Consider the following 57072-nt stretch of genomic DNA (forward strand, 5'->3'; position numbering starts at 1 on the left):
GATCGCGGGCAATACCCAGCCCTCGGGCGGTGTGGTCACCTTCGAGGGCCGCAACCTGCACGCCGAATACGAGGCGCTGCGTTCGCGTATCGGCATGGTCCCGCAGGACGATGTGCTGCACCGTCAGCTCACCGTCCGCCAGGCCCTCGGTTTCGCCGCCGAGCTGCGGCTGCCGCCCGATACCACCAAGGCCGACCGTCAGCAGGTGATCGACGGTGTGTTGCAAGAGCTTTCGCTCACCCAGCACGCCGATACCCGGGTCGACCGGCTCTCCGGCGGTCAGCGCAAGCGCGCGTCGGTGGCGATGGAGCTGCTCACCGGTCCGTCGCTGCTGATCCTCGACGAGCCGACCTCGGGCCTCGATCCGGCGCTGGACCGGCAGGTCATGCAGATGCTGCGCGAACTGGCCGACGCCGGTCGCGTGGTCATCGTGGTCACCCACTCCGTGGCCTGCCTGGACATGTGTGACCAGGTGGTGCTGCTCGCGCCCGGCGGCAAGACCGCCTTCGCCGGCCACCCCGGTGGCGTCGGTGCGGCGATGGGCACCAGCGACTGGGCCGAGATCTTCGCCAATGTCGCGGCCAACCCGGACCAGGCCTTCGCGGCGTATCGGTCCAGGCAGGCCTATGTACCGCCACCACCGCCGCCGCAGCCGTTGCAGCGCGGCAACACCGGTGCGCCGCCGCAGTCGAGTGGCATGCGGCAGTTCAGCACGTTGGCGCGCAGGCAGTTGCGGTTGATCTTCGCCGACCGCGGTTATCTGGTGTTCCTGGTGGTGCTGCCGTTCATTCTCGGCGCGCTGTCGCTGGTGGTGCCCGGTGAGAACGGCTTCGCCGCGGGGCCGCTGGTCGCCCAGCCCGACGGGTCGTTCGCGAAGTCCGGTGGTAGCGAGACCCAGCAGCTGCTGGTGGTGCTCATCCTCGGCGCGTGCTTCATGGGTGCGACGCTGAGCGTGCGTGACCTGGTCGGTGAGCGGACGATCTTCCACCGCGAACGGGCGGTCGGGCTGCTGCCGTCGGCGTACCTGCTGGCCAAGATCGCGGTGTTCAGCGTGGTCGCGTTCCTGCAGTCGGCGGTGCTGATCGGCATCACCTTGCTCGGCAAGAACCCGCCCGGTGCCGGGTCGCTGATTCCGAACGGCAGTATCGAGCTCTACATCGACATCGCCATGACGGCGGTCTGCTGTGTGGTGTTCGGTCTGTTGATGTCGAGTCTGGCCAAGTCCAACGAGCAGGTCATGCCGATGCTGGTGGTGATGATCATGGTGCAGCTCGTGATGGCCGGTGGTCTGATCCCGGTGACCGACCGCGTCGGCCTCGAGCAGGTGTCGTACCTGTTCCCGGCACGCTGGGGTTACGCGTCGGGTGCGTCGACCGTCGACCTGAAGAATCTGTTCTGGGGTGCGCAGGACGATTCGCTGTGGACGCACTCGATCGGCATCTGGATCCTCGACATCGTCATGGTGCTCGTGATCACCTCCGCCCTGGCGTTCCTCACCTGGACCCGCCTGCGGTTGAAGCGGTCGCAGGCATGAGCGGTCAGCGCCCGGAGGCGGCAGCTCGCGTCACCACGCAGGCCGCCCGAGCATGCCCGGTCGGATACAGCATGATCGGGCAGGTAGAAGCCGTTTCGGCGGACACACTGCGCGTGTCGAGCGCCGACCGGGCACACTTGAGCCTGTGACCGTTCGAGTTGGCGCCCTGCATCTGGGGTGGGATGTGGTGTCTGTCGCCGCGGGTGGTGGTGAGACCCCCATCCGCCCGGTTCAGGTGGAGGGCACCTACACCCCGCCCGCCTACCTGCTCGCCGACGCCGCGGGCAGGTTGCACACCGCCGGTGTCGACCGGCAGCGACCCGATCTGGGGATGGCTATCGCCGACGTGCGCGACATCCTCGGGCACCCACAGATCGTGATCGCCGGCGCCACCTGGCCCGCCGAACTGGTGTTCCGGGCCAGGCTCTACAACCCGCTGGCCGCCGTCGGCAAGTATCTGCGCGGTAAGCCGCAGCTGGTGGCGTTGCCTTATCCCGACAGCTGGCCGGAGGAGAAGGTCGAGGTCTACGCCGGGCTGGTCGAACAGCTCGACGTGGTCGTCGAACCGCTACCGGAGAGCGTCGCGCTGTCGGGATACCTGCGCGCGCTCGGGCTGGTCTCGCCGCCGAGCGAGCGGCACCACACCGGCATCGGCGCCACCGGCATCTACTCCGACGGCCGCACGCTGCTGGTCGTCGCGGTACACGGTGACGACGAGCAGCCGACCGAATCGGTGGAGGTCTCGGTGAACCCGGAGGCGCTGCGCGACGCGCGCACCGCCGACAACGTGGTGATCGAGGCGATGGCCGCGGCCCGTTCCATCGGCGCCGACACCTCGACGGTGCTGCTCGCGGGCAACGTGTGCTTCAACGACGCGCTGCGCCTGGCCTTCCAGAACCACCTCGGACAGCGGCTGCAGGTGGCCGATCACCCGATGCACGCGCTGGTGCTCGGCGCCGCGCATCTGCTGGTCACCGAGCCGTTCGACGAGGACGACTACCCCGAGCCGCAGCATCCGGGGCAGGCCTATGCCGCCCAGGTCGGCTGGGGTGCGCCGCCGGCCGCGCCGTCCGCCGCCCAGCCGCCGGGGCCCGCCGGTTTCGTGGCCGGACCGCCCGCCCAGTCCGGTGGGCGGCACGCGCTCGACGACGAAGCCGACCAGCGCGGAAAGCTCCTCGGCAAGGTCAAGAAGGGCTTCTTCGGCGCACCCGCCGTGCTCGGCGCGCTGGCGCTCGCCGCCACCGGCTGGCAGACCGACACCACCCTCGCGGCCGACGCCTCGGACTGCGCGTTCACCCCGTACGTCAACACCACGCCACCCGAGGGCATCGCGACCGCGGACGGCAGCATGGTCGACGGGTGCGCCACCCCCGGCATCGACAACCTGCGCTACCTGATCCCCGGTCCGGCGCGCACCACCGACCCGGGCCCGCCGGTGGTCATCTAGTCCGATTGTGGGGGCGTCATACCCGGCTGGTATCGTTGGCCGCTGGCGTGTGGAACGTCGACCCGTTCGCGGTTCGGTGTCTCCGCGATGTCCCGGGTCTCCACCGGCCGCCGGGACAAATCTCGATTACGGGATCCATAACAGTTGGCCGGCAACACCGACGACAGACAGGGAACGACTGTGCCTACGTACAGCCCCAAGGCAGGTGACGTCACCCGCAAGTGGTACGTCATCGACGCCACTGACGTAGTCCTCGGCCGTCTCGCCGTGCAGGCCGCTGGCCTGCTGCGCGGCAAGGGCAAGCCGACCTACGCACCCCACGTCGATGGTGGCGACTTCGTCATCATCATCAACGCGGACAAGGTTGCCATCTCCGGCAACAAGAAGCAGGACAAGCTGATCCACCACCACAGCGGACACCCGGGCGGCCTCAAGTCGCGCACTGTCGGCGAGGTGTTGGCGACCCGTCCCGATCGTCTCGTGGAGAAGGCCGTCAAGGGCATGATCCCGAAGAACAAGCTGGGTAACGCGATCGCGGGCAAGCTGAAGGTCTACGCAGGCCCGAACCACCCCCACGCCGCGCAGCAGCCGGTTCCGTTCGAGATCAAGCAGGTGGCCCAGTGACCGCTCCTGAAGAGTTCACCCCCGAAGAGTTCGACGCGGTCGACGAGACCGTGGTCGAGGTCGTCGAAGACGGCGAAGGCTACGACGAGGGCGAGGCCGTCTACGAGGCGTCCTACGAGCCGATCGTCATCGATCGTCCCGTGCAGACCGTCGGCCGCCGTAAGGAAGCCGTCGTCCGCGTGCGACTGGTTCCGGGCTCCGGCAACTTCACCCTCAACGGCCGCACCATCGAGGATTACTTCCCGAACAAGGTGCACCAGCAGCTGGTGAAGTCCCCGCTGGTGACCGTCGAGCGGACCGAGTCCTTCGACATCGTCGCCCTGCTCCACGGCGGCGGCCCCTCGGGTCAGGCAGGCGCCCTGCGTCTGGCCATCGCCCGCGCGCTGATCGAGGTCACTCCCGAGGATCGTCCGGCGCTCAAGCGTGCCGGCTTCCTGACTCGTGACCCGCGTGCCACCGAGCGCAAGAAGTACGGCCTCAAGAAGGCCCGTAAGGCGCCTCAGTACTCGAAGCGCTGATTTCGGCACTGCCGACCACCGTCTTCGCCTACCTTGGCTGAGGCGGTACGGTCTGCGGAGCACGTGTGCGAGAGCAGGCTTCCAGCACGGCTGGTCGCCTGCTCTCGTGCTGTATATGGACCACCTACAAGGGGCAGGTATGGGACAGCTTTTCGGTACGGACGGCGTTCGTGGGCTCGCCAACGAGTCTTTGAGCCCGGAGCTGGCGATGCGGGTCGCCGGTGCGGCGGCGCAGGTGCTCAGCCGGGGCAAGAAGCGTCCGGTCGCGGTCCTCGGCCGTGACCCGCGGGCCAGCGGCGAGATGCTCGAGGCCGCGGTGACCGCGGGCCTTACCGCCACCGGTGTCGACGTGCTGTCCGTGGGTGTGCTGCCAACCCCGGCCGTCGCCTACCTCACCGGCCTGTACGACGCGTGCTTCGGCGTGATGATCTCCGCCTCGCACAACCCCATGCCCGACAACGGCATCAAGATCTTCGCGGCGGGCGGGCACAAGCTCGACGACGCCGTGGAACAGCGGATCGAGGCCCTGATCGCCGACGGCACCACCGTGCGCCCGACCGGCGCGGGTATCGGTCGCGTGCGCGGCGACTACACCGTCGAGGGCACCCACGAACGCTATGTCGAGCACCTGCTCGAATCGACCGGGGAGAACCTGTCCGGGCTCACCGTCGTGGTCGACTGCGCGCACGGCGCGGCCGCCGAGGTGGCGCCGCAGGTGTACCGGGAGGCGGGCGCGACGGTGATCGCGATCAACGCCGAACCCAACGGTCTCAACATCAACGACGGCTGCGGTTCCACCCACCTGGACGCGGTCCGGGCCGCGGTGCTCGCCCACGGCGCCGACCTGGGTGTCGCGCTCGACGGCGACGCCGACCGGTGCCTCGCGGTCGACGCCGCCGGCGAGGTGGTCGACGGCGACAAGATCATGGCGGTACTCGCGCTGGCCATGCGTGAGTCGGGCGAACTTGTCGAAGACACCCTGGTCGCCACGGTGATGAGCAACCTCGGTTTGCATATCGCTATGCGCGCGGCCGGTATTCGCGTGCTCACCGCCGCTGTCGGCGACCGCTACGTGCTCGAGGAGCTACGTCGTGGTGGGTTCAGTCTCGGTGGCGAACAGTCGGGTCACGTGGTTTTCCCGCGCTACGGCACCACCGGCGACGGTGTGCTCACCGGGCTGCGGTTGATGGCACGGATGGCCCAGACCGGTCGCGGGCTCGGGGAGCTGGCGTCGGTGATGAGCACCGTGCCGCAGGTGCTGGTGAACGTGAAGGTGTCGGACAAGGCCGCGGTCGCCGCCGCCCCCGAGGTGCGCGACGCGGTGGCCGAGGCGGAGCGCATGCTCGGCGAGTCGGGCCGGGTGCTGTTGCGCCCCAGCGGCACCGAGCAGCTGGTTCGGGTGATGGTCGAGGCCACCGATCCGGCGCAGGCGCGTCAGCTGGCCGACGATCTGGCCAAGCAGGTCGCCGCCGTCTGATCGGCTGGCGTGCCGTCGCCGCTGCATCTACTATCGGCCTACGCCGTAAGGACCTGTGTGCCCGTGGCGCGTGTGCTTGCTCGGCGCACCGGAGAGTTTGGCGCGCAGCACGATTCGAAGGGGGCCGATCATGGCGCCGCTGCCTGCCCGCAACTACCAGGATCAGTACTACGAGTACGGCGAGCCCCACCGCTGCGGTGGGGCGTGCGGACGGCCGGGGTGTCGTGAAGTGCCCCAGGGGTATTCGCCGACGGTGCCGATCCGCGACGAAGGATACGGTCAGCGCATCGAGGCCGAGACGTCGCGCAGCGGTGCGGTGGCGGTGCCACGGCCCTCACCGCGCTCACGGTCGCTGATCGTGGTTGTCGCGATCCTGCTCGCCACGCTCGTCGCCGGGTTGGTCGGGATCAAGTTCGGGTCCGATATCGACCTGTTCGGTGCGGCGGAAACGGCTGTGGTCCAACCGATCTGATCAGAACTGGCCGGCGATGAAACCGGTGAACAGCACGAGGAAACCCCCGACCTCACCCACGATCAGCCCGTACATCGACAGCTTCAGCGCGCCGGAGATCTCCCCGGCGAACTGGTCGGTGGTGTCGCGACGCAGGCCGTGCATCACGTAACTGGCGATCGCCCCGGCGAAGAACGCGAGAACCACCAGGTCGGCGGCCAGATTCACGAGCGTCGGCCAGGCGCTGAGCTCGGTGAACACGGCAAGCACCAGGCCTGCGAAGGAATACATCAGGGCCGCGCGGTGCGCGATGTCGACGTAGACGTGGGCGGCACCGTCGACCCGGATGCCGCGATATTTCCAGATCCCGAGCAGCAGGGCGCTCAGGAAGATGAGCCCGGTGACGAGCAGCGTGACGCGGGTGTCGATGCCTAATGCCATGGGGTGTCCTATTTCTCGGTGAGCAGCCCGGCGGCCATGTGCCAACGGCGGGTCGCTCGCACAGAATCCAGCATGCGGCGGTCGTGCGTCACCAGAATCAGGGTGCCCGTGAAGGATTCGACCGCCTGCTCGAGCTGTTCGATGGCGGGCAGGTCGAGGTGATTGGTCGGTTCGTCCAGAACCAGCAAGTTCACCCCGCGCGCCTGGAGCAAGGCCAGGGCCGCGCGGGTGCGTTCGCCCGGTGAGAGCGTGTCGCACGCCCGGATCACGTGCGGGCCGCGCAGCCCGAACTTGGCCAGCAGCGTGCGGATATCGGCGTCGGGCCATTCGGGCATGGCCGCGCCGAAGGTGTCGACCAGCCGCTCGGTGCCGCGGAACAGGCCACGCGCCTGGTCCACCTCACCGATGGCGACACCGGAACCCAAAGCGGCAGAACCGGAATCGGGAGCGATCTTGCCGAGCAGCAGCCCGAGCAGGGTGGACTTGCCCGAACCGTTGGCGCCGGTGAGCACGATCCGGTCCGCCCAATCGATCTGGGTGGTGATCGGTCCGAGTGTGAACTCGCCACGGGTGACGGTCGCGTTGTTCGCGGTGGCAACCACCGCACCACTGCGCGGGGCGGTGGCGATCTCCATCCGCAGCTCCCACTCCTTGCGCGGTTCCTCGACCACCTCGAGCCGTTCGATGCGGCGCTGCGTCTGCCGAGCCTTCGCCGCCTGCTTCTCGGTGGATTCGGCGCGCGTTTTACGGCCCATCTTGTCCGAGTCGTTCTTGCCTTTGCGCCGGGCATTGCGCACACCGTGCTCGAGCCAGTTGCGCTGCATCTGGGCGCGTGCCTCCAAACCCGCTTTGGTGTCGGCGAATTCGTCGAACTGCTCGCGAGCGTGTTTGCGGGCGATCTCGCGCTCGGTCAGATACGCCTCGTACCCACCGTCGTACATGCCGTACTGCTGCTGCGCCAGGTCCAGTTCCAGCACCCGATTCACGGTGCGAGCCAAGAACTCCCGATCGTGGCTGATCACCATCAGCGGCACCCGCACACCGGTGACGAAACGTTCCAGCCGTTCCAGGCCGTCGAGGTCGAGATCATTGGTCGGTTCGTCGAGCAACAGGATGTCGAAGCGCGACAACAACACCGACGCCAGTCCGGCGCGCGCCGCCTGGCCGCCCGACAGGCCCGTCATCGGGGTGTCCAGGCCACCGGCCAGGCCATCGATGAGGCCGAGTTCGGCCGCGACCTCCTCGGCCCGCTGCTCCAGGTCCGCGCCGCCGAGGGCGAGCCAGTGTTCCAGCGCGGGGGAGTAGTCGTCGTCTCCGCCTTCACCGAGGCGTTCGGCGGCCGCGTCCATCACCCGCTGCGCGTGCGCCACTCCCGTTCGGCGGGAGAGGAATTCGAGCACGGTCTCGCCCTCGATGCGCTCCGGTTCCTGCGCCAGGTAGCCGACGGTGGCGTCCGGCGGGCTCAGCGTGATCGTCCCGTCGCCGGCGTCGCGCTCGGCGAGCATCCGCAGCAGCGTCGACTTGCCCGCGCCGTTCACGCCGACCAGCCCGATCACATCGCCCGGGGCGAGGGTGAAATCGAGGTCGGCGAACAGGGTCCGTTCGGCGTGTCCCGCGGACAGGCCGCTGGCGTGCAATGTCGTGCTCACCGCTCGAGTCTGCCCGATCTCAGGGTGTGACCCTGAGATGGGGTGGTGCGAAATCAGGGTGCGGATGGGTCCGTCGACCGATGCCGGGAGCGGCACGCGAGGGCACAGTTGAATCATCACCGCTCGACAGGAAGGCACACCATCATGACTGCCCCCGCCCGCCGCTTCACCCGCTCGACCAGCGACAAAATGATCGCAGGCGTCTGCGGCGGCATCGCCGACTACTTCGGGTGGAGCCCGAACGTCGTTCGCCTCGCCTTCGTCGCCTCCTGCCTGCTGCCCGGCCCCCAGTTCCTGCTCTACCTGATCCTGTGGCTGATCATGCCCAAGAAATAACACCCGACGTGGCCGTGAGCCGCTCGCGGATGACAGGATGGTGGGGTTCCGCCGCGCCGTCATCCGCGAGTTTCCCGTTTGAGGAGGAGCCATGGTCACCTCGGGCGACATCCCCGGCTTCGGCCTACCCGACATCGACGCGCACACACCCCTCGACAGCCTCGGCCCCGTCGAACTCAACTCCCCCTCCCAAGACCTCGACGCCGACGGCGTAGCCGACTCCCTCACCCACACCGACCCCAACTCCACCACCATCTGGTCCGACTACGACGAGGACGGCCTCGCCGACCACGTGACGGTGATCGAGGAGGACGGGGACTATGCGGCGTGGGAGTACCACCGGCATCCGGATGGGACTTCGGAGTGGAGGAAGACGGATCAGGGGAATCTGGGAAAGTAGGGCCCTCGTGGGAACCCGTTGGTGGGTTCGTGCGTCGAAGTAGGTAGGGCGCCGCTGTGGCGTGTCCGGAGTGTGGAGGTGGGGATGGGTACGACCGTTTCGAACGGGGTGGTGGTCAACCAGGCTGCGGTCACCCAGCAGGTCAATGAGCTCAAAAGCACCGTTGGCGAGCTACGAAAGGCCGCGGCGAACGTCAGCCCGTGGGGAACGGGCGTCGACGCCGGTCGTGCCTATGCCGACCGTGGTCACCGGATCGCCGCAGGATTCGACCGGATCAGTGGCTGGCTGAACCGGTGGACCACTGCAACCGACTACACCGCAGGCGCAATCGGCACCGCGACCATCGAACTGGTCGGTGTCGACAACGCCAACGCTCAGGACCAGAAGAAGCTGGCAACCCAGCTGTCCGGCTGATGGGCGTCGAACCAGGGGAGGGGATCGAACATGGTTGAAACTGTCGACGGGGTGCTCGACGCCGGCGCCGCACGAGGCCTGGGGTTCTTCACGGAGCTGACTCCCAGATACCTGCGTGCCTTCCCGACCGCGCAGACGATGTCTCTGCAAGCGATCTATGCCACATATGACGCGGAACGGCAATTGAACCTGCAAACCCTTGCCGCGACTGTGGCAAGCCTTCAACTCTCGCTGAACGCGGCGAAGATGCAGTCGGACAAACAAAAGCAGGTGGGTCTCGTTCTTCCGGCGTCGTGGCAGGGTGAGGCGGGTACCCGAGGAGCCGAGATTGTCACGGGGTTGGCCACCCAATCGGCTACCGATTGCACGGCTGTCCAGCGAGTTCTCGACGCCCTGAACACGGCGAGCACGACGATCTTGCAAACCGTCAAAGACAAGGTGAGCGTCATTGACGGAGCTTTGGTGGACGGCAAGGTCGAAGTCGGGGGACTGACGCCGACGGACATCGACGAGGTAATCGATGGCAAGGCGACCGGCGAAATGGACAAAGCCGTGTGGCAGAAGATGCTGCCTGGCGCCATTTTTCCGAAGAAGTATCCCGATCAGATCAAAATCGCATGCGAGCGATGGTTACAAGACACCTTCGCCTTCAAGTACGACCAGATGCTGAGTTCCTTCACCTCCGCATGCACGATCGCTCGCACAGCGATCGAAGGCAAGTACGACCTGATCACTGCAGCACTCGACGCGGTCGAAGAGAAGTCGTACAACAGTGCGAAGTCCGTGGGCGGCGCAAACGACGACGACGAGAAGGCCGGCCCGGGCGACAAGTCGACAGCGACAGAGGATCAGTCCAAGAAAACAACCGATCAGTCCAAAGGCACGGGCGGTGACACTTCCACCGCAGGAACTCAGAACGGTGATACCTCGGGGTCGACGACGAAAACGACAACGACGCAGACTCCGCAAACCACCACTGATGACAACGACGACTCCGATACCAACAGTGCGTTGAGCACACTCGCGTCGACGCTGAGTGAACTGGGCACCACCGTGTCGAGCGCGTTGACCGGTGACCTAGGGGACACACTGACCTCTGCCGTGGAATCGGCGGGAACCTCGCTGAGCGACGGTATCGAGCAGATGACCGAACAGGCGAGCAGCCTGCTTTCCGGCGAGCATGAGGCGTCCTTCCAGCTCGGGGACACAAAGGTAACGATCGAAGCCGGTGCGAACGGACTTGCACTGACGACAACTGACGCGAATGGCACTACCAATGAGTACCGGTTGTCGTTGGACGAGAACGGAATTCCTGTCCTGACGACGGACACGAGTACGAAGGACGAGTCGGCCGAGACCGGAGCCGTGCAGGCCGAAGAGGGCGCAGTGGGCTCGGGTACGCCAGAATCCGGCGTCGGCCATGGCGCGGCGGGTCTCGAGGACGCAGGGAGTGGGGTGGGCGGTGCTGCCGACCCGACTACTGCTGAGACTCCTGACCTGACGGATGCTCCGGTGACCAGTGAAATCGGCTCGGGCGAGCCGTCTTCAGGCTCTGTCGCAGGCGGTGTTCCGGTTGGTCCCAGATCGGACCGGCAGGAAACCGATGGCGAGCACATACCTACCGTCGAGAACCACCCGGCGGGCGATGCCGGCGACAGTGGAGCGGTTCTCGCTGAGGCAGGCCCTTTGTGATGCTCCCAGCAGACGGCAGTCCATCCGCGGGTCACGGAGAATAGGCGCTCATGGACTACGCAGCAGAGATCGAGCGAATCGCGGTCGAGGCCAGGCGACGCTCGGCGAACGTGGCGGAGGAGATCGACGAGATCCACCGTCAAACAGCTCTCCGTGCCGAGCGGTTTGCTGCTGAAACAACTGAGAGACTTCAGGAACTGGCCGACCAGGACCAAGTCGTGCAGGATCCGCCCGAGGTCCCTGCGGAATCATCTGCGCCGCCGCCGAGTCGCACACCGGAACCTGTACGTCCGTCGGCCCCGCGGCCTCCGGAGGCGTTCGAACCTGACCCCAACTGGACCCCGGAACAATTGCGGCAAGCCGAAATCCGCGCAGCGGTCGCCCGGGCCCGCGCGGCACGGCAGGCCAGGTCGACGGTCGCGCCATCGGACGGCGATTACGACCCCGAGTCGGAGTACTACCGCCGGTCGACCTGGCTGGACTGAGATCTCCCGGTAGGGCATCGTGAGCAGATCGATGATCATATGAGTGCCGTGAATGCGGTGGGGGCAGTGCCTGAGAACGGATTGATTGCCGGGTACGCGATCGAGCGGCAACTCGGTCGCGGTGGGATGGGCACGGTGTATCTGGCCCGTCATCCGAGGCTGCCGCGCTCGGTCGCGTTGAAGTTGTTGGACGAGCAGATGTTCGGCGATGAGGAAGCCAGGGCGCGTTTCGCGCGTGAGGCAGACCTCGCCGCACGGCTCGACCATCCGAATATCGTCGGCGTGTTCGATCGTGGGGTCGAGGGTAGGCGGCCCTGGATCGCCATGCAGTACGTGCACGGCACCGATGCGGCGGCAGTCGGTGTCTTCGAGCCGTTTCGCGCGATGCGCGTCGTATCGGAAGTCGCTGCGGCGCTGGACTTCGCGCACAGTCACGGTGTGCTGCATCGGGATATCAAGCCGGCGAACATCCTGCTCGGTGCGCCGTTACCGGGACAGCCCGAGCGCGTGGTGCTCGCGGATTTCGGGATCGCACGATTGCATATCGATAAGAACCCGCTGACCCAGACCGGCTCGTTCACGGCGACCCTGGCCTACGCCGCACCGGAACAGCTCGCAGCCTTGCCGCTGGACCCGCGGTGTGACCAATACTCGCTCGCCTGCACCTTTTTCGCGCTGCTCACCGGAAGATCCCCGTTCGAAGCGACGAATCCGGTGGCGGTGATCCAGGCGCACATGTCCGCAGCGACGCCTTCGATCGTGGGTGTGCGACCGGAGCTACCGTCCCAATTGGATGCTGTGCTCGCCCGAGCGACCGCCAAAAGGCCAGCGGATCGGTTCGATTCCTGTGGCGAGTTCGCGTCTGCCGTGAGCCAGGCCTTTCTCGCCGAGCCCGGTCCCGTCGCGGCGCCTCGGCAAGCGGTCCCGAGTGTCGTCACCACGGTTGCCGACCGCCGAACCGTCGACCGAGGCCCGGTGCGGCCGCCCGTCGTGAAAGGCGCGCCTGGTTGGGCCGCATTGACCGCTCGACGGCAGGTCGATGAAGTAGAGCCGGTGCCCACAGTTCCAGCCCGACGGCCCGTCCGGCTGCAACCACGTCAGCTCCTCATCCTGTTCTACGTGTCGCTACTGGTGATCTTGTGCATCCTCGTCTTCACCGATGTCACCAACTGGTAATCGAAACGACGAGGGGACGAATCGATGGCATGGTCCACATCAAAGGGGGAGCACCCTTCGCGCGGACCGTATTCGACGGGACCCGGGTGATCAGCAATACTACGGCGAGTAATACGAATGGCAGCATCGCGATGTGAAGTAGGTGGAATTGTGACCATAGATTCCACCACCTCTGCTCGCTCGACCTGTAGATCAGCTCGATCGCTCCGGTCAGGACCAAGGGGACGCCAACGAGTGCCATCGCCACCCGCCAGTCCGGACGGTCGATGTCCTCGCAGTGAATATGGCGGCCAGGGCCTGACCATGACAATCGCAGCGGCGATGATAACCGCGCTGCTTGTCGCCGACTTCAACAATGTCTGGTCGCCCATCGCCATGGTGAGCGGACTACCTATCAGACAAATTGCCACGCCGACCGCGCAGACGATGCGACGATCGGCGAGGTGGCCCAGTCGGGATGCGAGCCCCAGCGGGAATCAACACCATCGCGAGGAATGCTCCGGCGAGGACAATCGTCGGGTACTGAGCACTCCATGCTTCCAACCCTGGGGTATTGACAACGAGCGCGAAGAACGCGCACCACAACCCGAACAAGAGCGGGCCTTGGCCGGTCCTCGGCGTAGGTGGCATTCTCTGCGTAGCGACAGTCTCGGCGTTCGCCAGCATTGCAGGCGTCCACGTGGGAGCTGCGGACGGACCACCAGCCGGTGCAAAGAGATCGGTGCTCATGGCGTGGACAACCGCCTGCGCGAATTCGGTGCAGGAATTGAACCGATGACTCGGGTTCTTCGCCATGGCACGCGCGACGACCATGTCCAGTCCGGGTGGCAAGCCCGGGCGTCGTTCCGAAACAGCGGGTTCGTTGTCGGGTTCGTCGGTGGCGGTCCATGCGGGGGCGCCGCTGTAGCTGCCGGGGTTGTTCTCGGCTTCCTGGCCGCGGGCATTCAGTGAGCCGGCGGGATTCGGTGTTGCGCCGGATAGTGTTCCGGCGTCTTCGGGTGCGGCGGGAGCCTGGCTGCTAGACGAGGAAGGCTCGCCGGTGCCAACCGCGCCGGATGAGGTGTTGTCGGTGACGACCGGGATACCGTTCTCGTTGAGAGTAAGGCCGTATTCGTATGCAGTGCCGGTGGAGTCGGTCGTAGTGAGCTCGAGCTGCCCGTCTTCGCCGGTCGCCAAGCTGAGCGTCGTTCCGGCGATACTGAATTCGGTAGTGCTGTTCCCACTGAACAACGAGCTCAGCTGCCCGATTCCGGTGGTGATCGAAGTGCCGAGCGAACTGAGGCCCATGCCGATCGATTGGGCGATCGATTCGGCCGAACCCGTCGATCCCGAGGTCAGGCTCGATCATGCGAGTTCGAGACCCAGTGCCGACAGCTCGCGGCACCGATCCGACGCCAAGGTGCCCTGACGGTGTTCGCGCTATCCCGAGCATCGAGTATTGCGCCGATGACGAGCTGTCATATCCAGTCCCTCGCAGCGATCTCGATGGCGGCCCCAGCCGGGCGGCTTCACTGAGGCTGTGCCGCAACGGCTTTCGGGATCCGCAGCCGGTGGGTCAGGGTGGCGAGGGCGGCAGCAACGGGGGACGCGGCCATAATGATGGTGCCGGGGAGGTAGGTGTTGCCCGGGCCGAGGCTGCCGCGACGATGGAGCATGAACTCATCGAGGGTGACGACGATGGTTGCGGCCGTGCCCAATTGGTTCCACCAACGACCACGCCAGCAAAGGCTCTGCACACGCGAAGCCGTCGTGGGGACGAACGACGCGTTCTGGCTCATGGCAGTCGGCTAGAGCCGCAACCCCCAGATTCGACGCTGCCCTTGCGCGGCGCTGATCCGTGTGAGGTCGAGTGCGATGCCGTCGGTGCTCGACGCGTAGGGCACAAGTAGTTCGATGGCGATCCCGCTGCGGTGCTCGATGTGCACCTCGATCGCGTCCTCGCCGCTGGCCGGGATGTCGACATCCATCGCGACCGCGAACGCGCGCAATTCCCCGGCATCGCGACCGAAGGTCAGCGCATCGTGGATCGCGTTCTTCGACGTGCTGACACTGTCTGTCGTCCGAGCGGCCCGCTGACCGGCATCGTTGATGACGAATGCGAACGGCGAGAACGATCGGTGTTGCCGCAGCTCTGATTGGGCGAAATCAACGCAATCGGCGAAAAGGTCGTCCACGTCGTCTTGCACCTGCTGTGAGGCATTGTCGCGCCACCGCATCCAAGTCCGCTTCCCCGAGTCGCTTTGCTCTACTACTGTGAACCACGACGATACGCTCGGTCTCGCTCGGGCGTGATGCTGGGATAGGAAGTGCCCGCGTGGGGGACGAGTTATCGGTCGCGCCCGAGAAGGTTCGGGCCGCGGCCACACGCTTGATGGGTTTGCACGCGACGCTGTCAGCGGCCGCTAGCGACATCGACAGCAAGAACACGAGTTTGTACGACAGCTGGACCGGCAGCGCCGCGAACTCGATGAAACAGATCTGGCAACGCGACTTCGGCGAGCTCAGAGCCTTTATCAACGAACTCACCGACATGTCAACGAAGCTGACTACGGTAGCCGATCAGATTGCGGCTTCCGATATCGCCAACAGCGACGCGATTACCCAGGCCCCACTACCAGGTGTCCAGCAACCGGGTGATGGGCAGGACACGTGATGGCGGCGTTCAGCTACAACCTCGATGATCTGGCGAACTTCTCGACCTCGCTCGATGCCTTCCTCCGCGCCGTGACCGACGAACTATCCGGTGCGAAGTCGGCCGTCGACGAGCTCCGCGCGGGTGGGTTCAGCGGAGCAGCGGCCGAAGCGTTCGACCAAGTCCACACCACCTGGCAGACCAACGGTGCCCGGCTCGTCGCGCAGCTAGGCGACTACCGGCTCAAGATCGACAACGCTCACCACAACTACACCCAGGCACGGCAGGTCAACGCCGAGATCCTCGGACGACCTGCGATCTGACCATGGGCAATGTGGATCCTGCCGCGTATTACGTCGCGGCCGCTCGGCTTGCCCAATCCAGTCGCGAGCTCGAAGCCTTCTTGCGAATCCTTGATGTCAGCCTTGATGTCGCGCGCTCGGCTGGCGTGCATGAGGCGGGAGTGCGCTGGTCAACCAGTTACGACCAGTCGGCCTCGGATGTATTCGAGCTGGGCTCGCTCACCGCCCTCGCTGCCGGGGAACTCGCCAAGCAGGTCCATCAGTCCGGTGCGAATTACGACACCAACGAATCTGCGACCGACCCCAATCAGTCAGGAGCCGACCAAACATCGGCCCCAAGCGTCACCACGATCGTTGATGCCCTACACCCCAAGCAGATTTCGGCCGGCGGGACCGGAGACAGGCCAGCGCATTGGGACAAGATCGCCGACCAAGTCACCAAGAAGTGGCCAGACTGCGACTTCGCTCGGATCAAAACCGCAGGCGAGAAGTTCCAGATCTTCGGCGAACACGCCGAAACCGACGCGATCAGCATGTTCAACGACGTCAAAGGGCACCTCTACGACCAAACCGAAGTCGAAGTCGAAGGCATCCTCGAGGAAGTCGCGCTCATCGCGACGGCGTACCGAGACACTGGCACCATCGCCAAAGCATTACGCGCGGCGTGCACCGAAGTCGGTGACAAGTCCGACACCGAACGCCAACAGGTCCAAGCGATTCTGAACAGCCTGGTCACCTCACTAGCGGCGCTGGACGTTGCACAAGCCGCTCCCGGAGGAGAAGGCGGCGACGTCGGATACACCACTGCCAAGAACGCGCTCATCCGCCAAGCCGCGACCGATTTCGACACGCTCATGGTCGAACTCGACACCTTCGTCGCAACGGCGATCAACTCCAACACCGGCATCTACACCACAGCGACAGCCTCCTCGCGACTGTTGACGGGGATTATCGAGCGGACACCGCGTAACACCGACCCGATCCACAACGGCGATACCAGAGATAGCGGTGCCACCGGGCAACAAGGCGAAGACCGGGCAGGGATACCACGAGGAAAGAAAGAAGAAGTTGTTGTCAACGGACGAGTCCGTGCCCCCGACCACATAGACACCCAGCTCGGTCAGGTCACCGAGGTCAAGAACAAGAACAAGCTCGACAGTCGCGACACCGCGCAGATCACCGATATGGTCGACTACGCCAACAGCAAGGGCTACTCGCCGATCCTGGTCACCGATCACCGCACTCAGCTCACGCCCGATGTTCAGAAGCTCGTCGATGAAGGCAAGATCACGTTGATCCGGAAGGAGCTCGATGACAACGCCGACCTCTGACGCACCGAGCGAAAACGATCTCGCCCACCTCATCGCCGAGCTCGACCGGTTCATCGACACCCTGGCTACAGGCATTGCCGAAGCCGGTCTGGAACCAGGTTCGGCGTTGTCAACCGTCGAGGGCTCGGCAGCGGACCTGGCGGACTGGCAGCGTCGCGGACAACAGCAACTGGCCAACCTTCGTCAGTATCGAAAGCGGCTCGCCGCCTTCCATATCCACCAACTCGCTATCGCCAAGACCACCCCGACGGCGGCTGACCGCGGTGAGCGGCGCGCGACACCATCCACCGCTGCGTCCCCACCGGTCATCACCTACCCTGGCATGCCCCATGGTGAGGACTGGCTCACCAACCTACCGGCGTGGTTCCATGACGGACGCAACGGCTACGACCTGCGACTTGTCCGCGACCTCGCCGCCGTCGGAGTACGCGCCTACGGGCTCAGCGACCTCGCGAAGCTCCCTACCATCCCGCCCGCTATCCCAGTCTTCCTCGACTGGCTCGCCCACCTGGACGACAAGATCCCCGGGCCTGAGGAATGGGGACGGTTCAACACAGCCGAACATCACAAGGCGTGCATTCGCGCGGACCTCATCCGCAACCTCAACGACCCGGCCGCACACGGCAACCGCGCCGCCATAGACCTACTTGTCGACCAACTACGTCGACGCCCTCCGCTTGCCGAGGATGTCCGATACTGGGCCGGGTCGGGGCTGGCCACGACCGCGGAATCGAGCGATTTCGACCTGGTCGCCACCGTGATCTCCGAACAACCGCCTGGTGATGTCGTTATCGCGGCGCTCATGCGTTTCATCGGCCGCCATCCGACACCGGCTGCGAAGGAGATCGCGTTGGCTCACCTTGAACATCCCCACACCCGAAATTTCGCGATCGAAGCGCTTGGCCAGATGAAGGCGCCCGGTGTGCGGGCACTCATTCAGCCCTACCTAGTAGATTCCGACGCGTATACCCGCGACGAAGCCAAGAAAGCAATAGCGAGACTGCCCGAATAGGTCCGCACCAACGTCACGCCGCGTGCACCGATTCATTCCTGTCGCACCGGCGTTCGGACGTTGTGGGACAGGAGAACAGATGCGATCGACAACAGTGCTCGCGCTGCTCGTGATATCCCCCGTCGCGCTCGGTGCCTGCGGGTTCAGTGGTGACCACCCCGGAAAACCGGCGATGTCCACCGCCGTGCTGTGGGACCCGTGCACGGCGGTATCGGCCGAGTTGCTGCGGCGGATGCATGTCGATCCGGAGACCAAGACCTCGACCGCGACATCGCGAGACGACTGGAAGTACTGCACCTGGCACGACTGAAGGCAGTGTGGGTGTCGCACCTCGGCATCCGATCCACGGTCTATCCACTCGACGCCGTCAAACGAACCAAACCCACGGCTACCGAGACGACGGTGGGCCAGCGTGTCGGAATCCAGGATCGAACAGCCGAACGTGAGTGTGAGGTCGTGCTCGGGCTCGGGACCGGCTCGGTGTTCATTCGCATCGAGGACGCCCCTGCAGCACATAATCCGGCAGACCAATGCGCACGCGCACTGGAAGCTGCGACTATCCTCGCACCCAGCCTTCCCTGACGGGCCGGAGATCGGGTTCAGAACTACTGGTGTCTGAGACTTCGTCGAAGGTATCCGCGACATGAGCAGATAGCATCGGAAATATCCACAGACTTCCTGCCCGAAGGATCATTAGGGTATGCATGCCGATATCGAAGGATTCCGTATTGACTGAGCTCGAGGATCGCTGGATACTACCGCTTCGCGGCCAAGTGGTTATATCAACCACGTGGTGCGCCAATGTCATGGAATTGACCACCGCTCGTATTATTTCCTCGGTTGGATTCAATTCCGGGACGCTCCGTGTGAAATTTGAGAATGGCTGGACGTTGCTAGCTCGCAAGGATGATGCGACCGCCTCTGTCCGGTTCGGCGATGACAGTTTGTGGCGTCAAACGCCTTCCGGGAGTGTGCTGGATTAATTATCGACAGCGCATTGTGTGCCCACTCCGTCGCGGTCGCAACTGTTCGCAACGAAAGAGGCGATGCGGAAAGGTAGGGCCACACCGGAGAAGGCGTCGTGCGTTGAAGCGGTATCCGTGGGCATCGGGGCCGATGAGTATCCGGAGACGGGCGGCATGGTAGGTCGATGACAGAGCGCTGCGACTGCTCACTTCGGCAGGGAGGCCTGATCCCGGGTTCGGCGAACGATCTGGAGGCGGTGCGCGAGGCGGATCCATCGGGGGAAGGAGATCGGCGTCCACGACGTGCTGACAGCCGCGACCGCGATGAGTTTCGGGGACAGATACCTACCGCGAACGTGCGCCATTACGAGCGCACTCCCGGACTCGATGTGTGTGAAGTGCGGTTCCGCTGAACGGCTTTCAGCCCTTGATGAGCTTGGCGATCGTGCCGACGGACAGTTTCGGGGTTTCCACCTCGACCTCGGCGTGAGGGTCGATGACCGTGGTGTGGGGGATGGTGGCTTCGGGGTCGGCGAAGGGTTTGTATTTCTTCTCGCCCAGGAGGGTGGTGAGGAGGTAGCCGGTGAGGAGGGCTCGGGTGGCCTTGTCGGTTTTGTATTCGTAGCGGCCTGCGCCGAGGGCGGCGAAGAGGCGGCGGCCTTCGATGATGCCGTTGGGGGTGGCGCCGTCGAGGCGGCGCAGGAGACAGGGGCCCGACCAGGCGGTGGCCAGGGGACGGGCGTTGGAGTTGAGGGAGTCGACGTCGTCGCCGGTGAGGATGAGGGCGGGGACGTCGAGGTCGGGGGCGATGTGCTCCGCGGTGGGGGAGGTGGGCGCGGGGAAGAGGGCGGCGACGGTGGCGACGGGGCGTTGGGCGGCGGCGATCACGGCGGCGCCCGCGCCCATGCCGTGACCGGCCAGGGCGAGGCGGTCGGGATGGACGCTGATGGTGCCGTCGCCGAGGCGGACCTTGCTCACGATGTCGAGGGTGGTGAGCAGGTCGGTGGCGAGGTCGAGGTGTGACGGGATCGGTCCGCGTTCGGTGTCGGGGGCGGCGACCACGAAACCCCACGACGCGATGTGCTCGAGCAGGCCCTTGTAGTTCTCGGCGCTGGTCAGCCAGCTGTGCGCGAACGCGACGGCGGGCAGGTTCAGCCCCGACTCCGGGGTATAGACGACGCCGGGTTGGCCGGCGATGCCGAGATTGCCACGCAGCACCCGGTGAGGACCGCGCATGGACAGGGTGCTCAGGAGCGATTTCACGGAGTCCGACACGGCGTGAAGACTAGCCGATCAGTAGGGTGGGGGACCATGTGCGGAATCGTTGGCTACGTCGGATACCGGGATGCGCTCGGCGTTGTCGTCGACGCGCTGCGTCGCATGGAGTACCGGGGCTACGACTCCGCCGGGGTGGCGATTCTCGACGGCAACGGGGGTCTCGCGGTCGAACGCAAGGCGGGGCGGCTGGCGAATCTGGAAGCCGAACTCGACGAGGCGGGCGCGGAGAAATTCGCCGGGACCAGCGGAATGGGGCACACCCGCTGGGCCACGCACGGCGCGCCGACCGACCGCAACGCCCACCCGCACCGCGATCCCTCCGGCAAGCTCGCCGTGGTCCACAACGGCATCATCGAGAACTTCGTACCGCTGCGTCGCGAGCTGGAGGACGCCGGGATCGAGCTGCTCAGCGACACCGACACCGAGGTCGCGGTGCATCTGGTGGCGCGCGCGTACGCCGAGGGGCCGACCGCCGGTGACTTCACCGCGAGCGTGCTCGCCGTGCTTCGCCGCCTCGACGGCGCGTTCACGCTGGTGTTCACCCATGCGGATCATCCGGGCACGATCGTCGCGGCCCGGCAGTCGACGCCGCTGGTCGTCGGGGTCGGGCAGGGCGAGATGTTCATCGCCTCCGACGTCACCGCGTTCATCGAGCACACCCGCGAAGCCGTGGAGCTCGGTCAGAACCAGGCCGTCGTGATCACCGCCGACAGCTACACCGTCACCGACTTCGACGGCAATTCCGACGTGACGAGCAGGCCGTTCACCATCGACTGGGACCTGGCCGCCGCCGAGAAGGGCGGCCACGACTACTTCATGCTCAAGGAGATCGAGGAGCAGCCGACCGCTGTCGCCGACACCCTGATCGGGCATTTCGTCGTCGACGAGAACGGCGGGCGGATCGTGCTCGACGAACAGCGCCTCGCCGACCAGGAACTGCGCGAATTCGACAAGGTGTTCGTGGTGGCGTGCGGCAGTTCCTACCACGCGGGTCTGCTGGCCAAATACGCCATCGAGCACTGGACGCGGGTGCCGGTGGAAGTGGAGCTGGCCAGCGAATTCCGTTACCGCGACCCGGTGCTGGACCGGTCGACGCTTGTGGTCGCGATCTCGCAGTCGGGGGAGACCGCCGACACGCTGGAAGCGGTGCGCCACGCCAAGGAGCAGAAGGCGCGCGTGCTCGCGATATGCAACACCAACGGCGCGCAGATCCCGCGCGAGTCCGACGCGGTGATCTACACCCGCACCGGGCCCGAGATCGGCGTGGCCTCGACCAAGGCGTTCCTGGCGCAGGTGGCCGCCAACTATCTGGTCGGCCTGGCGCTGGCGCAGGCGCGCGGCACCAAGTATCCCGACGAGGTGGCCCGCGAGTTCGCCGAGCTCGAGTCGATGCCGAAGCTGATCGCGCGGGTGCTCGACACCGCGCCGCAGGTGCGTGCCATCGCCCGCGAGCTGGCGCATGTGCCGACGGTGCTGTTCCTGGGCCGCCACGTGGGTTACCCGGTGGCGCTCGAGGGTGCGCTCAAGCTCAAGGAACTGGCCTACATGCATGCCGAGGGTTTCGCGGCGGGTGAGCTCAAGCACGGCCCGATCGCGCTGATCGAAGACGGTCTGCCGGTGATCGTGGTGATGCCGTCGCCGAAGGGGCGCGCGGTGCTGCATTCCAAGCTGCTCAGCAACATTCGCGAGATCCAGGCCCGCGGGGCGCGCACGATCGTGATCGCGGAGGAAGGCGACGACACGGTCCGCCCGTTCGCCGACGACCTCATCGAGATCCCGGTCGCCCCGACCCTGTTCCAGCCGTTGCTGTCGACGGTTCCGTTGCAGATCTTCGCCGCCGAGGTGGCCCAAGCACGCGGCTACGACGTCGACAAGCCGCGCAACCTGGCGAAGTCCGTCACCGTCGAATAGGGTCTATTCGACGGTGATCTGGCCGCGCATGTCGGGGTGCAGGGAGCACAGGTAGCGGTAGGTGCCGGGCTGGGTGAAGGTGTAGGACCATTCGCCCTTGTCGATGATGGGGCTGTTGATGCCCATCGCCTTGTCGCCGATGCCCTGCACGTTGTGGGGTGCCTTGTCGGAGAACTTCCAGGTGACGGTTTGACCGACCTTGATCGTCGCCTGGGCCGGGCTGTACTTCATGTCGCTGACCTCGACCGTGAGGGCGGCGTCCACCTGGACGCTCGGCGTGGTCGTGGTGCTGACCGGGCGGGGTTTGCGGGTTGTGGTGGTGGCGGCGTTGTCCGCGTCGCCGGAACAACCGGCGGCGAGCAGGGCGGCGACCACGGTGAATCCGGCGGCAACCCGTGCGGCGCGGTGACGAACCATCGACATGGTTGTGCAGCGTAGTCTGCGAACGATCGCGGGACGGTCGTGGCCCGCGCGGGCGCAGGCGGGAGGCGAACGATGGTTGCTCGGCGTGACTATTTCACCGTCGATCAGGTGCGGGCGGCCGAGGCGGAACTGTTCACCCGGGTACCCGACGGTGTGCCGATGCGGCGCGCGGCGTTCGGGTTGGCGCGGGTGGTCGTCGATGAATTGCGTTCGGGCACAGGGGGAGTGGTCGGGCGTTCGGTGGGCGTGCTGGTCGGGTCGGGTGACAACGGGGGTGACGGGTTGTGGGCCGGTGCGATGCTGCGGCGGCGAGGGGTGGCGGTGCAGGCGGTGCTGCTGAATCCCGAGCGCGCGCATGCGCAGGGGCTCAGTGCTTTTCGGCGCGCCGGTGGGCGGGTGGTCGATCGACTGGGCGAAGTCGACATGGTGGTCGATGCGATCGTCGGAATTTCCGGCAAGGGGCCTTTGCGGCCCGCTGCAGCGGAAATGGTTGCCGCCGTTGACGGTCCGATCATCGCTGCCGATCTGCCGAGCGGTGTCGACCCGAACACCGGGGCTGTCGACGGACCTGCCGTGCGGGCTGATGTGACAGTGACGTTCGGGGCGTACAAACCGGTACACGCGCTGGAACCCGCACGCTGCGGACGAATCATCCTGGTGCCCATCGGCTTACGGCCGGCCAATGCCACGCTGGCGCAACTCGATCCGGCCGAAGTCGGCGCCGGATGGCCGGTGCCGGGACCGTTCGACGACAAGTACACCCAGGGCGTGACCGGCGTCTGCGCGGGCAGCGCGGAGTATCCGGGCGCCGGGGTGCTGTGCACGGGTGCCGCTGTGGCGGCCACCTCGGGAATGGTGCGGTACGCCGGGAGAGACACCGAGGTGGTGCGCCAACTCCCGGAAGTCGTTGCCGCGCCGAGTATTCAGGAGACGGGCCGGGTACAGGCGTGGGTTTTCGGGCCCGGTGCCGGAACGGACAAGCGGGACGATCTCGCCCGGGTGCTCGCCACGGATCTCCCGGTGATCATCGACGCCGACGGCCTCACCATCCTCTCCCGCGAACCCGACCTGGTGCGCGGCAGGCAGGCCCCGACCGTCCTCACCCCGCACGCCGGGGAATTCGCCCGCCTCGCAGGCACCAGCCCCGATCCTGACCGGGTGGCAGCGGTCCGCGCCCTCGCCGAGCAATGGGGCGTGACGGTACTGCTGAAGGGCCGCGCCACCATCATCGCCACCCCCGGCGAGACCACCCTGGTCAGCGACGCGGGCGCATCGTGGGCCGCCACCGCCGGCTCCGGCGACATACTCGCGGGCATCATCGGCGCCCTGCTCGCCGCGGGCAAACCTCCGACCTGGGCCGCGGCCGCCGCAGCCCGGGTCCACGCCCTCGCCGCCAACCTGGCCGCCCACGACTCACAAACCGCAGGCGCACCCATCTCGGCGACCCCTTTGCTCAACCATGTCCGGCCGGCGGTGCGACTACTCCGGGAACTCGCCCCGACCCGCGACACTCAGGCAACTTGAGTGTCGCCCTCGGCGAGGCGATCGAAGACCCGCCGGTGGTAGCGACCGTCGGCTTCGTGCAAGCCGCGCTGACGCCACTGTGGGGCGGAACCGCCCTGCGTCGCGGGAAGGCAGAACTGCTGGCCTAGAGTCGACGGCAGGCGGAAGCGCGGACATGGGTAACTCACCGGGTACGGGCTGCCCCGGCCACGCTTCACAAGCTTGCCGCGTCCCATGATGCTCCGAGCCCGAGTCTGGCCAAAAGTCCCGGAGAGGCGGAAAGGCAGGCGGAACAGTGCAAGTGGAGACGGTTATCGACCTCGACGCCATTGCTCACAACGTGCGTGTGCTGCGTGGATTCGCCGGCGACGCCGGGGTGATGGTCGTGGTCAAGGCCGACGGATACAACCACGGTGCCGTCGAGGTCGCGCGTGCCGCGCTGGGGGCGGGCGCGCGGGAACTCGGCGTCACCACGGTCGCCGAGGCGCTGGAATTGCGGGCCGCGGGGATCGACGCGCCGATCCTGTGCTGGCTCAACACCATCGACGCCGACTACGGCGCCGCGATCGTGGCCGATGTCGAGATCGGGGTGTCCTCGCTCGAGCAGTTGCGGGTGGTCGAGCAGGCCGCGCGCCGGGTCGGCCGCGCCGGGACGGTCTCGCTCAAGGTCGATACCGGACTGAACCGCAACGGTGTCGCGGTGACCGAATATCCCCAGGTCCTCGCGGCCTTGCGCAGCCTGGTCGACAACGGTGTGCTGCGGTTTCGCGCCATCTTCTCCCACCTCGCGCACGCCGACGAACCGGGCAACCCCGGCATCGACCGGCAGCGGGAACGGTTCCTCGAGGCCATCGCGCTGGCCAAGGAGCACGGCCTCGAGCCCGAGCTGGTTCACCTGTCGAACTCGGCCGCCACCCTCACCCGCCCCGATCTGCGCTTCGACCTGGTCCGGCCGGGTATCGCGGTCTACGGGCTCTCCCCGATCCCGGAGCTGGGCGACTTCGGATTGCGGCCCGCGATGACCCTGCAGGCCGAGGTCACCCTGGTCAAAAGGGTGGCTGCCGGGGAGGGCGTGTCCTACGGGCACCGGTGGATCGCGCCGCGCGACACCACCGTCGCCCTGGTACCCGCCGGATACGCCGACGGTGTGTTCCGTTCGCTCAGTGGGCGTTTCGAAGTGTGGCTCGGCGGCGCGCTGCACCGTAATGTCGGAAGGGTGTGCATGGACCAGTTCATGGTCGACCTGGGCGACAACGTCGGCAATGTGCGCGCGGGCGACCGGGCAGTGCTGTTCGGTGGCGGCGCGGGACACCCGCACGCCCTGGACTGGGCGCGGCTGCTCGACACCATCGACTACGAGATCGTGTGCTCGCCGCGCGGTCGCGCGGTCCGCCGCTACGTGGGGACCGGTCGATGAGGCGCCGTCAGGTGGTGCGCGGCGGGTTCGCCACCGCCGGCGTGCTCGGTGCCCTCGCGCTCGCCCACACGCTGCGCCGCATCGGCGCGCGGGTGCGCTGGCCCGCCGAACGTGACGAGTATCGCGATGAGAACTTCGCCCTGATCGATGAGGACGAGCCAGGTGAGGTCCGCGCCGACGACGGTGTGTCGCTGGCCACCCGCACCTACGGCGACGACATCGCCGAGGTGACGCTCGTCTTCGTCCACGGCTTCTGCAACAGCATGGACTCGTTCCATTTCCAGCGCCGCGACCTGGCCCAGCAGTGGGGTCCGCGGATCCGGATGGTGTTCTTCGACCAGCGCGGCCACGGCCGCTCCGGCACGCCGAGCACCGACAGCTGCACCATCGCCCAGCTCGGCCGCGACGTGGCGACCGTGATCCGCACCTGCGCGCCGAAGGGGCCGGTGGTGCTCGTCGGTCATTCGCTCGGCGGGATGGCGGTGCTCGCGGCGGCCGCGCAGTTCCCCGAACTGTTCGCCGCCAGGGTGGTCGGGGTCGCCCTGCTCAACACCGCCGCTGCCGAGGTCACTTCGACCGGCGTGCTGCAGCTGCTGCGGCATCCGGCGCTCGGCGTTTTCGGGCTGGCCGTACGGTCGGCGCCCGCGCTGGTGCAGTTCGGGCGCTCGGCGAGCAAGCACGTGGTGACGCCGATCCTGCACGTCAGCTCGTTCCACGGGCCGGTGAGTCCCACGCTGTCGCGATTCACCACCATGATGATCGACCGCACACCCGTCGCCACGGTCGAGAAGTTCCTGAAAACGATCGAGCTGCACGATGAATCGGCCGCGCTGCCGATACTGAACAAGCTGCCCGTGCTCGTCCTCGGCGGCGCGCACGACATGGTGATCCCGTTCGAGAACTCGCGCCTGCTCGCCGAGGCACTGCCCAACTGCGAGCTGGTGAGGATCGGTGAGGGAGCACACATGCCGCACCTGCAGTTCCCGCAGGTGGCCCTCGACGCGCTCGACCGGCTGCTCGCCCGCGCGGGCGCCGAGAGCTTCGGCGGGGAGGCCGTCGGTGGCTGACCCACGCACCCGCGTCCTGCCGTCCGTCGACGACACCGAGGCACTCGGCCGCGAACTCGCGCAGGCACTGCGCCCCGGCGATCTGGTGGTGCTCGACGGCCCGCTCGGCGCAGGCAAGACCGCATTGACCAGAGGCATCGCCGCAGGTCTCGGTGTGCAGGGACGGGTGAGCTCGCCGACATTCATCATCGCCCGCGCCCACCGCGCCGGGCAGCGGCCCGACGGCTCGCCCGGGGTGCCGATGGTTCACGTCGACGCCTACCGGCTCGCCGGCGACCTCGACGAGCTCGATTCCCTCGACCTCGACACCGACCTGAACCACGCGGTGGTCGTCGTGGAGTGGGGCAAGGGCGTGGTCGAACACCTCGCCGACCGGCATCTGCGCGTGCAATTGGTGCGGGAACCGGAATCCGATGTGCGCACGGCGATCTGGGAATGGATCGGCTGACGCGCGCGGACCCGATCCACCAGTGCGCGCCGGTCGCGGATACCACCCGGTATTGTTGAGACAATCATGCTCGTACTAGCAGTCGACACCGCGACACCTGCCGTTACAGCGGGATTGGTGCATCTGTCACCGGCCGACGACGCGGACTCCCGACCCGCCGTGGCCACCCTCGCCACCCGGGTGAAGGTCGACGCACGCGCCCACGCCGAGGTCCTCACCCCGCAGATCCTCGAATGCCTCGCCGAAGCCGGGGTGGCCCGCGCCGACCTCGACGCCGTCGTCGTCGGGATCGGGCCCGGCCCGTTCACCGGCCTGCGCGTGGGCATGGCCACCGCGGCCGCCTTCGGTGACGCACTCGGCCTGCCCGTGCACGGTGTGTGCAGCCTCGACGCCATCGCCGCCGACAGCGCGGGCGAACAACGCGAAGCCGGTGAACTGCTGGTGGTCACCGACGCGCGCAGGCGTGAGGTGTACTGGGCGCGCTACCTCGACGGTGCGCGCGTGGCGGGGCCTGAGGTGTGCAAACCCGCCGACGTACCGATGGGCGACGCCGTCGCCATCGCCGGGTCGGCCGCCCACGTCGACGACTTCGATCTGCCGGTCCTGCCGAACGAGACGCCGTCGCCCGCGGGCCTGGTCGCCGTCGCCGCACCCGACCTGCTGGCCGGTGCGGTGCCCGAGGCGCTCGTGCCCCTGTACCTGCGTCGGCCCGACGCCGTGGAGAACAGTTTCCGCACCCTGGCGGGCGCCTCGTGACCTACCGCATCGCCCCGATGACCGTGCACGACATCGACCGCTGCGTCGAACTCGAACACCTGCTGTTCCCGGAGGACGATCCCTGGCAGGCGGTGTCGTTCCGATCCGAACTGGCCGGGGCGCACAACCGCTACATCACCGCCCGCGACGAGAACGACACCATGGTCGGCTACGCGGGCATCGCGCTGCTCGGCGACAACGCCCATCCCGAGGCCGAGGTGCACACCATCGGGGTCGACCCGGAGTGTCATCGCGGTGGCATCGGGACCCTGCTGCTCGAGGCCCTGCTGGCGACGGCGGCCGAACGCGGTGGCCCGGTGTTCCTCGAGGTCCGCACCGACAACGCGCCCGCGATCGCGCTCTACGCCAAGCACGGTTTCCACATCATCGGGTTGCGCAAGAACTACTACCACCCGAGTGGGGCGGACGCGTACACGATGCGGCGTCCGGAACTCACCGCCGCGGCCGACGAGTGGGCCGCGCGCGGTCGCCAGGACGAGGTGCTGTCGTGAACGGCGCCGCATTCGCCTACCGGATCGGATCGACTGTGAGCGGGGTCGCGGCGTGATCGTCATGGGGATCGAGAGTTCGTGCGACGAAACGGGAGTCGGCATCGTGCGCCGTCACCGCGACGGGTCGGTCGAACTGCTCGCCGACGAGGTGGCCTCGAGTGTCGACCAGCACGCCCGCTTCGGCGGGGTGGTGCCCGAGATCGCCTCGCGCGCACACCTCGAGGCGATCGTGCCGGCCATGCGCCGCGCGCTGGCAGCCGCCGGGATCAGCAAGCCGGACGCGCTCGCCGTCACCATCGGGCCCGGTCTCGCCGGTGCGTTGCTGGTCGGTGTCGCCGCCGCCAAGGCTTATGCGGCGGCCTGGGACGTGCCGTTCTACGCGCTCAACCACCTCGGCGGGCACGTCGCGGTCGACACCCTCGAACACGGCCCGCTGCCGCCCGCGGTGGCGCTGCTCGTGTCGGGTGGGCACACGCATCTGCTGCAGGTGAGCGATCTCGGCTCGCCCATCACCGAAATGGGCAGCACTGTCGACGACGCCGCGGGCGAGGCCTTCGACAAGGTCGCCCGGCTGCTCGGCCTCGGCTACCCCGGTGGTCCGGCGCTCGACGCCATGGCACAAGACGGTGACCCGCGCGCCATCGCCTTCCCGCGCGGCATGACCGCCCCGCGCGATGCCCGCTACGACTTCTCCTTCTCCGGCCTCAAAACCGCCGTCGCCCGATACGTGGAAGCCGCGCAGCGCCAGGGCATCACGCCCGAACAGCTGCCGATCCCGGATATCGCCGCGTCGTTCCAGGAGGCCGTGGCCGATGTGTTGACGATGAAGGCGGTGCGCGCGGCGACCGATGTCGGCGTCGACACGATCGTGCTCGGTGGCGGTGCCACGGCGAACTCGCGGATCCGCTCGCTGGCCGAGGAGCGCTGCGCCGCAGCCGGATTGACCCTGCGGGTGCCCAAGCCGCGACTGTGCACGGACAACGGGGTGATGATCGCGGCCCTCGGCGCGCATGTGATCGCCGCGGGCGCCCAACCCGCCGAGCTGACGGTGGCGACCGATCCGGGGCTCCCGGTGTCGGTGAGCGCGCTGCGCTAGATCTGCTGGTTCTAGTCCACCGGGACGAGCGGGGTGACGCCTGTTGTCGGCGGAACCACGAGGCTGCCGCTGGCCGGTGCCTGGGTGGGGGAGGTGTTCGGGGTCGACGGGCGCTGCTGGCCGCGACCGGATCCGCTGTTGATGCCGCCCGGCGATTCCGGGTAGGGGATCTGCGGGAGGTTCGGGTCGGGGCGCAGGGTCGGTGCCGTCGTCGTGGGCGACGGGGACGGCGCGGGGGTGGTCGACGGTGTGGACGTCGGCGGAGTCGTGGTGGTCGGCTCCTGGGTGGGAGCGGGCGACTCGACGACCGGCGGGGCCACGGTGACCCCGGTGCGGTCGGTGCTCTCTCGATAGGTGGGTGTCGGTGCCGGCGGCACCACGGGTAACGGCGGCTGGCGCACGGTGCTGCTGGTGCCGGCGGGCGTCACGTCGGGGGCGTCCGGCGAGATGGTCCGTACGCCGTAACCGATCACCAGCCCGACCACGACCACCGCACCGGCCAGCGTGCCGATCACCTTGGCGAAGGTGCCGCTCGGCGCGTCACCGAGTGTGGCCACCTGTAGAGCCGAGGGTGCCGCCGCGTCGGCGAGCAGAGCCGCGCCCTTGGCGATCACGGCCTCGGGATCCGGCACCGTGACCACCGGGACGTCCAGGCGCGCGTCGAGAGTGTCGACGACGCTGGGAATGTTCGCGCAGCCGCCGATCACCGCGACCGCCTCCGGGTACTTCGGCGCCCTGGTGAACACCGAACCCGAGAACACCGCGATATTGCGCAGCAGCCCGCCGATGAGCTCTTCGAAATCGGACCGCGTGAGTTTCAGTGGCTGCCCGGCCACATGGTCGATGGTGACGGCGGGCGCGACGGTGAGGTGTTCTTTCGCCGCGCGGCCGCGATTGGTGAGGGTCTGGCGGTTGGGCCTGGTCCCACGCCGGGCGTAGTGCAGGTCGACGAGGTGGTGGTAGATCAGCTCGTCGATGGCGTTGCCGCTGAGGGTGGGAGTACGTTCGGTGTGCAGGACCGTACCGTCGGACTGGTCGGCCACGGTGACGGTGAGGCCGGTGGCGCCGAGGTCGATCACGGCCACGGTCGAATACCGGTCGAGCAGACCGGTATTGCGCAGATAGGCGAGCGCGGCGGTGCCTTCGGGGACCAGGCGCAGATCGCGGTGGTGCGAACACGCGGCCCGGATGGCCTGGGCCTGCTCGCGGTTGCGGTAGGCGACGGCCACACTGGTCGGTGGGCGCGAGCGCGTGGCGACGGCACGGCGGTGCGCGCCGGTGGAGTAGCGTCCGAGCGGTTCGCCATCCAGCTCCATGTGCTGCTGGGACACGGGTAACTGGTTGGTCATCAGTTCGATCGACGACGACACGAGGTCGCCGAGGTCGGAGTGGGCGGCGTCGGCGGAGACGACGCGGTAGTCGAAGTTCTGTTCGCCGGATGGAGCGGTGGCGACCAGAGCCGAGCACACCACCTCGTTCCCGGCGGAAATGCCGAGGGATGTTCGCATGTTCACCTCCCTTCGAGCGGATGGTTCCAATGGAGGCCGACCATCTCGAATGGAACGATATGCATACTCTGTCACAGCCTGTTATGCGAACGTTACAGATTCAGTCGGTCGATGTGAAGATCACCATTACGCGCGGGCGTGTCGATAATGCGACATTGGCAGAACCCGACCTTGAGCGCTGGCACTCTCGCGTATAGAGTGCTAGTCGGCACTGTGTAGCTGTGCTTGTGCCATCGACGACTACTGGGCTCGGAGTCCCGGCACCCGCGACGACGGGGCCTGCGCGCAGGGTCGCATGCTGAACCGAACCCGGTCCGGGGCAACAGTTCCGGACAACCGAATTCCCCTGAAAGTGGAGGGCTCAACGTGGCGAGCGTGAACATCAAGCCGCTCGAGGACAAGATCCTCGTCCAGGCCAACGAGGCCGAGACGACGACGGCCTCCGGCCTGGTCATCCCGGACACGGCCAAGGAGAAGCCCCAGGAGGGCACCGTCATCGCCGTCGGCGAGGGCCGGATCACCGAAAAGGGTGACCGCATCCCCGTCGATGTCAAGGAAGGCGACGTCGTCATCTACAGCAAGTACGGCGGCACCGAGATCAAGTACCAGGGCGAGGAATACCTCATCCTCTCGGCGCGCGACATCCTGGCCGTCGTCACCAAGTAAGGCCGACGCCGCACCAGCGTTCCGCCCCGGCGTCTTCGTGACCCCGGGGCGGAATGCGTTAAAACACAGGAGCTTTTAAATGCCCAAGCAGATCCGGTTCGACGAGCAGGCTCGTCGGGCACTGGAACGCGGTGTGGACAAGCTGGCCGACGCCGTCAAGGTCACCCTCGGCCCGCGTGGCCGCCACGTGGTCCTTGCCAAGGCCTTCGGTGGCCCCACCGTGACCAACGACGGTGTCACCATCGCGCGTGACATCGACCTCGAGGACCCCTTCGAGAACCTCGGCGCCCAGCTCGTCAAGAGCGTCGCCACCAAGACCAACGACGTCGCGGGCGACGGTACGACCACCGCCACCGTGCTGGCCCAGGCGTTCGTGCGCGCCGGCCTGAAGAACGTCGCCGCGGGCGCCAACCCCATCACCCTCGGCCAGGGCATCGCGCTCGCCGCCGAGAAGGTGTCCGAGGTGCTGCTCGCCGCGGCCACCCCGGTCGAGGGTGCCCAGGCCATCGCCCAGGTCGCCACCGTCTCCTCGCGTGACGAGGAGATCGGCGAGATGGTCGGCAAGGCGCTCACCACCGTCGGCAAGGACGGCGTGGTCACCGTCGAGGAGTCCTCGACCACGCAGACCGAACTCGTCGTCACCGAGGGTGTGCAGTTCGACAAGGGCTACCTCTCGCCCTACTTCCAGACCGACCCCGAGACCCAGCAGGCCGTGCTGGAGGACACCTATGTCCTGCTGCACCGCGACAAGATCAGCTCGCTGCCCGATCTGCTGCCGGTGCTCGAGAAGATCGCCGAGTCCGGCAAGGGTGTGCTGATCGTGGCCGAGGACGTCGACGGCGAAGCGCTGTCGACCCTGGTGGTCAACTCGATCCGCAAGACCATCAAGGCCGTCGCGGTGAAGGCGCCGTTCTTCGGTGACCGCCGCAAGGCGTTCCTCGACGACCTCGCCGTCGTCACCGGTGGCACCGTGATCAACCCCGATCTCGGCGTCACCCTGCGCGAGGCCACCCTCGAGCAGCTCGGCCAGGCGCGTCGCGTCGTCGTCACCAAGGACGAGACCGTCCTCATCGACGGTGCGGGCACCGAGGCCGACATCGCGGCCCGCAGCGCGCAGCTGCGCCGCGAGATCGAGGCCACCGACTCCGACTGGGACCGCGAGAAGCTCGAAGAGCGCCTCGCCAAGCTGGCCGGTGGCGTCGCGGTGATCAAGGTCGGCGCGGCTACCGAGACCGCGCTCAAGGAGCGCAAGTACCGCGTCGACGACGCGGTCGCCGCCGCCAAGGCCGCGGTCGAGGAGGGCATCGTCCCCGGTGGTGGTTCGGCGCTGGTGCAGGCCGCCGCCGCCCTCGTGGAGCTGCGTGACTCGCTGACCGGTGACAAGGCCGTCGGCGTCGAGGTGGTCCGCAAGGGCCTCGAGGCGCCGCTGTTCTGGATCGCCACCAACGCGGGCCTCGACGGCGCCGTGGTGGTCAGCAAGGTGGCCGAGGGCAAGGAAGGCTTCAACGCCGCTACCCTCACCTACGGCGACCTGCTCACCGACGGTGTCGTCGACCCGGTCAAGGTCACCCGTTCGGCCGTGGTGAACGCCGCGTCCGTCGCCCGGATGATCCTGACCACCGAGAGCGCCATCGTGGAGAAGCCGGCCGAGGAGGCCGACGACCACGGGCACCACCACGGTCACGCGCACTGAGCTGACATGACGAAGGCCCCCTGACCAGTTGGGTCCGGGGGCCTTTCGTTGTGCGCCTAGCTGGCTACGGGTGGTTCTTCGGCCTCGATCGCGGCCAGTAGCCGAGCGCGCAGAGACGGGGGTGGTGGGGTGGCGGTGAGTTCCGAGAGTTCGGTGAGCGCCGCGCGGGTGGCGCGGATCTCGTGCAGAAACTCGGTACACAGGGTGGGGTCTTCGGTATCGATGATGGTCCGGATCGCGTGATGGTCTTCGTCGTCGATCAATCCGAGCGCGACGGTGTGCGCGAGATCGATCTGGGCGTCGTTCATCTCACGTCACCCCCAAACTTTTCTTCAGTCGTGTCAATCCGTCCCGAATCCGGGACTTAACGGTCGGTAATCCGATGCCGAGGTGCTGAGCTACCTCCGCATACGTCCGCCCGCCGTAGTAGGCGAGCGAGATCGCCTCGCGCTGGGTCTCGGTCAATGTCGAGAGCCCGCGCCGGACGGCCTGCTGTTCGAGTCTGCGTTCCACCTCCTCCGTGACCTCGTCGAATTCGTGACCGAGTACCCGTATCCCGTACGCGACCTCGCGCTGGGTGTGGGCTTGCTCGGCACGAACCCGGTCGACCGCGCGGCGGTGGGCCAGCGTCATCAGCCAGGTCACCGCCGACCCCTTGGCGGGGTCGAAACTCGTTGCGGTGCGCCAGATCTGAAGGTAGACCTCCTGCGTCGTCTCCTCGGCGTACCCGGGGTCGTGGAGCACCCGCAGGATCAGGCCGAAGACGCGGGCGCAGGTCCGGTCGTACAGTTCGGCAAAGGCTTGCTGGTCGGCAAGGCCGCATCGTTCCAACAGTGCAGCTAGCTCGACTCCTTCGGCCGCGCGTGCGGTAACCGCAGAATCCACGCTCGGTGGGAAGGCTTCGCTTCGGAACCCATTCTGTGTCATCGGTCACGAATGTAGCCCGAGGCTATGACACCCCTGCGAGCGGGGTGCCTCGAATCGGGTGCCAGCTGTTTGCTAGGAATTCGGCGCCCCACGCAGGATGGATGGGAACGGATTTGCGGAGGGTTCCGCGAAGGGCTCTAGACCGCCATGCGCCGCCGGTTGCGGCGGGCGTGCATCTCGCGCTCGGTCTCGGACATGCCACCCCAGATGCCGTAGGGCTCGCTGACCTTGAGGGCGTGGGTGCGGCACTGCATGAGTACGGGGCAGGCCCGGCAGATCTCCTTGGCGCGCATCTCGCGCGCGGTGCGGGCGCGGCCACGTTCGCCGTCGGGGTGGAAGAAGACGGCCGAGTCCTGGCCGCGGCACGAGCCACGCATCTGCCAATCCCAGACGTCGGCGTTCGGACCGGGGAGGTGGGTGGGCATGGGCATGGTGAACTCCTTGTGGTGCGAGCTCGTCAGCGTTGTCGAGCGAGTGGTGCGGCAGGTCAACGCGGCCCCTCGGTTGAGTGGCCGGCTCGACGGTGCCTGACGGTGCCGAGTGGATGGTCGCTGCAATTTCGCGCGGCGCCGTCCCCGGCGATGAGCTACGTTAGGGCTCGGCGGGAAATTCCGTCAATAGTTCCGCGCATTGGTTCAGCAAATCGTCAACGCTGAAATTTAACCTGCGAACTGTTTACATTTCACTCCCTGCCCGTCCATACTGTTCGGTTGGCTATGGATGGGTCGTGTGACTCTGTGGAAGCCTCCGGCTATTTCCCCTGGTGACGGCCTTTTCGGCGCATTTCGAGGGCTCGATGCCCCGCTCAGCGTGGTGCGCCGGGTCACAGTGGCTCTCGCGACCGTAACCTCGGACATGGCGCAAAGAGGACTCTCAGGTTAATTGCGAGAAACGCATGTGAATTCGAGACTTTGCGGCGAGGGCATCCGGGAGCGGAGATTTACCTGATGGCAACATCGGCCCCGGAAAGAAAAGCTGAACGGTTGCTGCCCGGCCGTGGTCGTGACATATCACGAGAAACGACGAGGACCATCGGGAGCTAGAGTCACCGCGTGCATACTGCGGCCTCATCGGCGGATATCGGTTCCGAAATCCTCGCTTCGACAGCATTCGGTCCTACCCCCGGCCGGGCCGCTGCACAGTTGCCGGAGCCTGCCGACCCGCGCTCGCGCTGGCACCGGGCGGTCGCCCTCGGTGGGCAGGGCTACTACGCCGCCGCCCGCGCCGACCTGCGGGTACTCGCCGGCACCCGCCTCGATCCGGGTTTGGCCTCACTGGTCGAGAGCACCACGGGCTCACTGCTGCGCCAGCTCGGCTGGCACGGCGCCGCCTCGGCCAACGACGGGCGCGCGGCCCGCCTCGCCTGCGCCGCGACCGGAGCCGCCCGCGCCGAGGCCCTGGCCGACGCCTACACCGGTCTGGCCGCCGACGCGCTCGGCACCGGCCGCCTCGCCCTGGCCACCCGGCTGCTCGGCCGGGTGGAACCGCTGCTCGACGAGGCGCCTGCCCGGGCCCGGGTGCGCTGGCACTGGGTCCGCGCCGAAACCGCGCTGGCCCGGGGCGAATTCGCGCTGGACGACGCCACTCGCGCCGCCGCGCTGGCCGAGGACCTTCCCTCGGTGCGTCACCGGGTGAAATCGGCACTGCTCGTCGCGGCCGCCACCGCCGCCGCGGGAGAGCTCGCGGCGGCCGCGCGACTGGCCGAGAAAATCGACTCTCAGTGCCGCGACAATGCCCTGCTGCCCCTGCGCTGGGCGTGCGCGATGCTGCGTGCCGGAGTGGCCGCGGAGCCGACCGTCGCGGCGGCCGCTGCGAACGAAGCCGCAGATCACGCCACCCGAATCCGTTCCCTCGGGGGAGACTTCCGGTCGTCCCCTCGATGAGGCCGTCCGGCGATCTTCCTGAGAGCACCCTCAGAACAACCCGGGGCCGCTGGCGGGTGATCATCGGGTCGCTATTGTTAGTTCCGTTCCGCCACATCGGTGGAAGCTCGGTCACATGTGACCGCGCCACTCGTAACGCCAGGAAAATCTCTGACGATGACGCATATGGGCGAAGAGTTGGACCTCGCCGTCGCTGCGGCTGCGCAGGGCGACAGGACCGCTTTAGCTCAGGTACTGGAACTGGTCCGTCCCTTGGTGGTTCGCTACTGCAGGGCGCGGATCGGTGCCGCGGAGCGCGGACAGCTCTCCGCGGACGATGTTGCGCAAGAGGTCTGTTTGGCTGTGATGACCGCCCTGCCCCGCTATCAGGATCAGGGTCGGCCCTTCATGGCCTTCGTGTACGGGATCGCCTCGCACAAGGTCGCCGACGCCCACCGCAATGCCGCCCGTAACAAGGCGGAGGCGATGGCCGAAGTACCAGATGTCATATCCACCGACCACGGACCGGAACAGCGAGCTCTCGACTCGGAGACCAGCAGGCAGATGAACACTCTGCTCGCCACACTCCCCGAGAAACATCGGGAAATCCTGATCTTGCGACTGGTGATGGGTCTGTCAGCAGAGGAAACCGCAGTCGCCGTGGGCAGCACGGCGGGGGCGATACGGGTGGCCCAGCACAGGGCACTCGCAAAACTGAAGTCACAAGTGGCGAGGGCAGGTGAAATGTATGGCTAGGGATGGCGAGCGCGGTCGAGGCGACCGGAAGGTTTGGCGTGGGTCGCACGACAGCGGTCCCTACGCCGCCGAGGATGCCGGCGATTCCGGTCCGGTCGACATTGCGGCGGTGCGCAGCGACGATGCGCTGATCGACGCGATCGCGAGCGACGGCCCGGTGCATACCGACAGCACCGAGGAGTTCCAGCTGGCTTCACTGCTCGCGGATTGGCGGGCCGATCTGTTGGCCGAGCCGATGCCGGCGGGCCCCGATCTCGACACCGTCTTCGCGGCGGTCGATCAGGAGATCGGTGCCAGGCAGGTTCGAACCGGAGCTTCCTCGCGCGGACGTCTGCGTCTGGTCCGGCCCCTGCTGGGGTCCGCCGCGGCACTGGCTGTGGTGTTCGGCGGTATCACGGCATTCTCCTACAGTGCGGCACCCGGGGATCCGCTGTGGCGGGTCAAGGAAGTCGTGTTCAGTGAACAGGCACAGACCACCGTCGTGGCTCGCGCCGACGACGACCTGGTCGCCGCGCAGAACATGATCGCCGCGGGCAATCCGGAACAGGCTCGCGCCAAGCTGGAGCAGGCCTCGGCGACCGCCGATCAGGTCAGCGACCCGAAGAAGCGCGAGGACCTGCTGGCTCGCTGGAACCTGCTGCGCGATCAGTTGGTGAAGCAGGCGCCCGAACTCGGGTCGCTGCTGCCGCCCGCGCCGCTGCCGGGTACCACCGCGCCGTCTTCGTCGTCCGTACCTTCTCCGTCGCCGGCCAAGCCGGGGACCACCGACCCCTCGGCGCCGATCGACCCGGGTAACTCGGGTACGACCGATCCGACCGTGCCGCCGGAGATCATGCTGACGCCTGCTCCGGAGACCGTGGACCCCAAACCGACCGACCAGTCGCCGCCCCCGGTGACTACGGTGCCGCCGACTCCGCCGCCGGTCACCGTCGAACCGACCCAACCCCCGACGACCATCGCAGAACCGCCGCCGACAGCTCCGACGGCGGTTCCGCCTACGCAGCCTGTGCCGACGGCCGTTCCGACGATCTCGATCCCGTCGCTTCCCGGCACTCCCTGACCAACAACGAAAGAGGCCCCGAACCACTGTGGTTCGGGGCCTCTTTCGTTGTTGTCTGTATCGGGGGTCGTCCGGCGCGTGCGCGACTCACGCGGGACCACACGTGCTCGGTCCGCCGATCAGTGAGCGCTCAGTTGTCGAACCCGTCGAATCCGTCGCCGTGGAAGGCCTCGTTCATCGAGGCGTCCGCATAGCCACGGCAGTAGTCCCAGGTGACGTACGCCTCGGGCGTCGGGTCGTAGGCGGGCTCGTGCGGCCGTACAGTGCCGTCGACGAGTAGCTGCAGCAGATTCGCCCGCAGCATGTCCCAGTCGTGGTAGTGATCTTGCCGACAGTCCTCACAGCTGACGACGAGCCCGCGGATGCCACGATGGGCGAGCAGGGCTTCGTAGACCGCGAGGTCGGCGAGATCTTCCTCGACCGCGAGGCGCTCATGTGGATCCAGCGGCTCACCGGGCTCGATGGCATCGAGCGCGGCAGACGGGTCGGAGGGGTCTCCGGCGAAGGGATCCGGCGGCAGGCCAGGTGGTAGATGGTCACGCACAACCCCACGGTACGCAGTGGTGGCCGGTCTGCGCCAGCGATGCACCTGGCAAGTTTTGCGCGAGGGCTCACTGCACAGCGTGTCACGGCCGACCGATACCATGGAATGCAGGCGTCGGCGAGCTTGTTCTCACCGACCATCAAGCTTTCCGCTCAGCACCGACGCGCGTCATCTCCTGCGTCGGTACTCCGACGACCAGGAGGGGTCGATCCGAATGAGTAATCCCGTGTCGGGCGAACGAATCGCGGTGCGCCCTCCTACGGGTGGCGACGATCCGACCAAGATCGCCATGCTCGGCCTCACGTTCGACGACGTGCTGTTGCTGCCTGCCGCCTCGGATCTCATCCCCAGCTCCGTCGAGACCTCCAGCAGGCTCACGCGTGACATCACGCTGCGCACCCCGCTGGTGAGTTCGGCCATGGACACCGTCACCGAGGCGCGCATGGCGATCGCCATGGCGCGTGCGGGCGGCATGGGTGTGCTGCACCGCAACCTGTCGGCCGCCGACCAGGCCGCCCAGGTGGAGACCGTGAAGCGGTCCGAGGCGGGCATGGTGACCGACCCGGTCACCTGTCGTCCCAACGACACCCTCGCCGACGTGGACGCCATGTGCGCCCGTTTCCGTATCTCGGGCCTGCCCGTGGTGGACGAGACCGGTTCGCTCGTCGGCATCATCACCAACCGCGACATGCGTTTCGAGGTCGATCAGGACCGCCGCGTCGACGAGGTGATGACCAAGGCACCGCTGATCACCGCCCAGGAGGGCGTCACCGCCGAGGCCGCGCTCGGTCTGCTGCGCCGCCACAAGATCGAGAAGCTGCCCATCGTCGACGGCAACGGCCGCCTGCGCGGGCTCATCACGGTCAAGGACTTCGTCAAGACCGATCAGTACCCCAACGCCACCAAGGACCGCGACGGCCGTCTGCTCGTCGGTGCGGCGATCGGTGTGGGTGAGGATTCCTGGTCGCGCGCGATGACCCTGGCCGACGCGGGCGTCGACGTGCTGATCGTCGACACCGCGCACGGGCACCAGTCGCAGGTGCTGCAGATGGTCGCCAAGGTGAAGGCCGAAGTGGGCGACCGCATCCAGATCGTCGGCGGCAACGTCGCCACCCGGGCGGGTGCCGCCGCGCTCGTCGAAGCGGGCGTGGACGCTGTCAAGGTGGGTGTCGGTCCCGGCTCCATCTGCACCACTCGCGTGGTGGCCGGTGTCGGTGCGCCGCAGATCACCGCGATCCTCGAGGCCGTGGCCGCGTGCAAGCCCGCCGGTGTCCCGGTGATCGCCGACGGTGGCGTGCAGTACTCCGGCGATGTGGCCAAGGCCATCGCCGCCGGTGCGTCCACCGTGATGCTCGGCTCGCTGCTCGCGGGCACCGCCGAGTCGCCCGGCGATCTGATCCTGGTGAACGGTAAGCAGTTCAAGAGCTACCGCGGCATGGGTTCGCTCGGCGCGATGCAGGGCCGCGGCCAGGCCAAGTCGTACTCCAAGGACCGCTACTTCCAGGACGACGTACTCGCCGAGGACAAGCTGGTCCCCGAGGGCATCGAAGGCCGTGTCCCGTTCCGTGGCCCGGTGAACCAGGTGATCCACCAGCTTGTCGGCGGCCTGCGCGCCGCGATGGGCTACACGGGTTCGCAGAACATCGAGCACCTGCAGGACGCCCAGTTCGTGCAGATCACCGCCGCGGGCCTCAAGGAGAGCCACCCGCACGACATCACCATGACCGTCGAGGCCCCGAACTACACCGGCCGCGGCTGAGTACAATAGATGCGTTTGTGCGCCGGGGGGTACGCTCCCGGCGCACAGCGGCGGTGCGGCTGGCTTCGCATCCGTCGCCTACTGCATTCCCGGCCACGCACACCCCGACCTCGAGGAGGGGTCGCCGCGCAGCGGCGGGGGGGGGGCGGGGGGGGGCGGGGGGGGGGCGGGGGGGGGGGGGGGGGGGGGCCCCCCCCCCGCCGCCCGCCGGCGCCCGGGCGGCCGTACCGGGGCCGTGGCGTAGGCGACGAAGGAGCAAGCCGCGGTGCCTGACCGGCGGCCCATCAGGGGCCGCGAACTCGAGCGCGCCAGCGCTCCAAAAACACAGGAGCAACTGTGCGTGACATGGTCGAGATCGGTATGGGGCGCGTCGCTCGTCGGACGTACGAGCTGGACGACGTCGATATCGTTCCCTCGCGGCGGACGCGGTCGTCGAAGCAGGTCTCGCTGGCCTGGCAGCTCGACGCCTACCGCTTCGAGATCCCCGTCCTCGCGCACCCCACCGACGCGCTGGTCTCGCCGGAGTTCGCGATCGAGCTCGGTCGTCGTGGTGGCCTCGGTGTGATCAACGGTGAGGGTCTGTGGGCGCGGCACGCCGATGTGCAGGCCAAGATCGATCAGCTGATCGATCTGGTCGACAAGGGGGGTTACGAACGCGCGATCTCCTTACTCCAGGAACTGCACGCCGCCCCGATGCAGCCCGACCTGCTCGCCGCCGCCGTGGCCCAGGTGCGCGCCGCCGGGGTGACCACCGCTGTGCGGGTGAGCCCGCAGAACGCCCGCGCGCTCACCCCCGCGCTGGTGCAGGCCGGTGTCGAGCTGCTGGTCGTGCAGGGCACCATCATCTCCGCCGAGCACGTCGGTGACGGCGAACCGCTCAACCTCAAGACCTTCATCGCCGAACTCGATGTGCCGGTCGTGGCCGGTGGCGTGAGCGATCACCGCACCGCCCTGCACCTGATGCGCACGGGTGCGGCGGGCGTCATCGTCGGATACGGCTCCTTCCCGGGTGCCACCACCACCGGCGAGGTGCTCGGCATCGGTGTGCCGATGGCCACGGCCATCGCCGACGCGGCCGCCGCGCGCCGCGACTACCTCGACGAGACCGGCGGCCGCTACGTGCACGTGATCGCTGACGGTGACGTGGCGACCTCCGGCCAGCTGGCCAAGGCCATCGCCTGCGGCGCCGACGCCGTGATGCTCGGTGTGCCGCTGTCGGTGTCGGCCGAGGCGCCGGGTCACGGCTGGTACTGGCCCTCGGCCACCGCGCACCCCTCGGTGCCGCGCGGTTCGTTCCTTCCGGTCGACGAGTCGTGGCTCGACGGCCCCGACGGCGCGACCGAACGCCCCAGCCTCGAGCGCGTCCTCTACGGCCCGTCCGACGACCCGTTCGGTTCGCTGAATCTGGTCGGTGGGCTGCGTCGCTCGATGGCCAAGGCCGGTTACTCCGACCTCAAGGAATTCCAGAAGGTCGGGCTCAGCGTCCGCTAACGGACGTGGGCCAGTGACACTCGTTCGCGCAGGAACCGGCCGATGGCGGCATTGACCGGTTCCGCGTGGGTCATCGTGACACCGAGGCGGGCGCCGTCGATCTCCACGTAGGTGGAGGCGGTGAGGCCGTCGGCGAGCATGCGGGCCCTTTTCCCGGCGATACCGCTGTGGGTGGCGTGGATGACCAGCGCGGGGCAGGTGATCTCGGGCAGCCGTTCGAGCACCGAGTCGCGCCCGAGCAGGCAGCCGACGGCGGCGTCGAGCCCGTCGTGCGCATCGCCGACCCAGCGGCGGGTCCAGATCTCGCGGTAGTGGTCGTCGTCGCCGATGAGCCAGTCGGCGAGCTGGGTCGCGGCTTCCTCGCGGGAACCCCGCTCGTGCCATTCGTCGAGGAAACGCTGTGTGGCGGTGGACTGTTCACGGGTGGGCCCGTGGGCTTCGGTGCTGATGAGGACGAGCGCGGCCACCCGTTCGGGGGCGACGAGCGCGGTGCGTAGCGCGGTGAACCCGCCCTGGGCGGTGCCGCCGACGATCGCGCGTTCGACGCCGAGCGCGTCGAGCACGGTGAGCGCGTCGCGGGCGGCGGTCCAGTAGGTGAACGGTAGCCGCTGGTCCCTGGTGCGGCCGTGGCCGCGCGCGTCCCACGCGACGACCCGGAATTCGGGGGCGAGTGCCGCCTGTTGCGCGTCGAACATCGTGCGGTCCATGAAGAATTCGTGGGCGAGCAACACCACCGGACCCGTGCCACCGCTGTCCTCGTAGTAGATGTCGGCATCGATCGCGCGGGCGAATGGCACGAGCACGAGGATAGCCAGCCCCGCCCCGCCCCGCGCAAGGATTGACGGTGCGTCGTGGTCTGTCACAGCGTGGCGTGGCGTCGCATCGATGCCCCGTGCTCGGCCGTCTGTCACCCTCACTAAACTGGGCAGGTGGCAGAAACTCAGAGACCGGTCCTCGTCGTCGACTTCGGCGCACAGTACGCCCAGCTGATCGCCCGCCGGGTGCGTGAGGCCAGGGTGTTCTCCGAGGTCATTCCGCACACCATGACGGTCGAGGAGATCGCCGAGAAGCAGCCGCTCGCGGTGATCCTGTCCGGCGGCCCGTCCAGCGTGTACGCCGAGGGCGCCCCGCAGCTCGACGCTCGGCTGTTCGACCTCGACGTGCCCGTGTTCGGCATCTGCTACGGCTTCCAGGCCATGGCGCAGGCCCTCGGCGGCACCGTCTCGCACACCGGAACCCGCGAATACGGCCGCACCGAACTCAATATCGACGGTGGTGTGCTGCACGGCGGTCTGCCGACCATCCAGCCGGTGTGGATGAGCCACGGCGACGCCGTGACCGACGCCCCCGAGGGGTTCGAGGTCACCGGCACCACCGCCGGTGCGCCGGTCGCCGCGTTCGAGGATCGCGCGCGTCGGCTGGCCGGCGTGCAGTACCACCCCGAGGTGCTGCATTCCCCGCACGGCCAGCAGGTGCTGAGCCGCTTCCTGCACGAGCTGGCAGGCATTCCCGCGGCATGGACCCCGGCCAATATCGCCGAGGCCCTGATCGAGGACGTGCGTGCCCAGATCGGTGACGGCCACGCCATCTGCGGGCTGTCCGGCGGTGTCGACTCCGCTGTCGCCGCCGCGCTGGTGCAACGTGCCATCGGTGACCGGCTCACCTGTGTGTTCGTCGACCACGGTCTGTTGCGTGCGGGCGAGCGCGAGCAGGTTCAGCACGATTTCGTCGCCGCGACCGGGGCCAAGCTGGTCACCGTCGACGCGGTCGACAAGTTCCTCGGTGAGCTGAAGGGCGTCTCCGACCCGGAGGAGAAGCGCAAGATCATCGGCCGCGAGTTCATCCGGTCCTTCGAGGACGCGGTGGCGGGCATCGTCGCCGAACAGGGTGGCGACGGGACGGCACCGAAGGTCGAGTTCCTGGTGCAGGGCACGCTGTACCCGGATGTGGTCGAGTCCGGTGGCGGCACCGGCACCGCCAACATCAAGAGCCACCACAATGTCGGCGGCCTGCCCGACGATCTCGAGTTCGAGCTGGTCGAGCCGCTGCGGTTGCTGTTCAAGGACGAGGTCCGTGCGGTGGGTCGCGAACTCGGTCTGCCCGAGGAAATCGTTGCGCGCCAGCCCTTCCCGGGTCCCGGTCTGGCCATCCGCATCGTCGGCGAGGTGACCGCCGACCGGCTCGACCTGCTGCGTCAGGCCGACGCCATCGCCCGTGAGGAGCTCACCGCAGCCGGACTGGACAAGCAGATCTGGCAGTGCCCGGTGGTGCTGCTCGCGGACGTCCGCTCGGTGGGTGTGCAGGGTGACGGTCGCACCTACGGTCATCCGATCGTGTTGCGTCCGGTGTCGAGTGAGGACGCGATGACCGCGGACTGGACCCGCCTGCCCTACGACGTGCTCGAACGCATCTCAACCCGCATCACCAACGAGGTGGCCGAGGTGAACCGCGTAGTGCTCGACGTGACGAGCAAGCCGCCGGGCACCATCGAGTGGGAGTGAGTCAGGGGTTGCCCCTGAAATAGAAATGGCCCGTCTGATGACGGGCCATTTCTCGTTTCCGATGTCGTTGTTCTCGTCAGTGTCGTTTGCGGCGGGGGGAGAGGACGAGCAGCAGGCCGACGATGGTGGCGACGATCACCACGCCCCAGCCCATCGGCACGATGCCGCCGCCGTCGGGGGTCGGTGCGCCGAGCAGGGCCCACACGCTCACCGCCAGGGCGAGCAGTCCGGTGACGAGCAGGGAAAGGGCCGGGCGGCGTTCGGTTTTCGTCGAGTCAGCCACGGGTCACCTCCACGTCGCCCAGGTGCATCGTGATGTGCAGGTCCAGGACCGGTGCGCCGGGGGTGTTCGGTCCGCTCAGTCCCTCGTCGCACGGGTTGTCGGCGACGCGGATGTCGCAGGTGGTGTTCACCGTCATCCCTTCTGGCAGCTTGATTTTCGTATCGCCGATGTTCACCGCGACTTCGACGCTTCGTGATTCGGTGAGGGTGAGGCCGCGCAGATCCAATGTGCCCGAACCGATGTCGAGGGCGTAGCGGGGCTGCAGTTCCTGCACGGAGGTCGGTGCCCAGACACGGTCGCCCACATTGCCGCTGTTCTCGAAGTCGATCGGCCCGATCAGCGAGGCCAGCAGGACGAAGCCGGCCAGCGGTGCGGTGAGCACGAGCAGTCCGTAGCCGCGCCGCAGGAACGCGCCGGCGACGAGGCCGAGGCCGACGACGGCGAGGGCGAAGGCGGCGATGCGGGCGGGGGTCATCCATTCGACGCCCGACGCGGCGGCCGCACCCGCTGCCGCGGCGGCGAGGATGGCCAGGCCGATGGTGATCGGCGTCAGCCGGGAGCGCGGGCGTTTCGGTGCTTGCGGGGCGACGGGGGCGAAGGTGGGGACGGCTTCGGGAAGCTCCCAGGCCAGCGGGGCCACGGCCAGGGGGTCCCAGCCGGGGGGTACCTGGGCGCGCAGGTGGGGGCTGCCCGGGGTCTTGGGCAGGATCGCGGTGTCGCCGATCGTCGACAGGCCGGTCGGTTCGGGTCGGGCGGTCGGGTCTGGCTTCGCGAGATCGATGATGGATCGATCGTCGCCGGACTCGTGGCCTGCGGTCGGGGTTGTGTCCGCCGTCGGCACCGGCCGGAGTTCGGCGTCTGCTGCCGATGTCTCTCGGCCTTCCGCGTCCGCTCCCGAGATCTGCTGGATGCCGGCATCTGTTGTCGGCTTCGCTCCGAATTCGTCAGGTTTCGGTGCGTCCTCGAGTTCTGCGTCGATGGGCGCGGAAGGGCGAGCATCGGTGTGCTCGGAAGTCGCAGTGCTGCCGAAAGATTCGGCATCTGCGCGGGCAGACGCGGTTTCGCCGACGGTAGTCGACGACTGTGCGGGTGCGACGTCGCTGTCTTTGTGCAGTGCTATCGTCTCGGCTTCGTCGACCCGGAGCAACGGCATGGATTCCGCTGTCGCCGCGCGGTTTTCCGTGCGGGGGAGCACGGTCGTCGCCGGATCGGGGACGTAGGCGTCGGGGAGTTTGGTGTACGGCGTGTACATCCCCTCGCCGGTGTACGGGTACATCGCATTCGGGTACCCCGCGCCGGGGTAACCAGTGGTGCCGAGCGGGGCGCGATGGCTGTCGAAACCGGCGGGCAGCTCGGGATGACGCAGATAGAGCATCCACCACCCGGCCAGCATCAGGCCCATGCTGACCACGCCGCCACCGCCGAGCCCCAACCCCATCGGGCCCATGGTCGACACCGCGATGGCCAGCGCCACGATCAACACGATCGTCTTGGTCTGCGAATGCGACCCACGCCCGCTGAGCGACTCGGCCGCCGACGCTTCGTTGCCCGCGGAGCCGAGCACCAGCCACGCCAGCAGATACAGGATGATCCCCGCCCCGCCGAAGATGGTCGACACCACGAACGCCACCCGCAACAGCACCGGATCCACGCCGTAGCGCAACCCGAACCCGGCGGCCACACCGGCGATCGGCCCCTGCCGGGGCAGCCGGACGGGCCGCGTGTGCCACATCTGCTGAACCTGATCGCCGAAGCTCGTTCTGCTCATGGGTTCCATGGTGTGCTGTGCGACCCCTCGGACGCATCGGGGGGAACCCTGAAAATTGCCCGGGGTTCAGGAACAGGGTGCGCGGTACGGTCCGTGCGCGACGTGGGTACGCCAGACCGCCTCGGTGAGCATGCCTGTGCTCGCGCAGATGCGGGCGGCGACAGCTTCGGGGTCGAGGTCCCAGACGCCGAACTGGCCGTCATCGGTGACGAGCACGAGTTGTTCGCCGCGTGGGTGCATGGTCACCTGCCTGGTGCGGCCGTCGGCGGGCCCGAGCGGGCCGAGCCGGTGCCGCGGGGCGCGTCGGTCGGCGACGTTCCACAGGCTGGTCGTGCCGTCGTCGCTGGAGATCACCAGTTCGGTGCTGTCGGCGTCGGTGGATATCCAATTGATCGGTGCGACTTCGGTGCGCACCGCGTCGACGAGCGGAGTGAACGATTCTGGATCGTCGGTGTCCCGCAGGCCGAAGTGGTCGCCCTGGGTGACGGCGATGGTCCGGTTGTCGGGCAGGAATTGCGCGGGCACGAGCGCGGTGGTCATGTCGGTGTCGGTTTCGGTGACCAGCTTCGGGTGTGCCGGGTCGTCCAGATTCCAGATCTGGCGAAGATAGTGCACGTCCCAGTGTCCCCGGTCGTCGAAGAGCATCAGTTCGAGTCGCGTCCCATCGATGCTGAAGCTGCCGTTGACGACCTTTCCGATCCGTGCCGTGATCGGCGCGCCGAGCGGTCTCGGGCGGTACCGGTCGGTGACGTCCCACATCTGAACCGTGTCCGGGGCGATGAGCAGCATCCGGTTGCCTTCGACAGTCGACTGGTCGTTGTCGCCGGTCGGCCAGTCGGGCAGCCTGCGTGGTCGACGTGGGTCCTCGAGGTCGAAGACGACGCGGCGCCTGCCTGCTGAATCGTGCAGCGTCAAGGTTCGGCCGTCCGGGCTCAGAGCTGGGTTGGTCAGCCCCGGCGTCCCCGGGATCGTCGCCGTTCTGACCGGGCTGCCGATGTCGGTGCTATCCCAGACGACGACCTCGCCGGTCCTGGTCAGCATGGCCATGCGGTCGCCGGTACGGTCGAAGACCGGGCCCGACGGCATTCTGGGAGTCACGTCGATCGTCGAGCGCGGCAGCGTCCAGGTGCGTAGCAGTCCGTCGTCTCCGGCCCCCATCAGTACCGGTTCGCCGGGGAGGAACAATATCGTTCGTGGCCCGCCGTTGCAGAGCGCGAGCCGAGCCTGTGGGCAGGCCGCCGGACTCACCGACAGCGCGGGCCCGGCTTGAACGGGTTGGGCCGGATCGGCGATGTTCCACAATCGCGCGGCCTCGTCGGAGCCAGTGGCCAGGAGGTTTCCGTCCGGGTGGAAGGCGAGGGCGACCAGCACATCGTTGTCGACCCTGGTCGAGGCGCCGTAGGAGCGAGGGTGGTGTGGATCGGTGATATCCCAGAGCTCCAACCTGTTCGACGGCGCACTGCTCGTGCCGTTCGCACCGTGTGTGCCGATGGCAAGGCGGGCGCCGTCCGGGCTGAGGGCGAAGGACTGCAGGTAGTCGCGACCGGCGGTGGCTATCGGGTGGCCGACGGGACGTGCGGCGGTGGCATCCCACAGTTGGACGGTGTCGGCGACGCCGTCGTCGTGGGTGACGGTGCCGATCGCGAGTACGGTGCCGCCGGGCACGAACTCGACGGTGTGCTGTTCGCCGGACAGCGCGGCTGTCGCGGCCCGGGTGGGACGACTGCGGTCGTGGACGTCCCAGATCGTCAACGACGAGACCCCGACCTCGGCGAGCCGGGTTCCGGTCGAATCGACGGCGATCACCTCCGCATGGAGGGTTTCGAGTGTGTGGATCAGGCGCGGTGTTTCGGGGCGGGCCATATCCCACAGCTGGGTGCCGGAGCGGCCGAGGGTGACGGCGTCATTGCTGCCCGGAATGAAGACGAGCTCTGCGATCTTCGTGCCGAACGAGCCGGTCAGGCGCCGAGGACGGGCGGGTTCACGCAGGTCCCAGAAGGCCGCATCGCCCGCGCGGTCGATCGAGATCAGCAACGCGTCGGCCGGGCGCAAGGCGAGCCGCATAATCCCACGTTCGTGGGCGGGCACGGTGACCGCCGACGGCGAATCTTGGCTGTTCAGCAGCAGGGTGCGGGTCGCATCGTCGGGCCGGATTCGATACGCGGCCAGCAGGAACTGGGCAGAGACGGACGGATCGGTAGCTCTGGTGCGCTGGGCGGCGGCCACCAGCTCGGCGTAGTCGCGGTCGAGCGCCCGCTGGTCGGCGAGCCGGGTGCGGTCGAAGGCGATCACACCGGTAGCGAGCAGAGCGAACACCACCATGATCGCCACGATCCGCCGTCGGTTGCCATTGCGCGCCGCGCGCCGTGAGGCCTGTAGAAAGGCTCGCACCTGTGGGTTGTCGGGCGCGCGGCCGACGTGTTCGCCCACCCGGTCGAGCCGGGTACCCCGATACAGCAGCGCCGGATCCTGCCCGGCGACTGTCCATTCGATCGCGTCGCGCTCGAGCCGTTGGCGGACCGCATGCCCGACTCGGTCGGCATCGATCCAGCCCCGCAGCCGTGGCCAGGCCGTGAGCACGATCTCGTGGGTGAGCTGCACGGAGCTGGCGTCTACGGTGACGATTCGGCTGGCGGCAAGCACGTCGAGCGCTTGCGCAGCCGCCTCGGAATCGCCACTGCGGGAAAGTAATTCGACGCGGTCGACGGTGCGCCGGGTGTCGCGGGTGTCCTGCCCGACGGTCACCAGCGCGCCGAGCAGTTCCTGTGCGGCACTCTGCTGTGGGGGAGTGAGCTCGCTCCACGCGAGTTCGGCGGTCTCGGCGACCGACCCCGCGACCCCACCGGCCTTGCGGTACCCGGCCACGGTGAGCTTGCGCCCCTCCCGCTGCTGCCAGGTCGCAGCCATCACGTGCGACAGCAGCGGCAGCGTGCCGGGGTCGTAACCGTCGAGATGCTCACCGAGCCCGCGTAATTCGGCGAGAACCAGTTCGGCGAGCCCCGGTTCGAGGGTGAGCCCGGCGGCAGCGGCAGGGCCGGTGATCGCGCGGGACACCTCGTCTATCGACATGGCGCCGAGCAGATAGCTGTTGTGCTGCAAGCTGTTCCGTAGCACGGGATAGTGCAGACACGGTTCGTAGAAGTCGGCGCGCAGGGCCAGGACCACTGTGCGCGGTTCGGTGTCGCGGGTGGCGAGTTCGGTGAGCGAGGTCAGGAACGCCGAACGTTCGGCTTCGTCCTCACAGAGGGTGAACAACTCCTCGAACTGGTCGACGATCAGCACGGCCGGGTCCTCGCCGAGCGCGGCATCGAGGGCGGTGGCCGGTGTCGCGCCCGGCGTGATCGTGACGGCGGACAGCTCGATGGCCGGTCGCAGGCCCGCGGCGAGCAGCGAGGACTTGCCCGCCCCCGACGCCCCGATCAGCACGACGAGGCCCGTGGTGTCGCGGACCAGCGCGGCGAAATCGGCGGTGGCCTGCTCGCGTCCGAAGAACAAGGTGTGCTCCTCGGGTCGGTAGGCGCGCAGGCCGGGATACGGGCAGGTGTGGTCGTCGCCCGCCGTCGCCGTCCAGGTGACCGATTCCTGCCACAGCCGTCGCCATTCGTGCGGGTCGGCGAGGGCGCGTGGCAGGTCGCGCTGGGCCTTCTCGGTCATCTCGACGAGCGTGAGGACCACGGGCAGCAGGGATTCGAAGCGGGCGGGAACATTGCGACCGGCTTTCCAGTCGCTGATCCGCTGCGCCGACGGGGTGCCCGATCGGGCATTGCGCATGCGCCGCTCGGTGGCCGCGGCGACCCGGCGCAGGGTCGGGTTGCCAGCCGCGGCGTAGAGCTCGCCGAAGCGCTGGGCGAAAAGCGCACGTGGCGACGAGATCTCACTGTCGATGACAGTCAACGAACCCCCCGTTCGATGAAAAGATGACCACCGCAATGATATTCGCCCCACCCGGGAACCCGGCGTGGGCGCCGGGTTCCCGGTTCGGCTACAGGAACATGGTGTCGCCGAAGACCGAGTTCGTGGCCTCGACCTGACCGGTTCCGGCGGTGACCGTCGCCCAGGAGTAGATATTGAGCGGGCCGCCGCAGTTGCCGACCATCAGGTGGAAGTCGCGGTTCACCAGGTAGGTGGTGCCCGAGCTCAACGGCATCGATCCCATGTCGATCTTCTTGATCTCGCCGGGGGCCAGCGACAGGCTCAGATCCAGACCCGCCGAGATCGACGGACCGATATCGACCGAGGCGTCGGGACCCGACGAGCCGAATCCGACGCTCGCCCCCGCGTCCACCGAGATCCCGCCGTCGAGGCCGACCGACAATTCCAGGTCGACGGCACAGGCCACGAGGTAACCGGAGCTGAGGTCACCGGTCGCACCGGGTGGTGCGGTGACGTAGGCGGTGTTGTTCAGAAACACCTCACGGTTGGTCGGCATGGCGTTGAGCGGGGGGACCAGCCGGTAGGACTGGTCGGTATGGCCGATGGTGAGCTGGAAGCCCTCGGGGCCGTGGTAGGTCGATTCGTGTGGTGCCATCGGCGTGGCCGAGGCGATCGGTGTCATCCCGAGAGTGCTCAGTCCGATGGTGGCGGCACCCAGCACGGTGGTGATGATGTTCACGTGTTCCTCCCCTGAAGCGGCGGCCGTGGTTCCGGCCTGCCATCAACGTAGGAAGATCATCTGCGCCCGGGCTTTCGAAATACCGGTGCGAACGCTGAAAGCCCTGCTGGGGGCGGCACTTTCGGTTTTCCGGTCCGGCATCCGCCGTCGGTGTTCCCCTCCTGCACCCGGTTTGCGGATAGACGCAGGTCATCGCTGATTTTTGTCCGGACCGGACAGGGTGCGCCGCAGGTCGGCACGGAATCGGGGACATCGGGGCACAGATCAGGGTCTTTCCTGATGTCGGCCACCGCTCCCGCGTGCCAGTATCGAAGTATGGATCCGTCTGTTCCCACCCGCACCGCCGCCCAGGGGCTACCCGGGCCCGGCTTCGCCCCCGGGATCAACGGCTCCGCGCGCATGCCGGGGCCCGTGGCGCCTCGGCCAAGTGGCAGGCGGTATCGCGAAGCTGTCCGGCAGTACCGCCGAGCGGCCCAGCAGCCCGGTGGCGGCCCGGAGTACAGCGGGGCTCAGCAGTACGGAGTCGCCCAGCAGTACCGTCCTGGCGCGCAGTACCTGCCCGGGCCGCCGCCGTACCGTCCAGCCGTCGGCTACTCGCCGGTCCCGCCGCAGGGTTATGGCGTGCCGCGCGGGTATCTCCCCGGTGTGCTCCCGGTTCCCGCGTCCGAACCCGGCGACCCGGCATCGCCGACGACTCCCCGGCTGGTCCGGCGGACCGGTGGCCGGGTGATCGGTGGCGTCGCGGGCGGCCTGGCCGATCACCTCGGCGTCGACGTGTTCAAGGTGCGGCTGGCGTTCGTGCTGCTGTCCGCGCTGGTCGGTGCGGGCCTGGTGGCCTACGGCCTGCTGTGGATCTTCACCCCCGCCGGTGGCGACGCGACCGCACCGACCGGCGACGAGCGCAGGCAGGCGATCGGGCTCGCGCTGCTCGGGATGGTGCTCGCGGTCACCGTCGGCTGGTTGTTCCAGGGCACGGCGGCGAAGGTGATCGTGCCGGTCGTCGTAGTGGCGGTCGGTGCCGCGCTGGTGTGGCGCGAATACGATGTGGCCGCGCCGGGACCCCGGGCGCTGTTCGGGTTGCCGGCGCGACCGTCGGTGGTCACCTGGTCGCGCATCGTGGCCGGGGCGACGCTGATCGTGTTCGGGCTCGGTGTCGTCGTGCTGGCCCGTATCGACCTGAGCTCGCTCGGTTCGGCCTTGATCGCGGTGGCGGTCACCCTGGTCGGCGCGGGCCTGCTCACGGTGCCGCTGTGGCTGCGCATGGTCCGCGCGCTCAACGCCGAACGCGGCGCCCGCATCCGCAACGAGGAACGCGAGGAGATCGCGTCTCACCTGCACGACTCGGTGCTGCAAACCCTCGCGCTGATCCAGCGGCAAGCCGAAGATCCCCAGGAAGTGTTGCGCCTGGCCCGCAGCCAGGAACGCGAACTGCGCAAATGGCTCTTCGACGATGCCGCGCCCGCGCATTCGAGCCTGTCCGCCGCCCTGCGCACCATCGCCGGCGAAGTGGAGGACCAGCACGGTGTGAAGGTCACCCCCGTCACCGTCGGCGATGTCGCGATGGACCCCGGCGACACCGGCGCCGGGCTGCCCAAGGAGCACTTCACGGCCCTGCTCGGCGCCACCCGTGAGGCGCTGGTCAACGCGGCCAAGCACGCCGATGTGCCCGAGATCGACCTGTTCGCCGAAACCGAACCGCACCAGGTGAGCATCTTCGTGCGCGACCGCGGCGCTGGTTTCGACGTGTCGTCGGTGCCCGCGGACCGGCGCGGGATCGCCAAGTCGATCTGCGCGCGCGTCGAGCGGCGTGGCGGTACCGCCGAGATCGACTCGACCGTCGGGCGCGGTACCGAGGTGCGGATCGTCATGCCGCGTACGGACTCCGGAACCTCCGAGCCGAGCGACGAGGAACAGCCGACCGACGCCGATTCGCCGACCGTCGCTCTGCGCCTGGATCAGGCGCACCGTGATCATCCGGTCGACCGCTGACGGCCGGGTTGCGCGGCTCGGACATGGTGGTGGCGGTGGGAGGGCTTGCGCCGCTCGGATGTCGTGATGTGGCCGTGGAGGGTCCGGTTGCGGCCGCGCGGATGTCGTGGTGTGACCGCTGATGGTCCGGTTGCGTCGCGCGGACATCATGATGGGGGCGCTGATGGCCCCCGATCGCGCCGTGCGGACATCGTGGTGTGGTACCGATGAGCATCAGGTTCGCGGTTCGAATGAGGAGTCTCGAGTGAGTGTGCGGGTGTTTCTGGTCGACGATCACGCGGTCTTCCGGTCGGGGGTGCGAGCGGAGCTGAGCCGGGAAGCCGACATGGAGGTGGTCGGTGAGGCCGGGGCCGTGGCGGAGGCCGTCGCCGGGATCGATGCCGCGAAACCGGACGTGGTGCTGCTCGATGTGCACATGCCCGACGGCGGCGGTGTCGCGGTGCTGAGCGGAATCGCCTCGGGCCCGGTGTGTTTGGCGCTGAGCGTGTCGGACGCGGCCGAGGACGTGATCGCGGTGATCCGGGCGGGCGCACGCGGGTATGTCACCAAGACCATCTCCGGCGCCGAGCTGGCCGACGGCATCCGCCGCGTCGCGGGCGGTGACGCGGTGTTCAGTCCACGGCTGGCCGGTTTCGTCCTCGACTCGTTCACCGGCCGCTCCCCGGTCCCCGAACCGCCACTCGACCCCGAACTGGACTCACTGACCCCGCGCGAGCTGGAAGTCCTGCGTCTGCTCGCCCGCGGATACACCTACCGCGAGATCGCCGAAAGCCTGTTCATCTCGGTGAAAACCGTGGAAACCCACGCCTCGAACGTGCTGCGCAAAACTCAGCAGTCCAACCGCAACGCACTGACCAGATGGGCACACCGCCGCCGCATCGAGTGAGCGGTCCCGGGCGCGAAAGCGCCTACATCACCGCGACGATGAGCGCGATCAGGATGACCAGGCCGATCAGCACGCCTGCGCCGATCGCCAAGGGCGCACCGTTGGGCAGGTCGTCGAAGAAGCTGCCGGTGCGTTGTGGGCGCGCGGTCTGCGCGGCTGCCAGGGGTGCGCGGTGCGGGCGGGGCAGCGGCTGGGCGTTGGGGCTGCGTACGCCGCTGGCGCCGCTGCGCGACGCCCAGGCCGGGATGGTGCCGTCCTCGGTGCGCAGCGGGACACCGAGAATGTAGGCGCCGGTGCCGGGACCGAAAGCGGCCGTGAGGATCTCGTCGCGGGCCTCGGCCATGGTCGGGCGACGTTGCGGCGCGGGCTCGAGCATGTGCAGCAGCGGCTGGGTGAGGATGCCGCTGCGGGTGGGCGGGATGATGCGGCCCATCGCGGCGCGGGTGACCACGTCGTTCTCGTCGTCGTCGAAACCGAACGGCGGCTGACCCTCGAGCGCGGTGTAGAGGGTGGCGCCGAGGGAGAACACGTCGCTGGCCTCGGTGGGCTGGGCGCCACGCGCCACCTCGGGCGGCAGGTAGGCGGGGGTGCCGGTGATCACGCCGTCGGGTTCGTCACCGTGCGGGTCGCCCGCGCCACGGGAGATGCCGAAGTCGCTGAGTTTCGCCTTGCCCAGGTCGGGGCCGCGGTCGGCGACGAGGATGTTGCCCGGTTTGATATCGCGGTGCACGATGCCCGCGGCGTGGGCGGCGGCGAGCGCGTCGGCCACCTGCGCACCGATCTGGGCGACCTCCACCGCGGGCAGTGCGTCCACCAGCGCGAGCGCCTTGGCCACACTGCGCGAGGGTAAGTACTCCATGACGAGCCACGGCTCGCCCGCTTCGATCACCACGTCGTAGACGGCGATGGCGTGCTCGTGCGACAACTTGGCCGCCACCCGGCCCTCGTGCACGATGCTGTTGCGCACCCGCTCGGCCTCGGCCTCGCTCAGGCCGGCGGTGGTGAGCACCTGCTTGATCGCGACTTCCCGGTTGAGCAGCCGATCGGTGGCCAGCCAGACCGCGCCCATGCCACCCCCGCCCAGCTTCGACTGCAGGCGGTAGCGGCCCGCGACCAGGTAGTCGGGGCCGATATGGGGACGAGCACGTTCGGTCACGGGTGCGAGGGTAGCCGAATCTGCCGCTGACTGGCCGGGATCTTCCCTGTGGACAGGGACAGGGGTGCCTGTCACGCTGGTCGCGATCGAACGTATATTCGAATACGATCGATAGCTGGAACGGTGCTGTCGTTTCGGTGACGAGCGGTTCGCCGCTCGCGGGTCCATCGTGGAAGTAGGTGGTGTTGATGGGTTCGAACGGTTTGCCGCCCGAGCCGGGTACGCGCGAGCACACGCTCGACGAGTTGCGCAGGCGGATGGCCTCGGTGCCGGGTCGCGGTGCGTCCGTGGCCGCGCACATACCCCGTGAACAGCCACTTCGCCGCGATCTGTTGCCCGTTCCCGCGCCGTTGGCCGACCTGCTTCCCGACGGCGGACTGCCGAAAGGGTCGGTGGTCGCCTACTCCGGTGCGCACTCGCTGCTCACCGGCCTGCTCGCCTCGGTCACCGCGGGCGGTGGTCACGCGGCGGTGGTCGGGCTGCCGCGGCTCGGTTTGCTGGCCGCCGCCGAGATGGGTGCGCAGCTGTCGCGGCTCGCCGTCGTTCCCGACCCGGGTCCCGACCCCGCCGAGGTGGCCGCGGTTCTGCTCGACGGCCTGGACCTGGTGGTCCTCGGCCTGCACGGCCTCGCCGTCCCGCCGGCTCGTTGCCGCGTGCTCGCCGCCCGCGCCCGCAACCGTGGCACCACTCTCGTCGTCGCGGGCGGTGAATGGACCAACCCGGCGCTGCGCCTGGACACCCGCGTCGCCGGTTACGACGGCCTGGGCCCCGGCCGCGGCCGCCTGCGCTCGGTCTGCCTGGACGTGCGCGTCAGCGCCAAGGCGGGCCCACCTCGCCAGGGCCGCATGGACCTGTGCGCCCGCGCGGGCCGCACCGAATGGCTGGCCCGCGAGAACGTCACCCGCCCAACCGAAGTGACCGCCTTACGCGAGGCCGTGTCGTGACCCCGCGTCCGTTGTCCACCTTCGCGCGATGGGCATGAGCACCGCCATCGCGCACCCCGCGCCTCTCGACCGATCGACCGCCGTCCGCAGCGTTCGCATCGATCACAGGAAGGTGCGGGCAACGACTGTTACCGCAGGGTGCGGTGCCTTGCTCACGCGTGGGCTCGTGATGGTGGGGCGGTCGAGTGTGCCGGGGTGGGGGAGCGCGGTGTGGTGTGGGGTCGTGTGGTCGGGGTTTTGTTATGGGGCGCGCTGATCGGGTGGTCGCGGTGTGGTGCCCGGATTGGCCTGCCGTGGCGGCGGCAGCCGGGATGGGAGTGGCGGCGCAGCGGCCGATCGCGGTGTTGCGGGGGAACCGGGTTGTCGCGTGTTCGGCGATCGCGCGGGCAGAGGGGGTGCGGCGGGGGATGCGCAGGCGGGACGCACAAGGGTGCTGTCCGGAACTTGTTGTAACCCAGGACGATCTGGATCGGGATGCGCGGCTGTTCGAACCGGTGGTCGCGGCTGTCGATGCCACTGTGCCGGGGGTCGAGGTATTGCGGCCGGGGCTGATCGTGCTCGGGGCGCGGGGTGCCACACGGTATTTCGGGTCCGAGGAGGCGGCGGCGGAGCGGTTGATCGATGCGGTCGCGGTGGCGGGCGCCGAGGCTCAGATCGGGATCGCCGATGCCATGTCGACGGCGGTCATCGCGGCCAGGCGCGGCGCGATCGTCGAGCCGGGGGAGGGTGCGCGCTACCTCGCGTCGCTGCCCGTGTCCGAGCTCGCGGCCGAACCGAGCCTGGCCGCACCGGAACGCGCCGACCTCGCGGACCTGTTGCACCGCTTGGGTTTACGCCGCATCGGCGACTTCGCCCGGCTCGCGCCCGCCGAGGTGACGTCCCGGTTCGGTGCCGACGCCGCGCACGCCCATCGCATGGCGCGCGCCCTCCCGGAACGCCCGCCTTCGGCGCGTAGACCTGCCCCGGAACTGACCGTAGAGCTGGCCTGCGACCCACCCATCGACCGGGTCGACGCGGCCGCTTTCGCGGGCAGGCAGCTGGCCACCCGCTTGCACGCGGCCCTGTCGGCGGCGGGGGTGTCGTGCACCCGGCTCGCCGTCACCGCCCGCACCGAGACCGGCGAGGAACTCACCAGGATCTGGCGTTGTGCGCGTCCGCTCACCCCGCCCGACACCGCCGACCGGGTCCGCTGGCAACTCGACGGCTGGCTCACCCATCGCGCCCGCCCGACCGGCCCCATCGTCGCGCTCACCCTGGAACCGGTCGAGGTGGTCGCCTCGGGCGCGTTGCAGCTCGGTCTGTGGGGCGGCGAGGGCGAGCAGACCGAACGCGCCAGGCGCGCGCTGGTGCGAGTGCAGGGTCTGCTCGGC

Annotated in this window: 56 protein-coding genes (2 of these 56 running past the window's edge); 38 read left to right on the forward strand and 18 right to left on the reverse strand. The window is 68.0% G+C overall.

All coding sequences use genetic code 11. The features are described from left to right. The 6 genes from LDL21_RS24775 to LDL21_RS24800 form a co-directional block, all read left to right on the forward strand. Positions 1–1534, forward strand: partial view of an FHA domain-containing protein gene (locus tag LDL21_RS24775; protein ID WP_225281968.1) — the 3' portion only. 1004 nt of this gene lie to the left of the window's left edge; 1534 of the gene's 2538 nt are visible here — the last part of the coding sequence; the start codon falls outside the window, past its left edge; it ends in the stop codon at positions 1532–1534. 145 nt (positions 1535–1679) lie between these two features. Further along, a complete protein-coding gene (locus tag LDL21_RS24780) occupies positions 1680–2981 on the forward strand; it encodes a hypothetical protein (RefSeq protein WP_225281969.1) in 1302 nt (433 codons plus the stop codon). Between the two features lie 180 nt (positions 2982–3161). Then, entirely contained in the window at positions 3162–3605 is a 444-nt protein-coding gene (rplM, locus tag LDL21_RS24785) for a 50S ribosomal protein L13 (RefSeq protein ID WP_022567307.1), read from the forward strand. Next, complete coding sequence (gene rpsI / locus LDL21_RS24790) at positions 3602–4123, forward strand: 30S ribosomal protein S9 (protein ID WP_084457283.1); 522 nt, start codon at positions 3602–3604, stop codon at positions 4121–4123. The genes rplM and rpsI overlap by 4 nt, the downstream gene beginning before the upstream one ends. 139 nt (positions 4124–4262) lie before the next feature. After that, entirely contained in the window at positions 4263–5600 is a 1338-nt protein-coding gene (gene glmM, locus LDL21_RS24795; protein WP_181701292.1) for a phosphoglucosamine mutase, read from the forward strand. Between the two features lie 130 nt (positions 5601–5730). Then, on the forward strand, positions 5731–6072 hold the full coding sequence (locus LDL21_RS24800; protein ID WP_181701290.1) for a hypothetical protein: 342 nt from the start codon (positions 5731–5733) through the stop codon (positions 6070–6072). Here the strand turns inward: LDL21_RS24800 and LDL21_RS24805 are convergent, their stop codons facing one another. Both LDL21_RS24805 and LDL21_RS24810 read right to left on the reverse strand, forming a co-directional pair. Further along, positions 6073–6492: a hypothetical protein gene (locus LDL21_RS24805; RefSeq protein WP_225281970.1), complete on the reverse strand. Its 420-nt coding sequence runs from the start codon at positions 6490–6492 to the stop codon at positions 6073–6075. An 8-nt stretch (positions 6493–6500) separates the two neighbouring features. Further along, positions 6501–8087: an ABC-F family ATP-binding cassette domain-containing protein gene (locus LDL21_RS24810; RefSeq protein WP_443678057.1), complete on the reverse strand. Its 1587-nt coding sequence runs from the start codon at positions 8085–8087 to the stop codon at positions 6501–6503. 198 nt (positions 8088–8285) lie between these two features. Between LDL21_RS24810 and LDL21_RS24815 the strand changes: the two genes are divergently transcribed. The 6 genes from LDL21_RS24815 to LDL21_RS24840 all read left to right on the forward strand — a co-directional run bounded on the left by LDL21_RS24815 (position 8286) and on the right by LDL21_RS24840 (position 12644). Beyond that, positions 8286–8477 (forward strand): PspC domain-containing protein, encoded by a 192-nt coding sequence (locus LDL21_RS24815; protein WP_181701284.1) that lies wholly within the window; start codon positions 8286–8288, stop codon positions 8475–8477. Positions 8478–8568: 91 nt separating this feature from the next. Beyond that, on the forward strand, positions 8569–8877 hold the full coding sequence (locus LDL21_RS24820; protein ID WP_225281972.1) for a DUF6802 family protein: 309 nt from the start codon (positions 8569–8571) through the stop codon (positions 8875–8877). 84 nt (positions 8878–8961) lie between these two features. Further along, positions 8962–9291, forward strand: coding sequence for a hypothetical protein (locus tag LDL21_RS24825; protein WP_225281973.1), 330 nt, complete (start codon positions 8962–8964; stop codon positions 9289–9291). Positions 9292–9321: 30 nt separating this feature from the next. Further along, positions 9322–10983: an ICP22 family protein gene (locus tag LDL21_RS24830; RefSeq protein ID WP_225281974.1), complete on the forward strand. Its 1662-nt coding sequence runs from the start codon at positions 9322–9324 to the stop codon at positions 10981–10983. A gap of 50 nt (positions 10984–11033) precedes the next feature. Further along, positions 11034–11468, forward strand: coding sequence for a hypothetical protein (locus tag LDL21_RS24835; protein WP_225281975.1), 435 nt, complete (start codon positions 11034–11036; stop codon positions 11466–11468). Between the two features lie 66 nt (positions 11469–11534). Further along, positions 11535–12644: a serine/threonine-protein kinase gene (locus LDL21_RS24840; RefSeq protein WP_308017167.1), complete on the forward strand. Its 1110-nt coding sequence runs from the start codon at positions 11535–11537 to the stop codon at positions 12642–12644. A gap of 387 nt (positions 12645–13031) precedes the next feature. On the opposite strand, the gene LDL21_RS24845 is transcribed toward LDL21_RS24840, so the two are convergent. The 3 genes from LDL21_RS24845 to LDL21_RS24855 all read right to left on the reverse strand — a co-directional run bounded on the left by LDL21_RS24845 (position 13032) and on the right by LDL21_RS24855 (position 14830). Beyond that, positions 13032–13931: a hypothetical protein gene (locus LDL21_RS24845; RefSeq protein WP_225281976.1), complete on the reverse strand. Its 900-nt coding sequence runs from the start codon at positions 13929–13931 to the stop codon at positions 13032–13034. Between the two features lie 221 nt (positions 13932–14152). Then, a complete protein-coding gene (locus LDL21_RS24850) occupies positions 14153–14422 on the reverse strand; it encodes a hypothetical protein (protein ID WP_225281977.1) in 270 nt (89 codons plus the stop codon). 9 nt (positions 14423–14431) lie between these two features. Continuing rightward, positions 14432–14830 carry a hypothetical protein gene (locus tag LDL21_RS24855; RefSeq protein ID WP_225281978.1) on the reverse strand — a complete coding sequence of 133 codons (399 nt, stop codon included), beginning with the start codon at positions 14828–14830 and terminating at the stop codon, positions 14432–14434. Between the two features lie 128 nt (positions 14831–14958). On the opposite strand from LDL21_RS24855, the gene LDL21_RS24860 reads away from it, so the two are divergent. The 5 genes from LDL21_RS24860 to LDL21_RS24880 all read left to right on the forward strand — a co-directional run bounded on the left by LDL21_RS24860 (position 14959) and on the right by LDL21_RS24880 (position 18231). Continuing rightward, positions 14959–15297, forward strand: coding sequence for a WXG100 family type VII secretion target (locus tag LDL21_RS24860; protein ID WP_225281979.1), 339 nt, complete (start codon positions 14959–14961; stop codon positions 15295–15297). Further along, positions 15297–15599: a WXG100 family type VII secretion target gene (locus LDL21_RS24865; protein WP_225281980.1), complete on the forward strand. Its 303-nt coding sequence runs from the start codon at positions 15297–15299 to the stop codon at positions 15597–15599. Before LDL21_RS24860 ends, LDL21_RS24865 begins: the two co-directional genes overlap by 1 nt. 2 nt (positions 15600–15601) lie before the next feature. Beyond that, a complete protein-coding gene (locus LDL21_RS24870; RefSeq protein ID WP_225281981.1) occupies positions 15602–16909 on the forward strand; it encodes a putative toxin in 1308 nt (435 codons plus the stop codon). Beyond that, complete coding sequence (locus LDL21_RS24875; RefSeq protein ID WP_225281982.1) at positions 16890–17921, forward strand: HEAT repeat domain-containing protein; 1032 nt, start codon at positions 16890–16892, stop codon at positions 17919–17921. The genes LDL21_RS24870 and LDL21_RS24875 overlap by 20 nt, the downstream gene beginning before the upstream one ends. A 79-nt stretch (positions 17922–18000) precedes the next feature. Then, entirely contained in the window at positions 18001–18231 is a 231-nt protein-coding gene (locus LDL21_RS24880) for a hypothetical protein (RefSeq protein WP_225281983.1), read from the forward strand. A gap of 1075 nt (positions 18232–19306) precedes the next feature. Here the strand turns inward: LDL21_RS24880 and LDL21_RS24885 are convergent. After that, a complete protein-coding gene (locus LDL21_RS24885) occupies positions 19307–20161 on the reverse strand; it encodes an alpha/beta hydrolase (RefSeq protein WP_225281984.1) in 855 nt (284 codons plus the stop codon). Positions 20162–20197: 36 nt separating this feature from the next. Between LDL21_RS24885 and glmS the strand changes: the two genes are divergently transcribed. Then, on the forward strand, positions 20198–22075 hold the full coding sequence (gene glmS / locus LDL21_RS24890) for a glutamine--fructose-6-phosphate transaminase (isomerizing) (protein WP_225281985.1): 1878 nt from the start codon (positions 20198–20200) through the stop codon (positions 22073–22075). A 3-nt stretch (positions 22076–22078) separates the two neighbouring features. Here the strand turns inward: glmS and LDL21_RS24895 are convergent, their stop codons facing one another. Continuing rightward, on the reverse strand, positions 22079–22498 hold the full coding sequence (locus LDL21_RS24895; RefSeq protein WP_225281986.1) for a cupredoxin domain-containing protein: 420 nt from the start codon (positions 22496–22498) through the stop codon (positions 22079–22081). A 72-nt stretch (positions 22499–22570) separates the two neighbouring features. Here LDL21_RS24895 and LDL21_RS24900 point away from each other — a divergent pair, with 72 nt between their 5' ends. The 8 genes from LDL21_RS24900 (at position 22571) to tsaD (ending at position 29297) form a co-directional block, all read left to right on the forward strand. After that, positions 22571–24022, forward strand: a complete 1452-nt coding sequence (locus LDL21_RS24900) for an NAD(P)H-hydrate dehydratase (protein WP_225281987.1) — start codon at positions 22571–22573, stop codon at positions 24020–24022. Beyond that, a complete protein-coding gene (locus LDL21_RS29885) occupies positions 24019–24150 on the forward strand; it encodes a hypothetical protein (RefSeq protein ID WP_255675496.1) in 132 nt (43 codons plus the stop codon). The genes LDL21_RS24900 and LDL21_RS29885 overlap by 4 nt, the downstream gene beginning before the upstream one ends. A 146-nt stretch (positions 24151–24296) precedes the next feature. Continuing rightward, a complete protein-coding gene (alr, locus tag LDL21_RS24905; protein WP_225281988.1) occupies positions 24297–25418 on the forward strand; it encodes an alanine racemase in 1122 nt (373 codons plus the stop codon). After that, positions 25415–26485 carry an alpha/beta fold hydrolase gene (locus LDL21_RS24910; protein WP_225281989.1) on the forward strand — a complete coding sequence of 357 codons (1071 nt, stop codon included), beginning with the start codon at positions 25415–25417 and terminating at the stop codon, positions 26483–26485. Before alr ends, LDL21_RS24910 begins: the two co-directional genes overlap by 4 nt. Next, positions 26478–26933 (forward strand): tRNA (adenosine(37)-N6)-threonylcarbamoyltransferase complex ATPase subunit type 1 TsaE, encoded by a 456-nt coding sequence (tsaE, locus tag LDL21_RS24915; protein WP_225281990.1) that lies wholly within the window; start codon positions 26478–26480, stop codon positions 26931–26933. The genes LDL21_RS24910 and tsaE overlap by 8 nt, the downstream gene beginning before the upstream one ends. 66 nt (positions 26934–26999) lie before the next feature. Beyond that, positions 27000–27689, forward strand: a complete 690-nt coding sequence (gene tsaB, locus LDL21_RS24920) for a tRNA (adenosine(37)-N6)-threonylcarbamoyltransferase complex dimerization subunit type 1 TsaB (protein WP_225281991.1) — start codon at positions 27000–27002, stop codon at positions 27687–27689. Further along, entirely contained in the window at positions 27686–28201 is a 516-nt protein-coding gene (gene rimI / locus LDL21_RS24925) for a ribosomal protein S18-alanine N-acetyltransferase (protein WP_067490895.1), read from the forward strand. Before tsaB ends, rimI begins: the two co-directional genes overlap by 4 nt. Positions 28202–28253: 52 nt before the next feature. Further along, positions 28254–29297: a tRNA (adenosine(37)-N6)-threonylcarbamoyltransferase complex transferase subunit TsaD gene (gene tsaD / locus LDL21_RS24930; protein WP_225281992.1), complete on the forward strand. Its 1044-nt coding sequence runs from the start codon at positions 28254–28256 to the stop codon at positions 29295–29297. Positions 29298–29308: 11 nt separating this feature from the next. Here the strand turns inward: tsaD and LDL21_RS24935 are convergent, their stop codons facing one another. Then, the gene (locus LDL21_RS24935; protein WP_225281993.1) at positions 29309–30805 is read right to left on the reverse strand and encodes a DUF7159 family protein; all 1497 of its coding nucleotides are present in this window, start codon (positions 30803–30805) and stop codon (positions 29309–29311) included. A gap of 366 nt (positions 30806–31171) precedes the next feature. Here LDL21_RS24935 and groES point away from each other — a divergent pair, with 366 nt between their 5' ends. Both groES and groL read left to right on the forward strand, forming a co-directional pair. Next, positions 31172–31471 carry a co-chaperone GroES gene (gene groES / locus LDL21_RS24940; RefSeq protein WP_067490891.1) on the forward strand — a complete coding sequence of 100 codons (300 nt, stop codon included), beginning with the start codon at positions 31172–31174 and terminating at the stop codon, positions 31469–31471. Positions 31472–31550: 79 nt separating this feature from the next. After that, positions 31551–33164, forward strand: coding sequence for a chaperonin GroEL (gene groL / locus LDL21_RS24945; protein WP_225281994.1), 1614 nt, complete (start codon positions 31551–31553; stop codon positions 33162–33164). Positions 33165–33220: 56 nt separating this feature from the next. Here groL and LDL21_RS24950 read toward each other — a convergent pair whose 3' ends face one another. From LDL21_RS24950 to LDL21_RS24960, 3 genes are all read right to left on the reverse strand, one after another. After that, positions 33221–33472, reverse strand: a complete 252-nt coding sequence (locus tag LDL21_RS24950; protein WP_225281995.1) for an RskA family anti-sigma factor — start codon at positions 33470–33472, stop codon at positions 33221–33223. Between the two features lies 1 nt (position 33473). Further along, positions 33474–34091 carry a sigma-70 family RNA polymerase sigma factor gene (locus tag LDL21_RS24955; protein WP_210740784.1) on the reverse strand — a complete coding sequence of 206 codons (618 nt, stop codon included), beginning with the start codon at positions 34089–34091 and terminating at the stop codon, positions 33474–33476. A 137-nt stretch (positions 34092–34228) separates the two neighbouring features. Continuing rightward, a complete protein-coding gene (locus LDL21_RS24960; protein WP_022567299.1) occupies positions 34229–34522 on the reverse strand; it encodes a WhiB family transcriptional regulator in 294 nt (97 codons plus the stop codon). Positions 34523–35143: 621 nt separating this feature from the next. Here LDL21_RS24960 and LDL21_RS24965 point away from each other — a divergent pair. The 3 genes from LDL21_RS24965 (at position 35144) to LDL21_RS24975 (ending at position 37769) form a co-directional block, all read left to right on the forward strand. Further along, positions 35144–35974, forward strand: coding sequence for a hypothetical protein (locus LDL21_RS24965; protein ID WP_225281996.1), 831 nt, complete (start codon positions 35144–35146; stop codon positions 35972–35974). Between the two features lie 156 nt (positions 35975–36130). Next, on the forward strand, positions 36131–36709 hold the full coding sequence (locus LDL21_RS24970; RefSeq protein WP_067490881.1) for a sigma-70 family RNA polymerase sigma factor: 579 nt from the start codon (positions 36131–36133) through the stop codon (positions 36707–36709). 109 nt (positions 36710–36818) lie between these two features. Then, positions 36819–37769: an anti-sigma-D factor RsdA gene (locus LDL21_RS24975; RefSeq protein WP_308017168.1), complete on the forward strand. Its 951-nt coding sequence runs from the start codon at positions 36819–36821 to the stop codon at positions 37767–37769. Positions 37770–37899: 130 nt separating this feature from the next. Here the strand turns inward: LDL21_RS24975 and LDL21_RS24980 are convergent, their stop codons facing one another. Continuing rightward, positions 37900–38313 carry a DUF5319 domain-containing protein gene (locus LDL21_RS24980; protein WP_022567296.1) on the reverse strand — a complete coding sequence of 138 codons (414 nt, stop codon included), beginning with the start codon at positions 38311–38313 and terminating at the stop codon, positions 37900–37902. 214 nt (positions 38314–38527) lie between these two features. Between LDL21_RS24980 and guaB the strand changes: the two genes are divergently transcribed. Together guaB and LDL21_RS24990 are read left to right on the forward strand one after the other, a co-directional pair. Then, positions 38528–40072 carry an IMP dehydrogenase gene (gene guaB / locus LDL21_RS24985; protein WP_305082689.1) on the forward strand — a complete coding sequence of 515 codons (1545 nt, stop codon included), beginning with the start codon at positions 38528–38530 and terminating at the stop codon, positions 40070–40072. 336 nt (positions 40073–40408) lie between these two features. After that, positions 40409–41563 (forward strand): GuaB3 family IMP dehydrogenase-related protein, encoded by a 1155-nt coding sequence (locus LDL21_RS24990; protein ID WP_225281998.1) that lies wholly within the window; start codon positions 40409–40411, stop codon positions 41561–41563. Here the strand turns inward: LDL21_RS24990 and LDL21_RS24995 are convergent. Continuing rightward, complete coding sequence (locus LDL21_RS24995) at positions 41560–42360, reverse strand: alpha/beta fold hydrolase (protein ID WP_225281999.1); 801 nt, start codon at positions 42358–42360, stop codon at positions 41560–41562. The two genes, LDL21_RS24990 and LDL21_RS24995, sit on opposite strands and share 4 nt — an antisense overlap. A 132-nt stretch (positions 42361–42492) precedes the next feature. Between LDL21_RS24995 and guaA the strand changes: the two genes are divergently transcribed. After that, entirely contained in the window at positions 42493–44064 is a 1572-nt protein-coding gene (gene guaA, locus LDL21_RS25000) for a glutamine-hydrolyzing GMP synthase (protein ID WP_067641286.1), read from the forward strand. Between the two features lie 76 nt (positions 44065–44140). On the opposite strand, the gene LDL21_RS25005 is transcribed toward guaA, so the two are convergent. From LDL21_RS25005 to LDL21_RS25020, 4 genes are all read right to left on the reverse strand, one after another. After that, positions 44141–44347 carry a hypothetical protein gene (locus LDL21_RS25005; protein ID WP_225282000.1) on the reverse strand — a complete coding sequence of 69 codons (207 nt, stop codon included), beginning with the start codon at positions 44345–44347 and terminating at the stop codon, positions 44141–44143. After that, a complete protein-coding gene (locus tag LDL21_RS25010; protein ID WP_308017169.1) occupies positions 44340–46115 on the reverse strand; it encodes a PspC domain-containing protein in 1776 nt (591 codons plus the stop codon). The genes LDL21_RS25005 and LDL21_RS25010 overlap by 8 nt, the downstream gene beginning before the upstream one ends. Positions 46116–46181: 66 nt before the next feature. Next, the gene (locus LDL21_RS25015) at positions 46182–50009 is read right to left on the reverse strand and encodes an nSTAND1 domain-containing NTPase (protein WP_225282002.1); all 3828 of its coding nucleotides are present in this window, start codon (positions 50007–50009) and stop codon (positions 46182–46184) included. Positions 50010–50097: 88 nt separating this feature from the next. After that, a complete protein-coding gene (locus LDL21_RS25020) occupies positions 50098–50727 on the reverse strand; it encodes an MspA family porin (protein ID WP_225282003.1) in 630 nt (209 codons plus the stop codon). Positions 50728–51372: 645 nt separating this feature from the next. Here LDL21_RS25020 and LDL21_RS25025 point away from each other — a divergent pair. Next, positions 51373–52716: an ATP-binding protein gene (locus LDL21_RS25025; RefSeq protein ID WP_225282122.1), complete on the forward strand. Its 1344-nt coding sequence runs from the start codon at positions 51373–51375 to the stop codon at positions 52714–52716. A gap of 250 nt (positions 52717–52966) precedes the next feature. Next, on the forward strand, positions 52967–53602 hold the full coding sequence (locus LDL21_RS25030) for a response regulator (RefSeq protein WP_067491188.1): 636 nt from the start codon (positions 52967–52969) through the stop codon (positions 53600–53602). 22 nt (positions 53603–53624) lie between these two features. Here the strand turns inward: LDL21_RS25030 and LDL21_RS25035 are convergent, their stop codons facing one another. Further along, positions 53625–54758: a serine/threonine-protein kinase gene (locus tag LDL21_RS25035; RefSeq protein WP_225282004.1), complete on the reverse strand. Its 1134-nt coding sequence runs from the start codon at positions 54756–54758 to the stop codon at positions 53625–53627. 188 nt (positions 54759–54946) lie between these two features. On the opposite strand from LDL21_RS25035, the gene imuA' reads away from it, so the two are divergent. After that, entirely contained in the window at positions 54947–55702 is a 756-nt protein-coding gene (imuA', locus tag LDL21_RS25040) for a DnaE2-dependent mutagenesis accessory factor ImuA' (RefSeq protein WP_225282005.1), read from the forward strand. A 242-nt stretch (positions 55703–55944) separates the two neighbouring features. Continuing rightward, on the forward strand, positions 55945–57072 hold the 5' portion of the coding sequence (locus LDL21_RS25045) for a DNA polymerase Y family protein (protein WP_225282006.1). 444 nt of this gene lie beyond the right edge of the window; only the first 1128 of its 1572 coding nucleotides appear in the window; it begins with the start codon at positions 55945–55947; its stop codon lies off the right edge, out of view.

Origin of the sequence: Nocardia rosealba (assembly GCF_020216065.1) — a bacterium.
Classification (GTDB): domain Bacteria; phylum Actinomycetota; class Actinomycetes; order Mycobacteriales; family Mycobacteriaceae; genus Nocardia; species Nocardia rosealba.

What these genes read in the sequence shown, in the direction of transcription:
- LDL21_RS24955 (WP_210740784.1), bottom strand. Translation starts at nt 34,091, where the DNA reads ATGACACAGAATGGGTTCCGAAGCGAAGCCTTCCCACCGAGCGTGGAT.
- glmM (WP_181701292.1), top strand. Translation starts at nt 4,263, where the DNA reads ATGGGACAGCTTTTCGGTACGGACGGCGTTCGTGGGCTCGCCAACGAG.
- glmS (WP_225281985.1), top strand. Translation starts at nt 20,198, where the DNA reads ATGTGCGGAATCGTTGGCTACGTCGGATACCGGGATGCGCTCGGCGTT.
- LDL21_RS24910 (WP_225281989.1), top strand. Translation starts at nt 25,415, where the DNA reads ATGAGGCGCCGTCAGGTGGTGCGCGGCGGGTTCGCCACCGCCGGCGTG.
- LDL21_RS24895 (WP_225281986.1), bottom strand. Translation starts at nt 22,498, where the DNA reads ATGTCGATGGTTCGTCACCGCGCCGCACGGGTTGCCGCCGGATTCACC.
- LDL21_RS24835 (WP_225281975.1), top strand. Translation starts at nt 11,034, where the DNA reads ATGGACTACGCAGCAGAGATCGAGCGAATCGCGGTCGAGGCCAGGCGA.
- LDL21_RS24865 (WP_225281980.1), top strand. Translation starts at nt 15,297, where the DNA reads ATGGCGGCGTTCAGCTACAACCTCGATGATCTGGCGAACTTCTCGACC.
- LDL21_RS24950 (WP_225281995.1), bottom strand. Translation starts at nt 33,472, where the DNA reads ATGAACGACGCCCAGATCGATCTCGCGCACACCGTCGCGCTCGGATTG.
- LDL21_RS24935 (WP_225281993.1), bottom strand. Translation starts at nt 30,805, where the DNA reads ATGCGAACATCCCTCGGCATTTCCGCCGGGAACGAGGTGGTGTGCTCG.
- LDL21_RS24800 (WP_181701290.1), top strand. Translation starts at nt 5,731, where the DNA reads ATGGCGCCGCTGCCTGCCCGCAACTACCAGGATCAGTACTACGAGTAC.
- LDL21_RS24900 (WP_225281987.1), top strand. Translation starts at nt 22,571, where the DNA reads ATGGTTGCTCGGCGTGACTATTTCACCGTCGATCAGGTGCGGGCGGCC.
- LDL21_RS24870 (WP_225281981.1), top strand. Translation starts at nt 15,602, where the DNA reads ATGGGCAATGTGGATCCTGCCGCGTATTACGTCGCGGCCGCTCGGCTT.
- LDL21_RS24820 (WP_225281972.1), top strand. Translation starts at nt 8,569, where the DNA reads ATGGTCACCTCGGGCGACATCCCCGGCTTCGGCCTACCCGACATCGAC.
- LDL21_RS24880 (WP_225281983.1), top strand. Translation starts at nt 18,001, where the DNA reads ATGCGATCGACAACAGTGCTCGCGCTGCTCGTGATATCCCCCGTCGCG.
- LDL21_RS24875 (WP_225281982.1), top strand. Translation starts at nt 16,890, where the DNA reads ATGACAACGCCGACCTCTGACGCACCGAGCGAAAACGATCTCGCCCAC.
- LDL21_RS25010 (WP_308017169.1), bottom strand. Translation starts at nt 46,115, where the DNA reads ATGAGCAGAACGAGCTTCGGCGATCAGGTTCAGCAGATGTGGCACACG.
- guaB (WP_305082689.1), top strand. Translation starts at nt 38,528, where the DNA reads ATGAGTAATCCCGTGTCGGGCGAACGAATCGCGGTGCGCCCTCCTACG.
- groL (WP_225281994.1), top strand. Translation starts at nt 31,551, where the DNA reads ATGCCCAAGCAGATCCGGTTCGACGAGCAGGCTCGTCGGGCACTGGAA.
- LDL21_RS24825 (WP_225281973.1), top strand. Translation starts at nt 8,962, where the DNA reads ATGGGTACGACCGTTTCGAACGGGGTGGTGGTCAACCAGGCTGCGGTC.
- LDL21_RS24815 (WP_181701284.1), top strand. Translation starts at nt 8,286, where the DNA reads ATGACTGCCCCCGCCCGCCGCTTCACCCGCTCGACCAGCGACAAAATG.
- tsaB (WP_225281991.1), top strand. Translation starts at nt 27,000, where the DNA reads ATGCTCGTACTAGCAGTCGACACCGCGACACCTGCCGTTACAGCGGGA.
- LDL21_RS24850 (WP_225281977.1), bottom strand. Translation starts at nt 14,422, where the DNA reads ATGAGCCAGAACGCGTCGTTCGTCCCCACGACGGCTTCGCGTGTGCAG.
- LDL21_RS24970 (WP_067490881.1), top strand. Translation starts at nt 36,131, where the DNA reads ATGACGCATATGGGCGAAGAGTTGGACCTCGCCGTCGCTGCGGCTGCG.
- LDL21_RS24960 (WP_022567299.1), bottom strand. Translation starts at nt 34,522, where the DNA reads ATGCCCATGCCCACCCACCTCCCCGGTCCGAACGCCGACGTCTGGGAT.
- imuA' (WP_225282005.1), top strand. Translation starts at nt 54,947, where the DNA reads ATGGGTTCGAACGGTTTGCCGCCCGAGCCGGGTACGCGCGAGCACACG.
- LDL21_RS24805 (WP_225281970.1), bottom strand. Translation starts at nt 6,492, where the DNA reads ATGGCATTAGGCATCGACACCCGCGTCACGCTGCTCGTCACCGGGCTC.
- LDL21_RS24830 (WP_225281974.1), top strand. Translation starts at nt 9,322, where the DNA reads ATGGTTGAAACTGTCGACGGGGTGCTCGACGCCGGCGCCGCACGAGGC.
- LDL21_RS24845 (WP_225281976.1), bottom strand. Translation starts at nt 13,931, where the DNA reads ATGGGCCTCAGTTCGCTCGGCACTTCGATCACCACCGGAATCGGGCAG.